Genomic DNA, 43,203 nt, shown 5'->3' with positions numbered 1-43,203 from the left:
GAAACCCCGAACCCATGAGGGTTCGGGGCTATGCCGATGTCCTGAGACACCACACGGCGCCCCCGGCAGGATTCGAACCTGCGACACCCGCTTTAGGAGGACGGTCCACCGCGGGTACTGGGCCTGCTACCTCGGACTTTGTTGGTGTCGAAGGTCGCAGAACTCGCCCCCACGGCGCCGTTCGACCCCAGTTCGCACCCCAATCTGCACCCAGATGGAGATCGTTCTGCCGCACCGCACCGCACCGCACCGAAGCCCGGGCGTGGCGCTGTCTGTCGCTGCTTCGCTGTCCTGCCGAACTGCGCTACGCCGTCGGCGGTGACGAGCCGCCACGTGTAGCGGCACTCGAGGTCGCCGAGCTTCCCGGACTCGCTCCAGCCCGTCACCGACCCGCGGAGGGATGGTGTCGATGCCCTCGATCGCTCCGCTGCCGGGGTAGGTCTTCGGCCAGTTGCGGGGGCCGGTGACGAAAACGTAGAGGGTCTCAGCGTCCTGGGCGAACGTGATCTCGGGAGCTGGTCCTGACGATCCCTACGGTTCCTCTTCGAGCGTCGGCGGAGTGCGAGGTCAGGCGCTGCGCGGCGCAGGTACGGCGGCAGCCGCGTCGCAGACCGTGCGGTGCTCGACGAAGCCGACACCTCGACACTGCGCCGGCGTGCGGACCTCCACGACGGTGCACAGGTACGGGTTGACCAGGAATCGGCCGCCTTCCCGCGGCGCGGAATCGAGGAGAACCACCGACCCGTCGGTGAGCTGACACCGATAGCGCGCTGCTCCGCACCCAGGGCAGAACGTGCGCGCGTCCGCGGGAGGACGAGGCGCGTCGTGCGCCCGGCCGCTCCGGTTGCGGACACGGCGCGAGCGGCGAGTCACCCGGAGCTCCTCACGTCTCGCGGGGACCGTCCGGGGGCGGGCGGTCGGGCAGCCGCGCGCTGCCCCTGCGGCGGGACCCGTGGTGGCCTTGATGTCACCTCGACCGGAGTGCGGGGGGCTCCGCCGTTCGCGGCGATCTCGTGCAGGAGCATTGCGCGCGAGGAGTACCTGGACCGCACCAGGCGTCGCAGAGCCGTTCGGGTTCTCAGATCGGCGCCGTAGGTCTCGGCGGCCATGACCAGCTCCCACCGCGACGCCGGGAAGGCGAGGGCGTCGAGGACGGGGGCGAGGCGGTGATCGAGCGACGCGATCCTCGCGTTGGGTGATTGTCCGGATGGTTCAGTCATCTCTGACGCCCCGTTCTCGCCGGCGCTACGGGCGCCGACGTCTGCCGAGCGCAGATCGTGATCACGAGGAGCGCTCATCCGTGTACCGGATGAAATATAATCTGACTTAGATTTCATTGGCAAGAGTCGCTCAGCGCAGTGGAGCCGTGGCGGCTAGAGGACGACGCGCCGCACGCCGGACAGGCTGCTGCGGACCTGGGAGACCTTGACGACGTCGCCGGACTGCGGGGCCTCGAGGAACTTGCCGTCGCCGACGTAGAAGCCGACGTGGGTGACGGGCTCGTTGAAGAACAGCAGGTCGCCGGGACGGGCGTCCGGGAAGGACACCGGGATGCCGATCAGGGCCTGCTGGCGCGACACCCGCGGCAGCCCGACCCCGACCTGGCGGTAGGCCCACTGCACCAGCCCGGAGCAGTCGTAGGTACTCGGCCCGGTGGCGCCCCAGAGGTAGGGCTTGCCCTGCTGGGTCAGCGCCACCTTCAGCGCCTCGATGGCGATGCCGGTGCCGGCGATGTCGGTGGGGAAGTTCGTGGTGCCGCCGCGGCGCAGCGCGGCCAGGGTCTCGGGTGAGGCGTCGGCGAGGGCTTGCTCGGCCGCGGCGACCTCGCGGTCGGCGTCGTCCTTGCGGCGCTGGGCGTCGTCGGCGGTGCGCTGCGCATCGGCGGCGGAACGCTCGGCGTCGAGCGCGCGGGCGTCGGCGTCGCGCTCGGCGCCCTCGGCGACCGCGGTGGCGTCGAGGAAGCGCTGGACCAGGACACGGTTCTCCTCGGAGATGGTGTCCAGCAGCGAGGTGCGGTCCAGGTACGCCTGCGGGGACTCGGCGCCCAGCAGCGCACCCAGCGGGTCGAGCTGTCCGCCCTGGTAGGCGGCGCGGGAGACCTGGTCGACCTCACCGAAGGCGACGTCGCGCTCGGCGCGGGCGGCGTCGGCGACCTCGCGGGCGGCGTCGGCCTCCCCGCGGGTGCGGTCGGCCTCGCCCCGGCGGACCTCGAGCTGCTCCTGCGCGTCCAGCGACGCCTCCGTGGCGTCGGCCGCGCGGGCGTTGGCCTGGGCGAGGGACGTGACGGCGTCGGAGGCTCCGGGCGGGACGATGGGGTCGGCCGCGGCGTGCCGCGCCCCGACACTGGCGCCGGACCCGAGCAGTGCGGCGACCGCGAGGACCATCACGACGAGCCGTTCCGGACAGCGAGGTCCGGAACGGCCCGCCTTGTCGCCCGCCCTCCCCCGAGTAGCGGGACGTCGCAGTCGCCGACTCACGGCCTGGGAGCTCAGTCCCGCGCGTCGTCAGCGGCCGCGGACCTGGCAGTTCGCCCCTGCGGGCGCAGCGTGAACCGGCGCACGACGAGCGCGGTGACTCCGGCGAGCCCCAGCACCGCGAGCATCGAGGGAACGCCGACGCCGCCGTTGGCCAGCCCGGCTACCGGGAGCGCCTGTACCTGGCTCGCGGTGGTGACGGCGCTGACGGGCGCGGCGGCGAAGCCGCCAGGGAGGTCGGCGCGGAGCCCGCCGAAGGCGGAGCCGAGCAGCGTCGCCGCGTCGAAGCGGCCGCCGCCCGGCGCGGGACCGGCGGCGTCGCGGAGGAAGGACGACGGGAGGGTGCCGAACGCGGGGGCGAACGCCGGCGCCGCGGCCGCGGCCTGCTGAGGGGTGAAGGCCGGGGCCGCGGAGGCGTCCGGGACCGCCGGCGTGGCCGCCGCCGCCTCGGGCTCGGGGTCCGTGGCGGCCTCCGCGGTGCCCGCCGCTCCCTCTACGGCCTCGGTCACGGGCCGCAGGGGTGGCGCAGCCTGCGCTGCCGCCGAGGTCACGGGCTCCACGACGTCGACCTTCACCCGGCAGAGAACCCCGGACACGGAGCGGCGGATCGGGTCCATTCCCTCCTCCACCGGCACGAGGAAGGGGAGCCCGAGGGTCGGCGTGACGCGGACCGTTTGGCCGGGGGCCGCCTCGACGGTCTGTCCGCAGCGTGCGGGCACCGGCGGCGGTTCGGTCGGCTCGGGCGCAGCGGCGGCGGAACCGGCGCCGATCGCCGTCGCGCCGATCAACAGACCTCCCACCACGACCGTGCGCAGGGTGCGGGGAGCACGAAGGGGCATCGGTGGACCTTCCTCATCACGGTCAGGGGGACGGTGACCGCGGGGCAGGGGGCCGGCGGATGGGGGAGCGCGGTCGGCCTTGCGGGGGAGCCGTCGTGCTCGTTCCAACGATGTTGCGACAGACAGGTGACGCTCTTTTTTATGTTCGATTTGACGACAAGGTGAGGCTGTGGATCGCGAGAGGGGCGGCGAGATCGACGTCGGACCGCGAGGGTGCCCGGCGTGCGCCGCCTGGAGCCTGCGCCAGGAGCGGGCGACCCCCGAGACCGACGTGGTCGTCGAGACCGACGACGGACGGGAGGCGCTGCTCCGGGCTCTCGGGGTGATGGACGAGGAGCGGGGACGTCTCGACCGGCTCGAGGCGGAGCTGATCAGCGCGGCGCGTCGCTTCGGCACCTCGTGGCGGGAGATCGCCGCGGCGCTCGGGCTCTCCACGCCGCAGGCGGCGTTCCAGCGCGCCAGCCGACACCGGCAACGCGGCGACCACGAGTCGAGCGGGGCGCCCGACCCGGACGTGGCGTGATCGCTCAGTTCCTGGGTCCGCCCGCGACGTAGACGACCTGGCCGGAGACGAAGCCGGCCTGCTCCGAGCAGAAGAACGACACCATGGCCGCGACGTCCTCCGGCATGCCAGCGCGCCGAACGGGGATGTCCTTGACGCGTGCCTCCAGGTACTCCTCCCACGGCACGCCGAGCCGCTCGGCGGTGCCGCGGGTCATATCGGAGGCGATGAAGCCGGGGGCGACGCTGTTGGCGGTCACGCCGTAGCGGCCGAGCTCGAGCGCGACCGTCTTGGTGAATCCCTGGACGCCGGCCTTGGCCGCGGAGTAGTTGACCTGTCCACGGGTGCCGAGCGCCCCCGTGGACGACAGATTGACGATGCGTCCCCAACCGGCGTCGACCATGTGCGTCTGCGTGGCGCGGGTCATCAGGAACGTGCCGCGCAGGTGCACGTCCATCACCTGGTCCCAGTCCGCCTCGGACATCTTGAAGAGCAGGTTGTCGCGGGTGATGCCGGCGTTGTTGACCAGAACGGTCGGAGGCCCGAGCTCGGTGACGACCCGGTCCACGGCAGCCTGGACGGCCTCTGCGTCGGCGACGTCGGCACCGACCCCGATCGCACGTCCGCCGGCCCCCGCGACGGTCTTGGCCGCCGCCGCGGCGGCACTCTCGTCGAGGTCGATGAGGGCGACGGCGAGGCCGTCGGCCGCCAGGCGGGCCGCGGTCGCCGTGCCCAATCCGCGCGCTGCGCCGGTGACGACAGCGATGCGTGCGGGACGTTCCGATGCGGGGCTGTCGGACACGGGTCTCTCCTTCGTCGCCGGATCGCGCTCTCGACCGCCGATTTAATCAAAAGTAGATTATCAGTGCAGGGCGGCGGAAGGCCGTTCACAACTCCTCCGGAGGTGCGACGACCATGACCACGACGCCGAGCACGACGGCCACCGGGGTGTCCGACGGGGAGGAGTTGCCGCTCGCCGGCCTGCGTGTCGTCGAGGTATCGACCTTCGTCGCAGCTCCGCTCGGCGGCATGACCCTCGCCCAGCTCGGCGCCGAGGTGGTGCGCGTCGACCCCCTCGGAGGAGCCCCCGACCACGCCCGCTGGCCACTGGCGCCGTCGGGCACCTCGCTCTACTGGGCCGGGCTGAACAAGGGGAAGAAGTCGCTGCAGGTCGACCTGCGCTCCGACGAGGGCCGCCGCCTGGTGACCGACCTCGTCGCGAGCTCCGGTGAGGACGGCCGGATAGTGCTGACCAACGCGGTGGGGCGGCGCTTCCTGACCTACGAGGCGCTCGCCGAGCAGGTGCCGGGGCTCGTGCACGTCCAGGTCGACGGGCACCACGACGGCACGCCGGCGGTGGACTACACGGTCAACGCCGGGGTCGGGTTCCCCTCGGTGACCGGGCCCCAGGGCCACGCCGACCCCGTCAACCACGTCCTCCCCGCCTGGGACATCGCCTGCGGGCTGTACGCCGCGACCTCGATCCTCGCGGCCGACCGGCACCGGCGGCGTACCGGGCGCGGCCGCCGGATGCGTATCGCCCTGCACGACGTGGCGCTGGCGATGGCGGGCAACCTCGGGTTCCTCGCCGAGGCCCAGGTGGGCGGCGTCGAGCGGCGGCGCATGGGCAACTACCTCTACGGCGGCTTCGCCCGGGACTTCACCACCCGCGACGGGGGCCGCGTGATGATCGTGGCGCTCACCGCCCGCCACTGGCAGGACCTCCTGCGGGTCTCGGAGCTCGGCGGCCCGGTCAAGGCCCTCGAGGACGGCGTCGGCGCCGACTTCAGCACCGAGGACGACCGCTTCGCCTACCGCGAGGTGCTCGCCGGTCTGTTCGCGAAGTGGATCGCCGACCTCGACCTCGTCGACGTGGAGAGCCGGCTCGAGGGCACGTCGCTGCTGTGGTCGCGATACCGCACATTCACCGACCTCGTCGCCGACGGCGGCGTCGCCATCCGTGACAACCCGCTGATCGACGTGGTCGACCAGCCCGGGGTCGGCGAGCACTTCGTGCCGGCCTCCCCGATCGCCCTCGGCGCGTCGCGGACACCGGTCGTCCGGGCCCCGGTGCTCGGCGAGCACAGCGCGAGCGTGGTGGGCGAGTGGCTCGGCGACGCCGGATACGACCCCTCTGAGCTGCAGCGACGCGGGGTGATTGCGTGATAGTCGGGCAAGCGGGACCGGCCCCGCGTGATGGCGCCGTGACCGTCCGGACGGTGACGGCCCCTTGAACGGGTCTTGACGCCGTCGACCCACAGCTCTTAATTTACATTCAGGTCAATTCGGCGCACGCCGGTGGCCGCTCACTGAACGTAGTCAGGTCCGACGACAGTCGCCCCGCGGGGAGGTCGCAGTGTTGCCGACGATCGAGGCCGCTCCACCACCGGTGGACATCAATCCGTATCCCGGAATGCCGCCGATGATCCTCCCGAGTCCGCCGGACTTCTCCGCCGGACCGATCGCGGGCTGGTTCTTCACCCTGTACGCCGGCGCCGCGGTGATCATCATCGCTCTGGTGTGGGCGACCTACACAGGGTTCCGCAAGCACAACTGGCTGCCGTTGATCCTCATCGGCGGTGGCTTCCTGTGCTCGCTCCTGGAGCCGATGCTCGACCTCCTCGGGCACCTGAGGTGGGCCAACGACCTGCCGTTCTTCGTCTTCACGAATTTCGGCATCGACATTCCGCTGCTGATCCCGTTCTGCTACGCGGCCTTCCTCGGTCTCGAGCCGTACTTCGTCTACCTCGTGCTCAAGCGCGGGGTGACGGTGAAGCAGCTGTTCATGGTCTACGCGGTGTGCGGTCTCACCGACGCGGTGATGGAGACCCCGGGCCTGCTCCTGAACGTCTACGAGTACTACGGGGTGCAGCCCTACTCGTTCCTGAAGTTCCCCTACTGGTGGGGCTTCCTCAACGGTCTGTGCTTCCTGACCATCGGCTTCGTCATCTGGTACCTCGAACCGCGGCTCAAGGGCTTCCAGCGCGCGTGGTTCCTGGTCATTCCGCCGACCGTCATGGCCGGCACCTACTTCTCCGTCGGCTGGCCGCACTTCCTCGCCCTGAACTCCACGCTGCCGGTGTGGCTGAAGTGGGTCGCCACCACGATCATGATGGCCGGCTGCCTCGTCTGGGTGTACGGCATGAGCAAGTTCGTCTGCGTCGACGAGCCCACGGTCAACTGGACGTTCCGCCGGCTCATCACCTACCGGCTGTTCTTCTTCCTGCCGAGCCAGCGGGAGAAGATGCTGGACGACCTCGACCGGGAGGGCCCGCCGACTCCGAAGGGGACAGGTTCCGAGTCCTCCGGGTCCTCCGAGGAGCGGCCGGTCCCGGCAGCCAGCCAGGCGACGAGCACCTCACCGCCCGCTCGGCCGGCGTGGGGGAGCTGAGTCCGCCAGGGAGCACACGATGACGAAGGGCCGGGACGCCGAGGCGCCCCGGCCCTTCGTGCGTCCGGTGTCGTCCGGCACGGCGTGACCGTCGGGACGCGTCCCCGTCCGCACACGGGACCCGTTCAGGGTGCCGTCGCGGATACGGTTCGACGATGTCCGACCCGACTCCCCACCTCGAGCTCAACGACGGCTCCTGCATCCCGCAATTGGGGTTCGGCGTCTTCCTGATCGACCAAGGGGATACCCGCGAGACGGTGGCGACGGCGCTGTCCACGGGGTACCGCCACGTCGACACGGCGGCGGCCTACGGCAACGAAGCCCAGGTCGGGGAGGCCGTCCGCGGGTCCGGCGAGCAGGTCTACGTGACGACGAAGTACTTCAACCCCGGCGACGATCACGGGCGGTCGGATGCGACGGCGGCGTTCGGCGCGAGTTTCGACCGACTAGGCCTGGACCACATCGACCTCTATCTCATCCACTGGCCGGTGCGGGCCGGAGGAGGCTTCGTCGAGTCCTGGCGTGCGCTGACGCAGCTGCGTACCGACGCGCCTCTGCGGTCGATCGGTGTCTCGAACTTCTCCTCGGCGCAGCTGGAGCGGATCGTCGACGCGACCGGTGTCACCCCAGCGGTCAACCAGGTCGAGCTGCATCCCTACTTCCAGCAGACCGCGCTGCGCCGCTATCACGCGCAGCGCGGGATCGCCACCGAGGCCTGGGGTCCGCTCGGGCAGGGCAACCGGCATGCCGAGAAGGTCCTCGCCGATCCGGTCCTGGCGCGGATCGGGCGGGCGCACGGCAGGACAGCCGGGCAGGTCGTCATCCGCTGGCACCTGCAGATCGGCACGATCGTGATTCCCAAGTCCGGCGACCCGAGCCGAATCCGGGAGAACTTCGCGGTCTTCGACTTCGAGCTCACCGCCGACGACATGGCCGCCATCGCAGCCCTGGACCGAGGTGGTCGCAACGGTCCCGACCCCGACACCTACGACTTCCCCAAGCTCTACCGGGGCAGGGCACACGATCCCGACCAGGCCTGATGGCTGAGGGCCGACAAGTGCGGAGAGGTCGAGCGCGGCGCGCGGTGAGCCACGCCCAACACGGAGCCGTCTTGTGATGCGACCACTTACCGATGGCGATGGGCCGTTCGCCGTGTTCGAGCTCCTCCGCTGGGCAGCGAAGATCTGCTCTCTGAGGTGAAGCACGGGTGTTGATCGCGCTCTGAGTAGGAGGAGAACGCTCCACACACCGAGAAACTGTGACCTGAGGCACAAGCCGTAACGTGGCGTACCGCACGTCGTTGAACCGCAGTAAGAAAAAGTCGCGGACCGGATGGCTTGTCCGCGGCGCCCAAACGACCGATGTCGACACGTCGGCGCTCCTTTGAGTAGTGGCCACTTACCACCTCGAATGACCGAGTCGATGACGCCGATCGCGTCGTGCCGATCGAAGAGGAGAGGTGCTGCTCGTGAGCGCGGACGAGCGCGAGGCCCCGACGAAACACGCGCCCGGCCCCTTCGAGGGCGTCGGCCCGCGGGTGGTGGGCGTGGTGCCGGACGGGCCGCGCAGCGTCGTCGCCGAGGTCGGCGGCATGATCGCGCTCTTCGGGAAGATCGTCTGGAGCGTCGTACGGAAGCCGTACGGGTTCTGGGCCGAGTCCCTCGACTACTTCTTCACGACCCTGCGGCGCTCGGCGTTGCCGATGGCGGCGGCCATCTTCGGCTTCCTGCTGTTCTTCTCGCTGGTCGTCGTGATCTTCTTCAGCCAGGCGGGCGCGGTCTCGCTTGGTACGGCGTTCCTGTTCCAGTACGGCTTCCGCGCCTTCACGGTCTTCGTCGTGGCCGTGGTCGTCTCCGGCGTCGCCGGCGCCGCCCTCACCACCGATCTCGGCGCGCGGAAGATCCGCGAAGAGCTCGACGCGATGACGGTGATGGGGATCGACCCCGTGCGCGAGCTCGTCGTGCCGCGCGCGATCTCCCTGATCGCGCTGACGACACTGATCTCACTTCCCGGACTCGCCGTCACGGCCGTCGGTCTGCAGCTCGGCGCCGGGTACTACGGGCATCTCTCGGCCGCCGACTTCTACCACTCGCTCTTCAGCTCGTTGTCGCCGCCGGAGCTGTTCTCCGTACTGATCAACTGCTTCATGCTCGGCATCCTCATCACCACGGTGTGCTGCTACAAGGGCCTCAACGCCGGTGGCGGCTCGATCGGGCTCGGTCGCGCGGTGAACCAGGCGGTCGTCGTCTGCTACGTGGCCCTCTTCGTCTTCCAGCTGGCCTACAACGCGATCTTCCTCGGGCTGTTCCCCGAGCTCGGGAGGGTTCGATGAGCCAGGACGCGTCGCAGCGCACAGGCTCGGACGACGAGTCGCAGGAGGAGTCCGCGCCGACCACCCGCGAGTCGGTCGAGAGCATCCGTCGCTCGATGGAGCAGGCGGTGGAGAACGCCGCCGAGCTCGTCCGCTTCGGCGGGCGCTCGATCGCGCAGATCCCGAAGACCTTCCGCCTCTATCCCTCGGAGGTCTTCCAGCAGGCGGGAGTGCTCATCCGGGGCAGCGGACCGGTGATCATCGCGCTGATCGCGGTGCTCGCGGTGCAGAGCGCGGTCGGCGGCCACTACATCTTCGACACCCCTGGCCTGAACAGCTACGCCGGCGCGATCTACTCGGTGGCGCTGATGCGCGGCCTCGTGCAGGTGGTGTTCGGGTGGATCGTCGCCGCCAAGATCGGCTGCGGCATCGTGGCGGAGCTCGGCTCGATGAAGATCAGCGAGGAGATCGACGCCCTCGAGGTCATGGGCATCAACCCCATGCAGTACCTCGCCTCGACCCGTGTCGCCGCGGGCGTGATCGTCGTGCCGTTCCTGTTCGCGACCGGCCTGTTCGTCGAGTTCACCGCCGGCTTCGTCGGCAGCGTCTACGCGATGCAGACGGTGTCCGAGGGCGGCTTCTTCACCTACCTCTATCTCTTCCAGAACTTCGCCGACTTCGGCATCGCCCTGCTGTGGGCCTTCTGCACCGGCGTGATGTGCATCATCGTCGCCACGTACTACGGGTCCACCGCCAGCGGCGGCCCGGTCGGCGTCGGTCAGGCCACCGCGAAGTCCATGGTGGTCAATCTCGTCCTCATCAGCACGCTCGCTGTCGTCTTCGCGCAGGTCTTCTACGGCGGGAACGCGAACGCTCCCATCGGCAACTGACTCCCCGCTCCCCGGAATTCGCCCGCTCCCCGAATCGTCTTCCCCGCTCCCCTGGAGGCGACGTGCCCGACGCTCCCCCGACGACACCCATCACGACCGTCGCCCCCGACCACCGGTACGACTCCTCAGGACAGGCCCCGATCGAGCTCGACCAGGTGAAGAAGGCTTTCGGTTCCTTCAAGGTCCTCGACGGAATCTCCGCCGCGTTCACCGAGAACGCCATCACGACGATCCTCGGGCCCTCGGGTACCGGGAAGAGCGTGCTGCTCAAGCACATCGTCGGGCTCATGGAACCGGATGAGGGGCGAGTCCGCATCTTTGGTCAGGACCTCTGGGACATGAAGGAGGACGAGCGTTTCGAGATTCGCAAGCGCTTCGGACTGCTCTTCCAGGACGGTGCGCTCTTCGGCTCGATGAACCTGTACGACAACGTCGCTTTCCCGTTGCGCAGGCACACCAGCAAGAGCGAGGCCGACATCCGTGAGACGGTCATGCACTACCTGCAGCAGGTCGGACTCGAGAACGCGCTCGACCGTGTGCCCAGTCAGATCTCGGGCGGGATGAAGAAGCGTGCGGGATTCGCCCGAGCGCTCGTCATGCAGCCCGAGATCATCATGTGCGACGAGCCGGACTCCGGTCTCGACCCCGTGCGCACCAAGCTGCTGTGCAATCTCATCAAGGAACTGCACGCCGAGCACGGCGGGACCTACGTGGTCATCACTCACAACATCGAGGCGGCGCGGACGCTCAGCGACTACGTCGGCGTGCTCTGGCACGGCGAACTGGTCCATTTCGGTCCGGCGGACGAGGCCTTCAACTCCGACGAGCCCTTCGTCCGGCAGTTCCTGGCGGGCTCCGACGAGGGCCCTCTGGGGATGGAATGAGGATCTCACGAGGGTTGATCATCGGGGCGTTGGCCGTCGCCGTCGTGCTGATCGCCGCGGTGGCGATCGCCGTAGCGGCCCAAGGCGACCCGTACCGCGCCCAGTTCCTCATGGTGTCGGCCGAGGGAACCTTCCCCGGCAATAAGGTGATGGTCCAGGGCCGAGAGGCCGGCACCGTCGACGCCGTCGAGGTGCGTGAGGGCAAGGCGATCGTCACGGTCTCCCTGGACAACGAGTTCGCGCCGCTGCACGCCGGAACGGACGCGCGGATCAGCTGGCAGGCCGTGCTGAACGAGCGGTTCCTCGAGATCCTGCCCGGCCCGGGCACCGCGCCGGCGCTCCCGGAGGACTCGCGGATCGAGTCGCACCACGAGCGCGTCGAGCTGGACCAGGTCCTCGCGATGCTCGACCCGGCGACCCTGCGAGACACGAACACGCTGGTGCAGCGGGTGGCCGAGACGCTGCGAGGACGCGAGCAGGGCGTGCAGGACACGCTGAGCTCCGGCGGGCCCGCGTTCAACTCGCTCGGCGAGGTGCTGCAGGCCGTCGGCAGCGACGGGCCGGCGATCCGGGACCTCGTCACGCAGCTGCACGAGGTCACCAGCACGCTGGCGACCCGCAGCGACCGCCTCGGCAGCACGGTCGACAACCTGGGCACTCTCACCGAGGCCACGGCCGCGCAGCAGCAGGCGCTCAGCGACGGGATCGCCCAGCTCCCGTCCACCCTCTCGGCGGCGCGCACCACGCTGGACAAGGTGCCGGCGGCTGTCGATCAGGCCGTGCCGCTGCTGAACGACCTCCGGCCCGCGGCGGCCCGCCTGCCCTCGGTGGCCGGCAATCTCAGCCCGGTCCTGCAGGACCTGCGCCCCGCGGTCCAGCAGCTGCGCCCGACCCTCGAGTCGGCGCAGTCCCTGCTCGACCGCACTCCCCGGCTGATGGACTCCGCCCACGGCGTGCTGCCGGGCGCGACGGACGTCCTGACCCGGGCCGAGCCCGCGGTCGCCTTCCTTCGTCCCTACACCCCCGAGCTGACCGGGTGGCTCACCAACTGGACCGGCATCTGGTCCGGACAGGACGCGGTCGGCAGCTACGCCCGCGCCCTACTGACCGCGTCGGCCTCCGGTGTCGGCGACAACCCCGGGCTGATCCCGCCCGGGCAGCGCCGTGACGAGCGCCCTGCGCCCGGCTCGCTGGTGGGTCAGCCCTGGACCGACGCGAACGGAGACTCTCCGCAATGACACGGATGATGTGGCTCCGGCGGGGCGCCGTCGCCGTCGTTGGCCTGCTCGTCCTCGGCGCCGGGGGGCTCGCGTTCCGGGAGGCGACGGCCGGGTCGGAGTCCGGCGTCCACGGTGACTTCCCCGACGCGAGCACGCTCGCCGTCGGGAACGTGGTCCGCGCCGACGGCGTCGAGGTCGGCAAGGTCACCGCAGTGGATCTCGTCGACGGCCACGCCCGGGTCGGCCTGCAGGTCGACCGCGAGCTGTTGCCGCTGCGCGAGGACGCCCGGATGACCATCCGCGCAGTCAACCTCCTCGGCGAGAAGTATGTGGACCTCGACGCCGGGAGCCCAGGCGCCCCTGTCGACGAGGACGGTGCGGTGCCGATGGAGCGCACTGCGGTCGCCGTCGACGTCCAGGACGTGATCAACGGCCTCGGGGATCCCGCGGCGACGAACCTGGCCGCCCTCGTGACGACCGCGGGGGAGGGTCTGGACCAGAACGGTCCCCAGCTGGCGGCGACGATCCGCGCGATCGACCCGGCGTTCACGCGCACCGAGCGGCTCGCCGGGATCCTCCGCGACCAGAACACGACGTTGGGTCAGCTCGTGGACCGGGTGCATCCCGTCGCCGAGTCCCTCGCCGACGACGACGGCCGGACCCTCGACCGGCTCGTCGACAACACCCAGCAGACGCTGGCGACGGTGGCGGCGAACCAGCAGGCGCTCGACCAGACCCTGGCCGAGCTGCCTGCGACGGTCACCTCGGCCCGGCGGACGCTGGGCGAGCTCGCCGGGACCGCGGACGCCGCCACGCCGACGCTGGCGTCGATCCGCCCCGTCACCGACGACCTCCCGCAGATCGCCGCCGAGCTCGAGCAATTCGCGGACGCCGCGGACCCCGCGCTCGCGTCGCTGCCGCCGGTACTCGAGCGGGCGGACGCGCTGCTCGGGGAGGCCGCACCGTTGGTCGCCCAGCTACGCCAGGGCGGGCCCGATCTGCGTGGTGTCGCGGCCGGCGCGCGCCCGGTGGCGGACGAGCTGCTCGACCGCAACCTCAAGGGCGTCCTCGACTTCGTGAAGCTCTGGGCGATGAGCACGAACGGCTCCGACGGACTGAGCCATTACTTCCGCGGCGTCGTCTACGCGACCCCGCAGAACGCCGGTCGGCTGGTCACCGGGCTCGCCAACCCGAACCTCCCCGAGGGCCCGGTCCAGTTCCCGCTGCGTCCGCAGGCCGAGCCCGCCCAGCCGGGCACGGGGCAGGCGCCTCCGCAGGAGCCCGGCAACGCCACGGGCCTCTCCGAGGAGCAGGAACGCGGCATGGTCGGCCAACTACTCGGGGGTCAGTGACATGGCACGCGTCCACAGGACCACCGCCAAGCACTTCGCCATCGGCGTCGCCGGCCTGCTCGTCGCCGTGGGGCTCGCCGTGCTCGGCGGGATCGTCAGCTCCGGCGGCGAGCTCCCGGCCCGGGACTACACCTACGTCGACGCGGCGTTCGACGACGCCGGCACGCTCCGGGTGCGCCAGGACGTCCGCGTCAACAGCCTCATCGTCGGTCAGGTCAGCGATATCCGGCACGAGGGGGACCACGCGGTGGTCACCCTGCGCCTCAACGGTGAGCGGCCCGTGTACGGGAACGCCACCGGCCGCATCCTGCAGGAGTCGGCCCTGGCGCGGTCGTTCGTCGAGCTCGCGCCGGGCGACCCTGGGGCGGGGCCGTTGCCCGGCGGGGTCATCCCCCGCGAGCGCACCCGCGACGCGATCGACCTCGATCAGCTGTTCAACGTCTTCGACGAGGCGACCCGCGAGGCGCTCTCGTCGTCGCTGACCGAGCTCGGCGGTGGCGTCCTCGGACACTCCGGCGACCTCCGGGACGCCCTCCGTGAGGCGCCGGCCGGCCTCGACGATCTCGGCACCGTGGCGGACACCCTCACCGATCCGCGCACCGACCTCTCGGGACTGCTCAACTCGGCCAACCGGTTCATGGGACACCTCGACGACCGCAGCGCCGAGCTGCGCACCCTGTTGCGCCAGACCGACGCGACCCTGGCCGCGGTCAGTGTCGACGGTGGTCAGCCGCTCGACGCCACGCTGAAGGACCTGCCGCCGACGCTGATCCAGGCGCGTGAGGCGCTGGACTCGCTCAACGGGCCGCTCGCCGACGTCCGTTCCGCGGTGACGACGATCCGGCCCGGCGGCGAGGCACTGGGCGCGGCGAGCGGCGACCTGCGCGGCGTCCTCCGCGAGGGCATCCCGCCGCTGCGCAAGGTGCCGGGCGTCGCCGAGCAGGCCGAGCCTGCCGTCGAGGACCTGACCGGCACCGTGGCGGAGGCACGTCCTCTCGGGCCGCCGCTGCTGTCCACCCTCGACTCGGCCGACGAGCTGCTCGCGGGCCTCTCGCCCTACTCCCCGGACATCGGACGGTTCTTCAACCAGCTCGCGGCACCCGACGGTCTCCTGTCCGGGTCGCTGGCTCCGGGCCAGCACTACTTCGGAATCTTCCCGACGATTCCGGCGGGCCCGGGCCTGGCCAGCGTGCCCGATCCGACCTTCCGGACCAACCCGTACCCGGACCCGGGCGGCGCGGCGTACAGGACCAACCCCGACGGCTCCCCGAAGGGGGATGGGTGATGACGAAGCCCGAGCGCACGACGCTGCGCGCGCGGCTGGGTGACCGGCTCGGCGGGTGGGTGGGAGCTCTCCGCCCCGCCCGCGGAGGCCCCGTGATGTCGCCGCTGAAGTTCGGCGCGGTCGTGCTCGCCGTGACCGGCCTCGTGGCGGTCGGCCTGTTCTTCAAGCCGACCATCCAGACGGCGTTGGCCGGTGGCGACACCATCACCGCCGAGTTCGAGGAGAACTACCTCGGCAAGCTGTTCGCCGGGGAGACGACGGTGAAGCTCTCCGGTCTCGAGTCCGGGACGGTGACCGACGTCGAGACCACGGACCGCGGCACCGCGATCGTGTCGTTGAAGGTCGCCGACGGGGTGCGCGACAAGATCGGCCCGCAGCCGTCCGCCACCATCACACCGCGGACACTGCTCGGCGGGCTCTACAGCATCGAGCTCGTGCCGGGAGGCGGGCGCGGGACGTTCCCCGAGGACGGGCGCATCCCGCTCGAGCGCACGAGCCTCCCGGTGGGTCTCGACCGCATCCTCGAAGCCCTTCCCAGGCCCGCCCGCGAGGCGGTCCCGGGGATCGTGAGGTCCACGAACGAGACCCTCGAGCGAGGCGGTGACCAGGCCCTCGGCGACCTCGTCACCCAGGCCCCTGCCGCGCTGCGGCCGACGAACGACGTCCTCCGGGCGGCCCGCGGCACACGGCCGGAGACCGACCTGCCGCAGCTCGTGTCGAACCTCGAGGCCGTGGGCTCCGTGGTCACCGCCGAGGACGGGCAGCTGGGCTCGATCGTCGACGATCTCGACCGGACCACGAACATCCTCGCCGCGCAGAGCGGCCCGCTCGCGCAGTCGATCGGGGACATGCCCGCGACGCTCACCGCGACCCGGGACGGCCTCACCCGGCTCGGCGGCACACTCGACAAGCTCACCGTCACGGCCGCGTCGTTCCGGCCGTCGGCGCAGGCGCTGGACCCGCTCCTCGCGCAGCTCGACCCGGTGCTGGCCCGGGCCCGGCCCGTGGTGTCGGACCTGCGTCCGCTGCTGGACGACGCCCGCCCGGCCGTCGAGGAGCTCGTCCCGACCGCCGACCGCGCCACCGGCGTGATCGAGGACGTCCGTGGCCCCGTCATCGAGCGGGTCCAGGGACCGGTGCTCGACACGGTGCTGAACACCTACCGGGGCACCGGCTTCTATGAAGGCAGCGGCGGCGGATTCCAGTCCGACCACAAGTTCTACGAGGAGCTGGGCTACCTGGTCACCAACCTCGACCGCGGCTCGATGGTCCAGGACCGGCAGGCCTCGCTGCTCGGCTTCCAGGTCGGCGCCGGGCCGCTCGAGACCATCGGTGGCCTGCGGTCGGTGGGCCTGAACGACCTCATGGCCCAGCTCGGGCGGGCCTCGGGTCTCGCGCCGGCGCTCGGTCAGGGCGGTCCCACGGGGCCGACCGCGGTCCTGCCCGACGGCGTGCTCGGACAAGGAGGCGGGCGATGACCCACCCGACGAAGTCCCCGACGGGGATTCGCGCGCGCTGGGACCGGATGCGCAACATCCCGGGACTCGGGCGCAACCTGGTGACGGTCGCGGTGCTGGTGGTGCTGGGGATCGCCTCGGGGGCCTACATCCTGTCCCACTACTCGGTCACGTTCCCGTGGCAGAGCCGCGACACGATCGCGATCGAGTTCACGAAGGGGCCCGGCCTGATCGCCGACGGCGGCCAGGAGGTCCGCATCGCGGGCGTCCCGGTCGGCGTCGTGAGCTCCGTCGAGGCGCAGGCCGATAGTGTCCGCGCCATCGTCGACCTCGACCCCGGCCACCCGATCCACACCGACGCGCGGGCGGAGCTGCGGAGCAAGACCCCGCTGAACGACCCGTACGTGACGATCCAGCCGGGCAGCCCCGGGGCGCCGACCCTGCCTACCGACGGGTCCACGCCGATCCCGCGGTCCCAGACGGTCCGGCTCACCCAGCCCTTCGAGGTGCTCAACAACCTCGACGAGCGGACCCGGGTGGCCCTGACCTCGCTCGTCGAGCAGGCGAACGTGGGCCTCAACGACGCCCCGAACACGCTGCCCGCCTCGCTGCGATCGGCGAACGGGGCGCTGGACACCCTGCGACCCGTGGCCGAGCAGCTGGCCACGCGCCGCGAGACGATCCGGAGCCTGGTCACCGATCTCTCGCAGATCTCGGCAGCCGCAGGCCACGACGACCGCCGTCTGGCGAGCCTGGTGTCCTCCCTCCAGCAGACGCTCTCCACGGTGGTGAACCGGGACGACGAGCTCAGTACCACGTTGAACCAGCTGCCGGGACTCGGCGGCGATCTCCGGCACGCTATGAGCAGCGTGAGCGCACTGACCACGCAGCTCGACCCGACGCTCGACAACCTGAACGCGGCCTCGCAGGAGCTCCCGCCCGCGCTGGACCGGCTCTCGGAGACCATCGAGACGGCCGGCCCGGTCATCGATGCTGCACGGCCCGTGGTGGCGAAGGCACGCCCGGTGGTCGGGGACCTCCGACCGCTCGTGTCCGACGCGAACGCGGCGCTCGGGGACCTCGGGCCGACGGTCGGCCTCCTGCCGAACGCCACCGCACAGGTGGCTCCCTGGCTGCCGAACCTGCAGGCCTTCATCTACCAGACCTCGTCGGCCTTCAGCCTCCAGGACGGGAACGGCGGCTACGGCCGCGCCCAGGTGTTCATCGACGCCAGCAATCCGCTCGGCGGCCTGCAGGACGAGGTCGGTGGAACGAGCCCCGGCCCCGGCGACGGGGCCCGCTCCGAGGAGACGGGGGACCAGAACTGATGCCCAGCACCCAACGGCTCGTCCGTGACGGCAGCCTCGCGGCCTTCCTCGCTGTCTGCCTGGTCCTGGCCGGCGTCTTCTTCGTCCAGATGGGCGGGCGGATCCCGGTCATCGCCGAGATCGGCGAGTACCGCATCAGCTTCATGTCGCAGGACATCGACAACCTCTACAACGACGCGGACGTCACCATCGCCGGCGTCGTCGTCGGCAAGGTGACCGGACGGACGCCCGAGGAGGGCCGCGTCCGCGTCGAGCTCACCCTGTACCCGGAGTACGCGCCGCTCCACCAGGGCGCCACCGTCCGGGTGGGCGTCAAGAGCCTGGTGGGCGCGAGCGCCGTGACCGTCGTCGACGGGCAGGGGCCGGAGATCGACGAGGGCACGACGTTGCCGGACTCGGTCGTCGGCACGCCCGTCCAGGTGCACGACGTCATCGACCAGCTCTCGCCGCAGACCCGCGGTGATCTCGGCAGCACGATCCAGTCGCTCGGTGTCGGCACCCGGGGCCAGGCCCCGAACATCGACCAGCTCATGCAGGGCGTGGGGAAGCTGGCCAACGGCGGGGTCGACGCCCTCGACGCCGTCGCCGCCCAGAGCGACGACCTGCGGGCGCTCAGTGGGGAGGCGATCCAGCTGCTCGACGCGCTGGACACCCGCCAGGGGCGCATCGCGCAGGTCGTCCGGGACGCGGACACCCTGACCCGGGCGACGGCCGGGCAGCGGACGGCCCTCGAGGACTCGGTCCGGCAGCTTCCGGGCACGCTCGCCTCCGCCCGCACCGCGACCGGTCGGCTCCAGGAGCTGTCGGGAGCGCTCGCCCCCGTCGCGGCGGATCTCAACCGCGCCGCGCCGGACCTCAACAGCGCGCTGGTGCAGCTGCCGGAGACCACCGCGGACCTGCGCGGACTGTTGCCGCCCCTCGACGGCGTGCTCGACAGGGCCCCCGCTACCCTCGATCGGGTGCCCACGCTCGGCGCCGACGTCCGTGGCCTTGTCGAGCCGGCCCGGACGGTGCTCGCCGACGCGAACCCGATCCTCGATTTCGCGGCGCCGTACGGCCGGGACGTCGGGGCGATGCTCGAGAGCTTCGGTTCGACGTTCGAGAACCGTTCGGAGAACGGCCTGCACACGGTGCGCCTCGCGCCGATCCTCAACCAGCAGGCCGTCCGCAACAACCCGCTGCCGACGGCGACGCTCGACCCGACGAACTGGAACAACCCCTACCCGCGGCCGGGTGACGCCGGCGACGTCGGGCCGTTCGGCGGGGCGTATCCCCGGTTGGAGCAGGCGCCCCGATGAGGGGGCTCGCGGGCCGGTGCCGGCGCCTCGTGCGAGGCGTCCGGCTCCGCCTGCGCCGGCTCTCCCGGCGGGAGGCCACAGCCGGGCTCGCGGCACTTCTCGTCGGGGTCTTCGTCCTGGGGGGCCTCGCGCAGGTCCGGCTGGACACGAGCATCGACTCGTTCCTGCCGGCAGGCGATCCCGTGCTGCAGGGGCTGCAGGACAAGGCCGACGCGTTCGGCGGCGACCCCGTCGTGGTCCTGCTCGAGTCGCCGCAGCCGCGCGGGCTCCTGCACGGGCCGGAGCTCAGCGGGGTGCTGCGGCTCGAGGGCTCGCTGGCGAACCTCCCGGACGTCGCGGAGGTCTACGGGCCGGGCACGGTGCTCAACCAGATCGCGGCGAGCGCGAAGAACCTGCTCGCCCAGATCAGCGGACGGCGCGACGCGCTGCGGACCGCGGCCGTGCAGCAGGCGCGCAACGCCGGTGCCCCGGACACCGCGGCCGCGGCCGCCGGCGACGCGGCCCTGGCGGACTACGACCGCCGGTACGGCTCGCTGGTGGTCAGCGCGCTGCCGGCCGGGTTGCCGACCCTGTCCAACCCGCGCTTCGTCGACTCGGTGATCTTCGGTGGCTCCGACCGCGTCCGCCCGCAGTGGGGCGCGATCGTGCCGGCCCCGAACACCGTCGCGATCCTCGTCCGTCCACGGGCGGCCCTCGACCAGGGCGGCACGACGCAGCTCGTGGACGGGGTCCGCGCGGCGGTCGGGAACAGCGGCCTGCCGACGTCGCGGGTCACCGTCACCGGCGTCCCCGCCGTGACTGCGGCCCTGACCGACCAGGCGCGCCAGGAGTTCCCGATCCTGGGCGCCCTGGCCCTCCTCGGGGTCGGTCTGCTCTCCGTCCTGGTGCCCTGGAGCCGCCGGCGGCGTGACCGCCTGCGGCCCCTGCTGGCCACCCTGCTCGGCACGGCGCTCACCCTCGCGGCCTTCGGGTGGACCGGACGGCCGCTGTCGCTCGGGGTCGTCGCCTTCCTGCCGATCCTGCTGGGGATCGGCAGCGACTTCCCCCTCTATCTCGCCCAGCCCGCGCGGCGACGGCGCGTGCTCGTGGCCGCCCTCGCCGGGGCCGCCGGGTTCGGCGCGCTCGCAGCGTCGTCCCTGCCGTTCGTCCGTGAGCTCGGTATCGCCCTGGCGGTCGGGATCGTCCTCACGGTCGGGGTCTCGCTCGCCCTCCGGCGGTGGCTCGACGTCCTGGAGCCGACCGAGGTGGGGTCGCACTGGGTGCTGCCGCGCCCCCGCCGCGGGCGCTGGTGGGTCCGGGTGTCCGCTCTCGTCGTCGCCGGCGCTCTGGCAGCCGGGGGATGGGCCGCTCTGCCCGCGCTGCGCATCGACGCCGACCCGGAGAGCCTCGCGGCCGGACTCCCCGCGCTGGAACAGGCCCAGGAGGCCGAGCGGGTGCTCCGCGCCTCGGGCGAGATCAACGTCGTGCTGCGCGGGCCGGACGTCCTGACGCCCGCGGCGCTCGCCTGGACCCGTGAGGCCGAGGACGTGGTCGACCGTGGGTACGGCGACCGGATCCATCCGATCACGACGGCGAGCACGCTGTTCGGCTTCCTCGGCCGCACGCCGACGCAGGAGCAGATCCAGGCGGCCAGCGAGCTCCTGCCCCGCTACCTCGCATCGGCGGTGATCCAGTCCGACCGGAGGACCTCGCTGGGGGTCTACGGCATCGAGCTGCAGGATCTCCGGCAGCAGAGCGCCCTGGTCGCGAGCCTGCGCGCCGACCTGCCGCCGCCCCCGCCCGGCTACACCTCCGACGTCGTGGGCCTGCCCGTCGCGGCGGCCCGGGCCTACGACGTCGTGTCCTCCGACCGCGTGCTGCTCACCGTCCTCGCCCTCGTCGCCGCCGGGCTCGTCCTGCTCATCGGGCTGCGGGAACGGCGGGACGCCCTGCGCGCGATCCTCGCCGTCGTGCTCTCCACCGGGTGGGTCCTCGAGGTCGCCTGGCTCGTGATCGGTGCGCTGACGCCCCTGACGATGGCCGTCGGAGCACTGACGACGGCCACCGGCTGCGAGTTCACCGTGATGCTCGCCGAGGCCCGGCGGGGGCGGCGGCCCTGGCTGCTGCGCAGTGTCGCGCTGGCCGTCTCGGCAGCGGTCCTCGGCTATCTGGCGCTGACGGCCTCGGACCTCGCGGTCCTGCGCCAGTTCGGCCTGCTGCTCGCTGTCGGAGTCATCACCTCGGCGCTCGCGGCGGTCCTGGTCGTCGAGGTGCTCCTGCCGCCCACCGAGACGCCGGCCTCCGACCGACCTGTAGACACGCGTTCCCCCGCACCGCCGGCTCCGGCGACCCGCGGCGGGACGTCCACGACCGGGGCGTCGCCCTCCGAGGACGCCGGTCACGGAAGCGACGATGTCGCGATCCACAAGGGTGTGAGCCGATGAAGGGCACGAACTCCGCGACCGTGGTCGAGCGCGAGGACCCCGTCCCGGTCGGGACGACGACGAAGGGCCGGCCCGATGCCGCCCGGGCGACGGCCGGAGCCCGCGGCCCCGGCCCGTACCGGAAGCTCGTCGCGGCCCTCGGGCGGCGCTCGCGGGTGTCCCCGCGGGGCCGCGCCCGTCCGGTCGCCGCCGTCCTCGCGCTGGTGGTGGTGCTCGGCGGGCTCGCCCAGCTCGTCGTCCACGAACTGACCACGCTGCCGGCGGGCGTCGTGCTGCAGGTCGGCGACCGGTCGGTGAGCGAGGCCGACTTCCGTCAGCGCATCGACCTGCTGGCCGGTCTCTACGGGGCACAGCCTCCGCAGGACCCTGCGGGCCGCGAGCGGTTCGAGCGTGATGCCGCGCAGGCCGTCGCCGCCAGCATGGTCCTCGACGACGTCGCCCGGGAGCGCAACGTGGTCGTCCCCGAGCCGGTGGCGCAGCAGGCCCTCGACGCGATCATCGCGCAGAAGTTCGCACAGGGGGGCCGTCAGGCGTTCGCCCAGGCGCTCGGATCGCTCGGCGTGTCCGAGGCCGACGTGCTGGGCGAGATCCGGCGCCAGCTCACCACGGCCCGCTTGTTCGACCAGGTGACCGCGCCCGCGCCCCCCGTGACCGACCCCGACCTCGCGCAGGCGTACGGGGAGCGCCGGGACCGCTTCGTGGTGCCCGAGCAGCGCCATCTGCGCAACCTGGTCGTCGACTCTCGCGAGAAGGCGCAACAGGCGCTCACCCAGGTGCAGGGTGGTGCGGACTTCGCTGCCGTCGCCACCCAGGCCTCGATGGACCGGAGCACGGCCCAGGCGGGCGGTGATCTCGGGACCCTGTCGCGCGAGCAGGTCGAGGGGCCGATCGCCGACGCCGCCTTCACCGCCGCACCGAACGGCGGACTCTACGGGCCTGTGCAGGGGCAGTACGGCTGGAACGTCGGCCAGGTGCTCGAGGTCGCGCCGCCCCGTCAGCTCACGCTCGACCAGGTCCGGGATCCGCTGCGCGGCCAGCTGGACGACGAGCGGCGTCTCGCGCTCTGGCGGCCCTGGCTCACCGATCAGCTCCGCGGGGCGGACATCACCTACGCCGACCCCTATCGCCCGGCCGACCCGGATGCCGCTCCCGCCGGGGTCGGCCCGTGATGCCCCCGAGCCCGCACCCCCGATCCGACCGAACGAACGGACCACGACCATGACCTATCAGCTCGTCGCCGTCGGCACCGACGGCTCGTCGTCGGCGGAGCGCGCGGTCTCCCGGGCCGCCGAGGTCGCCGCCTCGAGCGGCGCGAGGCTCCTCATCGTCTGCGCCTACCGTCCCGAGGGCCGGGACACGGTGCACGAGGCCGAGGAGGGCCTCGGGGAGGACGCCTTCAACGTGGTCGGTTCCTCGCCGGCTCAGGAGACGCTGTCGCGGGCGCGCGATGCGATCCGGGAGCACGGCGTGACCGGGATCGACACCGTGGCCGCCGAGGGCGACCCGATCGACGTTCTCGTCCGCGCGGTGGAGGACCAGGATGCCGACGTCGTCGTCGTCGGCAACCGCGGCCTGAACAGCCTCGCCGGCCGAATCCTCGGCTCCGTGCCCTCCGGGGTGTCCCGGCGCTCGCCCACGGACGTCCTGATCGTCCACACCACCTCGTGACGAGGGAGTCCCCGTGCTGACCGCACTGCTCATCCTCGCCGGCGCGGCGCTCGTCGTCGGCTCGGTCCTGACCGGCTCGGTCCCGATGACCGTGGCCGGCGTCGCCCTCGCGGCCTGCGCGCTCGTCCTGCTCGCCTGGCCCGCGCTGATGCGGCGTCGCGCGGCCGCGGTCGCCGCCGAGCAGGAGGGATCCGCGCCGGACGAGATCGCCATGGAGGACGCCGCGACGGCGGAGACCGCGAAGAAGGAGACATGGACGAAGAAGGCAGCGAAGGAGACCGCGCCGGAGGAGACCGCGCCGGAGGACGAGACCGAGCCGGTCGCGGAGGAGCCCACGGAGGAGCGCGTGGCTCCGGGTACCGTGCTCGTCGTGCCGGGGCGACTCCGGTTCCACCTCGAGGGCTGCACGCTGCTCGAGGGTCACGAGGCCGAGACGCTGACGCCCGACGAGGCGCGCGAGGAGGGCTTCAGCGCCTGCTCCCGCTGCGTCGGGCGGACCGCAGCGGTGCGCTGACGGGCTCGCCCCGCATACTCACTGTCCGGCCAGCAGAGAGCGGCGGAGGTCGCGCTCGAACACCCCATAGCCCACGGCTCCGTCGTCGTCGACGACCCGGACCGTGGACTGGGTGACGAGCAGGGGGTCGCCGGGCGCGTCCACGGCGGCGCCGATGAGGTTCTCGTTGGGGTCGAGCATGCTCAGGACGTAGCCGTGCAGGACCTCGAGGTGCAGATCCTCCGGCCCCTCGGAACCCACCCGGGTCACCGTCCCCGTGCGCGGGGCGAGGCTCGCGAGGTCGTCCAGCCCCGGAGCGTCGAGCCCGGTACCGATGTCCACCCCGCGGCCGTCGAGGGACCCGGTCAGGGCGCTGCCGGCGACGCCCGAGCGGTCGACCGTCCGCAGGGCGTTGACAACCCGCGGGGCGTCCGGGAACACGGCGAGCAGGAACGTGAACCCCCCGAGGCCGGAGATGTCGCGCGGTCCGCTGGAGTGGTCGCGGTGGGCGACGCCGTCCAGCGCCCACGTGTGGCCCCCGGTCCGCATCCATCCGGTACTGCGGAAGCCCTCGTTGTGGTGGACGGCGGCCCACCCGAGGTCGGTGACCCCGGCGGCGGCGTGCAGGTCCCACACGGGCGCGAGCGCGGTGAGCTCCACCTCGAGGGCCAGCGACACGGCCGGACCGGCGCCGGCGAGTCCCCGCGCGGTCTCGGCGGTGGTGGTGGGCTCGCCCGCGCCGTCGACCCGTAGCGTCCACCGTTGCCGCGGCTCCACACAGCGCAGGCTCACCGTGCCGGTCGCCGGCCCGCGGTCGTCGTGGGCGCGGCCGAACGACCGGTCGACGACGAGCCGGCCGTCGGGCAGGAGCGCCACCGTCTGCGCCCACCACAGCGTGAGGTCGTCGGGGCAGCGACCGAGGTGGACGAACACCCCGACCCCGGCGTCGGGGTTCCACACGTGGACGTAGGCGGTCTCGTTCCAGCCCGGGACGCCGGCAGGGACCGGGTGCAGCAGGTCGAGCGCGGGGTCGACGGCGAACGGGTCGTCGCCGGGGATCCTCCGGGCGACGGCGGACGTGGCCATCAGGCTCAGAACACCCGGTGCAGGGTCGCCTGCTCGACGAAGCCCGCGCCGGGCACCCCGTCGAGCTCGAAGGCGAGGAAGTCGTCGTAGGTCCCGAGGGCCTGGCCCTCCTGCTCGCGGCCCATCGGCACCCAGAAGCCGCCGGAGCGCCCCGTCGCGCGGACCGTCGACGTCCCGCCGTCGCGGTGGTCGAGCCGGGCGCTCACGAAGAGGGCAGCGGCGTCGCGGGTGACGTGGAGGTCCGCCAGCGGCACCGACCCGTTCTCGTCCACGACGAAGCCGTCGCCGGCGAGCGAGCCGTCGGCGCCGAGGAACTTGAGCACGGTGAGGAAGCGGTCCTCGAAGACGCCCACCACGCCGATGTACTCGACCCACTGCGCGGACTCGTCGCGGAACCCCCAGGTGCGGTCGCGCATGCCTCGGGCGTCGACGGCGTGTCGGGCCCCGTCCACCGTGACCGACCCGCTCACGGCGGTGCCCTGCTGGTAGTGCTGCAGCGGCTGGTCCTCGACGAGCGCGGGGATGGAGCCGTTGGCGGCGAAGTCCGCGGGGGTGAACAGCGGCCGGTTGACGAGGTCCAGGGTGATCTCGGGGTGGTCGACGCGCACCGTGCCGTCGAGCCCGAAGTGGATGGACTCGCTGGTGAAGTCGCCGACGGGGAGCTCCTCGACGACCTCGACGCTGCGGCCCGCGACCGACATGCTGCAGCGCGCCCGGCGGGCCCCCTCGCCGTTGGGCGACGTGGAGACGTGGAGGGTGCCGAACACCCCGCCGTCGGGGTTCCAGAACGAGAGGTAGGCGTTGTCCTTCCAGACCGGGTCGCCCGGTCCGGCGGCGTCGGCGTGGACGGGCTCGGCGAGGGGACCCCAGTCGGTGGGGGCGGTCGTGGTCACGGGAGCTGCTCCTCGGTGGGTCGGCGTCGGCGGTGGGCGGTCGACGGTGGGCGGTGGCCGGGATCTGGGGAGCGGACCCCGGCCACCGGGTCAGGTGGGCAGCAGGGCGCGCCGTTCGCGCCAGGCGCCCAGGAGCGCGGCGTTCTGCCCGGGCGTGCTGCCGTAGGTGGCGATCTCGTCGGCTCCGGCGTCGCGGAAGCGCGCGAGGGTCTCGACGCAGTCGGCGGTGGAGCCGAGCGCTCCGGCCTCCTGCATCCACGCGTCGGGGACGAGGCGCGCCGGCTCGGCGAGCTCGGTCCGGTGGAAGTTCACGTCGGCGATCTCTCCGTGACCGCGGAACATCGGGTGCGACCGCAGGCGCTCGGCGGGCTCGCGGTCCCAGTCGTTGGCCCGCAGCAGCGCGTCGCCGAACTCGGGGGCCTGCAGATAGGTGACGGCGCGAGCGTGGGCGACCGCGCGGGTCTCCTCGTCGTCGAGGTCGGGCGCGGTGATCACGCACTGGCAGATGCGCAGAGTCGCCGGGTCGCGGTCGGCGCGCTTGCACGCCTCGCGCAGGCGCGCCACGGCCGCCCGGGTCGCGTCGGGGGTCATGACCGGCGGCAGCAGGACGCCGTCGAAGGAGGCCGCCACGGTCCTCGCCGCGACCGGGAGGGCGAACGTGCCGAACCAGATCTCGGGGGGCGGACCGTCGTAGGCGTCGCCGAGCCTGATGTTCTCGTGGTGGCCCGCCGGCCCGTCGTGGTCGACGGTCTCGCCGCGCCAGAGCCGTCGCAGGATGTCGACGTAGTCGCGCAGCCCGGCGTAGCTCGCGGTGCGCAGGCCCTCGCTGCGCAGGTAGCTGTGGTCGCCGCGCCCGAGCCCGAGGACGAAGCGCGGCCCGAAGGTGGCCTGCATCGTCGCGCCGAGCGCCGCGGTGTGGAGCACGTGGCGGCGGGCGGGCGAGATGAGCCCGGTGCCGAGTCCGATGCGGGTGGTGCGGGCCCCGACGGCGCCGAGCAGGACGCCGGCCTCCTTGAGGTTCCAGCGCTCGGAGAGGAAGACGCGGCGGAAGCCCAGGCGCTCGGCCTCCACGCCGTCCTCGACACCCTGGGCCGGGGTGCGGGTGGCGGTGAGGTGCGCGGTCTCCGCCGGGGCGTGCGAGCGCACCCGGCCGGAGACGAGGTAGGCGCTGAGGTCGTCGACGACGGGGTTCTCGGGATTCACGAGGTCTCCTCCGTTCGGCCGGCACGTTGCAGGACCCGGACCTCGCCGCGGCGTCCGTCCACCTCGACGACGTCGCCGGTGCGCAGGCAGGCGGTGCCGTTCCGGGTCCCGGTGACGCACGGGATCCCGAGCTCGCGGGCCACGATCGCGCCGTGGCTCACCGCGCCGCCGATGTCGACGACGAGCGCGGACGCGAGCATGAACGTCGACGCCCAGCTGGGGTCGGTCATGCGGCACACCAGGATCTCGCCGGACGCGAGGGGCTCGGCGGTGGACGGGTCCAGCACGAGGCGCACGGTGCCCTCGACCACGCCGGGGCTCACGGGCGTGCCGGTGACCGTGTCGGCGACGGGGTCGGCGTCCGGGTCGGCGACGGGCACCGGCGTGGGCATGCCCTCCCAGAAGTCGGGGAGGTCGGTGGTGAGGTGGACCCGGCGCTGCTCGCGGCGACGCTCGATCCGCTCGCCGACGCCGGACGGGAGCTCCTCGACCAGGAGCTCGGGCAGCGTGAGCAGGAAGACGTCGCCCGGCGCCGGGATCGCGCCCGCCTCGGCGAGGCGGGTGCCGTGCACGTCGGCCACGCAGCGCACGACGTCGGCGCACTGCAGGAACGAGGCCTTGCCGACCCCACGCAGCGGGATGAGGCGCGCGGCCCGGTCGAGCACGGCGCGGGCGAGCAGCCGCCGCGAGCGCGGCAGCGCCGCCAGCAGCTCCTGCTCGGCGACGCGGCGCTCCTCGCCCCGGGACCGCTCGATCCGGCGCGGATCCCGGTCGTCGGACATCGTCCGGTAGGACTCGACGAGGGCGCGCAGCGGCCGGTCGTCGGTGCGCCACGGGCGGGACGACAGCTCGCCCTCGGCCGGCCCGTGGTAGCCGTGCCTGCGCAGGAGCTCGTCGACGGGGAGCTCGTCGCGCGAGGCCGCCCAGACGTCGGCCACGACGTCGGTCTCGGCCATCGCCCCGTACCCGGTGACAAGCGCGGTCTCGGTGCCCTCGCGCCCCGCGGCCTGGGCGAGCGCGCGGACCTGCTCGTAGAACGTCTGCGCGAGCAGGGCGGCGAGGATGTGCGGGCGCATCACCTCGGCGAAGTGGCCGGCCGCCTCGGCGAGGAGCAGGCGGCTCGACGCCGCGTCGTCGGGGGGTGCGGAGAAGGCGACGTCGGCCCACCAGGGGTGCACGGTCGCGGTGGTGGCGGCGAGGCGCTTGGCGACACGCCCGATCGCGAGCGGCGCCTTGGCGGCGACCACGGGGTACCGCCCGTAGGTGGGCTCGTTGCGCATGCCCTCGCGGACCTGCCCGAACATCTGGTGCTCGAGGGAGTTCGCCGTGGTCCCGGGCGTGCGGTCGGCGAGGGCGCGCATCGAGGTGAGGTTCGCCGCCGCCCGGCCGTGGAAGAGGTCCCAGAGCCGGTCCTCGGGACGCCCCCGGGCCGGCACCTCGGACTCGCGCAGCACCCCCATGTCGGCGAAGGCGCCCCGCATGCCGCTCTCGGTCGCGTCGCCGTAGAGGCTCCAGGTCAGCGGGGTGACCACGCCGGGCAGCGCCTCGCTGGCGTTGACCGTCGACCAGGCGATGCCGGGCGGACAGCTGCCGGCGTGCACCGGGTCGTCGTCGAGGTCGGTGCTCGCGAGGGTCGTCGTCATCCCAGGACCTCCACCGTGCCGGAGCCGCCGTCGACGCGGACCTTCTGGCCGTCGCGCAGCCGGCGGCTGCCGTCGCGCGTGCCGCACACGCAGGGCACGCCCAGCTCGCGCGCCACGATCGGGCCGTGGCTGAGCATCCCGCCGAAGTCGGTGACCACGGCGGTGGCCACCATGAACAGCGAGGTCCAGCCGGGGTCGGTGGTCTCGCACACGAGCACGTCGCCGTCGTCGACCTCGGCGGTCGCTGGGTCGCGCACGACGCGCACCGGGCCCTCGACCACGCCGGAACTGGCCGCGACGCCCCGCAGGACCGTGCCGGCGGGCTCGTCGTCGGTGGCGTTGGCCGGGGCCTCGGTCACCGGGGGGAGGCCTTCCCAGCCCTGGGGGAGACGCAGCCCGAGCCGCCGTTGGTGGAGCCCGCGGCGCGCGTCGACGAGCGCCCGGAGGTCCTCGGTGGGCTGCTCGTGCAGCTCGTCGACCGTCAGGTGGAACACGTCGGACTCGACGGCGAGCACCCCGCGCTCGACGAGGTGACGACCGAGCCTGCGCGCGGCGGCGCGGGCGACGTCGAACGTCAGCAGGTACCCGGCCTTGCCCTGCTCGCGCAGCGCGAGGAAGCGGGCGGTGAGGTCGGTGAGGCCCGTGACCGCCCGCCGGCGCAGCGACCCGGCGGTGGCGGTGAGCTCCGCCGCCGCCTCGGCGCGCACGCGCTCCTGCTCGGCGCTGCGGCGGCGCGGCGCGCGGGGGTCGTCGGGGCCGATCCCGCGGTAGCCCTCGAGCCGCGAGAGGACGGGGGCAGGGTCCTCCCGCCACGACGTGCCGTGGAGCTGTCCCTCATTCGGCCCGTGGTAGCCGTGGCGGTCGAGGAATTCCTCGAGGTCCAGCTGCTCGTGGGCGAGTGCCCAGAGATCGTGGGCCACCGCGTTCTCGTCGGAGCCGACGCCGGAGAGCAGCCGCGCCTCGAGGCCGGGCAGCTCGGCCCGGGCCACCATGCCCGCCAGGCGGTCGGCGAGCCCGGAGCTGACGAAGGCGACCACGAGGTGCTCGATCATGATCGTGCGGAAGCGGGTGCGGGCGTCGTCGATCAGGTCGAGGCAGCTGCGCTCGTCCATCCGGTCGACCTTCGCGAGCTGCTGGCGCCGCCATCCCCGCAGGCGGGCGAAGAGCGCGTCGTGCCGGGCGGGCAGCGAGAGGACGGTCCGGGGAGCCTTGATGGCGAGCACCGGATAGCGCCGCGCGGTGTTCCGGTCGCGGGTCGTGTCGCGGACGTAGCCGAACAGCTGCTTCTCGACCGCCGACGCCGAAGTGCCCGGCGTGAGGCCGGCGACCCTGTGGAACTGGTCGAGGTTGGCGGCGGCCCGGCCCTCGAAGGCGGTCCAGAACTGGTCCTCGACCCGCGCGGGCACCACGAGGTCTGCCTCGGTGAACACCCCGAGGCGGTGGAACATCGTGCGGAAGGCCAGCTCCATCGGCTCGTGGACGAACGTGAAACCGAGCGCCGTGAAGACCCCCGGGAACGCCTCGGCGACGTTGCCGGTCGTCCATGCCACCCGGGGATCGCACCGGGTGGTGGTGACCGGGTCGGCCTCGGTGCGCGAGGCGCCGGTCTCCGTCGTCACCGTGCTGACGTGCATCGAACCTCCGCAGTGAGCTCGACGGAGGAGGCTAGGGCTCAATTGACTCGAGCGTCAATAAGCCGTCCGGACGGCTCGGTCGTCGACGTCCCCGACTCTTGACCCCTCCTCCGAGGCCTGTTTAATTTACATTAAGGTCAATACCCTGGTGATGCGGGCCACTGAGCACGGTCCGCGGCGAGGAGGTCGTCGGGTGTCGTTCACGCTCAGCCTGACCCATTGCGGCCGCGACGTCGCTGACCGCGTGGGCGGCAAGGCCATGGGGCTCGGCGAGCTGCTGCGCCTCGACCTGCCGGTGCCGGGTGGGTTCGCGGTCACCACCGAGGCCTACCACCGGTTCGTCGACGCGAACGATCTCCAGGGCCCCCTGCGCGACCTGCTGGCCGCGGCGGAGGGGGAGCGTGACACCCGGGAGGTCTCCCGGCGGGCGACCTCGCTATTCGAGGACCTCCCGATGCCCGAGGACGTCGCGCAGGAGGTGCTCGCCTCCTACGACGCCCTCGGGGCGGACGAGCCGGTCACCGTGGCGGTGCGCTCGAGCGCCACGGCGGAGGACACGGCGGACGCCTCCTATGCCGGCCAGCAGGAGACGTACCTGTGGATCCGGGGCCGCGACGAGGTCGCGCGCCACGTCGTGCGCTGCTGGGCGAGTCTGTTCACCCCCCAGGCGATCGCGTACCGCGCGCACTTCGGCGTTCCCCTCGAGGACCTCGGCATGGGGGTCGTCGTGCAGCGCATGGTCCCCGCGCGCTGCGCAGGCGTGCTCATGACCCTCGAGCCCGTGACCGGCGACCAGGGCCAGATCTACCTCGAGGCCACCTACGGCGTCGGCGAGGGCGTGGTCCGCGGCGACGTCGGCACCGACCGGCACTGGATCGACAAGGAGACGCTCGACGCGCGGCGCACCGCGATCGGGCGCAAGGAGCACGCACACCGCTTCGACGACGGCTCGGCGTCGGGCCGGCTCGTCGAGGTCCCCGAGGACGAGCAGGAGCTCCCGGCCCTGCAGGAGCGCGAGGTCCGCGAGCTCGCGGACCTCGGTCGCCGGATCGAGGCCGGCTTCGGGGCACCGATGGACGTCGAGTGGGCGGTCGCGGACGACTCCGACCCGGTCGCCGCCGGCACCGTGCTCGTCCTGCAGGCCCGACCGGAGACGGTGTGGAGCCAGCGGGAGCGCGGCGGTCCGGCGACCTCCTCGGACACTGGCGACGAGCCGATCAGCCCCGAGGACGACTGGGATCCGTTGCACAGCCGCAGCGCGCCCTCGCTGCACTGGTCGGTCGACAACCTCGGCGAGGCCGCTCCCGGCGTCCTCACCCCGCTGTGCTGGTCGCTGTGGCGCACCGTCGGCGAGCGTGCGTGCCGCGAGGCCTTCTATCGGCTCGGTGCGTTGCGCGCCGACGAGCGTGCCGAGCCCGACGACCCCTCCGAGCGCATTCTGCGCATCTTCCACGGTCGGCTCGCCCTGCAGGTCGACTTCGTCGCCGGCACGGGCAACCGGATGCCCGGCACCTCCGGCGACGAGGTGGTCCGCGGAATCTTCGGTCAGGCGCCCGCGGACATCGACTACACGAAGACCCGGGCGCGCTACCCCGCGATCGCCGCACGGCTCGCGGTCCTGTCGGTCACGGGCCCGCACCAGGTGCACCGGCTCGCCGACGAGACCGACGCGTGGTGGCGGGCGTCGACCCGACGGGCGGGCAGCCTCGGGCTCCAGGGCGCCACCGACCTGCTCTCCGAGGCCTCCGACCGCTTCTTCGCGACGCTGTCGCTGCACACGCTCGGCCTCATGGGCGTCGTGCAACCGGTCTACGACGCCCTCACCCGCCTCGTGGACAGCACCGGGGTGGGCGACGTCGCCGTCCTCTCGGGCTCCGGCGGCGCCGAGATGGCGGTCGTCGGTGACATGTGGCGCGCGTCCCGCGGGGAGATCGACGTCGACGAGGTCGTCGCCCGCCACGGCTTCCACGGCCCGCTCGAGGGCGAGCTCTCCGGACGCGTCTGGCGCGAGGACGACGCGCCGCTGCGCCGCCTGGTCGACGAGTACGCCCGCCGCGACGACGACGCGAGTCCCGCGGCGCGCGAGCAGGTGCGACGGCGGCAGGCCGAGGCGATGACCCGCGAGCTCCAGGCGGCCGTGCCTGCCCACCGCAGGCTCGCCGTCCGGGCCCTCCTCGCGCTGGCCGCCCGCCGCATCCCGCTGCGCGGGGTGGGCAAGCGCGCCTACCTGCAGAGCATCGACGTGGCCCGCGCCGCGGCGCGCCGGATCGGGCAGCACCTGGTCCACGCCGGGGTGCTGGCCGAGGTCGACGACGTCTTCCTCCTGACCGCGGAGGAGCTCGCCGCCGGGGTGGGGGAGGACATCGCCGACCTCGTCGCCCGTCGCCGTCGTCGCCGCGCCCAGCACCAGGCGCTGCGCATCCCCAACCACTGGGCCGGCCAGCCCGACCTGCTCGACGACGCGGGTGAGGACGCCGCCGTCGGTGACGTCATCACGGGGGTCGGGGTCAGCAACGGCGTCGTCGAGGGTGTCGCCCGGGTCGTGACGAGCCCGGACTTCGCCGACGTGCTTCCCGACGAGATCCTCGTGGCGCCGACGACGGACCCGAGCTGGTCGTCGATCATGTTCGTGTCCGCGGGCCTCGTCGTCGACATCGGCGGCGCCCTGAGTCACGCCGCCGTCGTGGCCCGCGAGCTCGGACTGCCCTGCGTCGTGAGCACCCGCACCGGGACCCGGGCCCTGCGCACCGGCGACCGGGTCCGTGTCGACGGTGGGGCGGGCACCGTCACGATCCTCGAGCGGGCGTCCGCGCCCGAGGACCCCCCGACTCCTGAGAAGGCCGCACGACCGACCGATCGAAGGGTGCAGCGATGAGCTTCATCGACCAGCCGATGACCACGGACGACGAGCTCCCCCGGAGCGCGGACGTCGTCGTGGTCGGGTCCGGCCACAACGGCATGGTCGCCGCGGCCTACCTCGCGCGAGCCGGCCTCGACACCGTGGTGGTCGAGGCCTCGCCGACGTACGGCGGGATGACGGCGACCAACGAGATGCTTCCCGAGGCTCCCGGCTACACCATCAACGAAGCGTCGATCCAGGCGTCCCTGTTCCGGACGACCAACATCGACGAGGACCTCGGGCTCGGACGCAGGTACGGGCTGAAGCAGACCGTCATCGACCCGGCGCACTTCCAGCTCGCCGCGGACGGCTCGTCGCTCGGGCTCTGGCGCGACCCCCGGCGCACCGCCGACGAGCTGCGCCACTTCAACCGCCGGGACGCCGACCGCCTCCTCGAGCTCTACCGCGTGATCGACGCCGCGGTGGAGATCGGCCTGCCGGTGATGCAGACGAGCGTCACCCGCCCGTCGATCAAAGCGATCATGAAGTCGGTCGCGGGCGCGGCGAAGAACCGGAAGGAGCTCGTCAACGTCGGGCGCTGGATGGCCAACTCGCAGGCCGAGGCCATCGAGGAGTACTTCGAGCACGACATGATCAAGGCGCCGCTGCTCACGTCGCTGCCGTTCATGCCGTTCGACGCCGACCTCTCGGGCTGGTCGCTGATCTACCTCGGCGTCCTGTCCAAGTACGGCGTCTCGATGTTCCACGGCGGCACCGGGTCGTTTCCCAAGGCCCTCGCGGCCTGCATCGCCGATCACGGCGGGCGCGTCGTCACCGACACGCCGGTCGAGGAGCTCGTCGTCGAGCAGGGCCGCGTGACGGGCGTCTGTGTCCGCGGTGGACAGGAGATCACCGCCCGCCGCGGGGTCCTGACGGCCTGCAGCCCGCGCACGACCCTGGACCGGCTCCTGCCGAAGGGCGTCCTGCCGCGCCGGCTGCAGAACGCCGTCAACCACATCCCGACCAAGAAGCGCGGGATCACCGACTACAAGCTCAACGTCGCGCTCTCCGGGCAGATCCGGATGACGAAGCACGAGAAGTGGCGCGACAGACAGGGAATCGGGGGCATCGACCTGCGGCTGGCCTGCAACTGCTTCCACCCCTACGAGGAGGTGCTCGCCGCGGCGCGCGCCTGCGTCCGGGGGGAGATTCCGGAGCACATCCCGGGTCTCGCGACCGTCCCGACGGCCTTCGACCGCTTCGCCCCGGAGGGCAAGGACCTCTTCTGGTACTGGAGCGGTCTCACGCCCAGTATCCCGCGCGACGGCTGGGACAAGGCGCGCAAGGAGATCACCGACAAGGTCATCCGCGACGCCCAGCACTACTACGAGGGCATCGAGAACCTCGAGGTCGCCCGGCGCGAGCTCGCCCAGCCCGACCTCGAGGACCGGTTCTGGGCGATCGACGGCAGCGTCTACCACGTCGACCCGACGATCACCCGGTTCGGCCCGCGCAAGCCCGCCCCGGGCTTCGCGGGGTACCGGACGCCCGTGCCGGGCCTGTTCCTCACGGGATCGGGGACGCACCCGGTCGCGGGCATCAGCGGGATGCCGGGGCAGAACGCCGCGCACACGATGATCAAGCTGTTCAAGGCCGAGGACCGGGGCGGTCGTGGGCACGCGCTCACCGCGCGCCGGGAACAGGAGAACGGCATCGCCGACCGGCTCGAGGCACCGACGTCGAACGGCACCGGACGGAGCGGGGCGCGCGCCGGCCAGCGCACCTGATCCCGCTCGCGGCGCCGCCGGGTCCTCCTCCCCCCGCGGAGGGCCCGGCGGTGCCGGCCCCGGTCCACCCGCCAGGGACGAAGGAGGGACATGGGACGGCTCGACGGCAAGGTCGCACTCGTGACGGGAGCGGCCCGCGGGATGGGGCGCAGCCATGCGGCGGCGATGGCGCGCGAGGGCGCCGACCTCGTCCTCGGCGACACCGCGCGCCCGGTGGAGACGGTGCCCTACCCGACGGCCACCGCGGACGACCTGGCCGAGACGGCACGGCTGGTCGAGGCGACCGGGCGGCGCGTGGTCGCCGACCAGGCCGACGTCCGCGACACCGCGGAACTGGAGGCCCTCGTCGAGCGCGGCACGGCGGCGTTCGGCCGCCTGGACGTCGTGGTCGCCAACGCCGGGATCATGAGCCCGGCACCCACGCTCGAGATGGACGAGCGGACGTGGGCCGAGATGATCGACATCAACCTGACCGGCGCCTGGCGGACACTGCGGGCCGCGGTCCCGCACGTCCTGGCGGGGCGGCCGCGGCGGCAGCGTCGTGGTCATCAGCTCTCTCGCCGCGATGCACGCGCAGCCCGGGATCGCCCACTACAGCGCGGCGAAGGCGGGCCTGGTGGCGATGGTGCGCGTGATGGCTGCGGAGTGGGCGCCGCACGGGGTGCGGGTCAACACGGTGCACCCGACCACGACGGCGACGCCGATGGCGCTCAACGACGCGACCTATCGCACCTTCCGGCCGGACCTCGACGAGCCCGCCCGCGAGGACTTCGAGGAGGCCGCGCGGACGCTGAACCGCCTGCCCGTCGCGCTGATCGAGCCGGCCGACGTCACCGAGGCCGTGCTCCATCTCGTCGCCGACAGCGGCCGCCACGTCACCGGCACGACCATGGTGATCGACGCCGGGGCACGGCTCTAGCGAGCGCCGAAACACCCACGAGAGCCGAGGGCCGCCCTTAGGGTGGTCCGATGATTGACGGCGCCCGAGGGTCCACGGAGGCCGCTCTCGGAGACGGTCGCCCGGCGCGGCGGACACCGGACGAGATTCGGGGGCTCCTCCTGGCGGCCGCCGAGGAGCTGTTTTCGGCGCACGGCTACTCCCGGACCAGCACCAAGAGCATCGCCGAGCGTGCAGGGGTGGCGGAGGTCCTCCTCTTCCGCCACTTCGGCGGCAAGGCCAACCTCTTCCGGGAGGCGATCTACCAGCCATTGACCTCGGCGCTCGAGGGGTTCCTCGAGGAGTGGTCGGACCGGGCCGTCGCTCCGGGCGGGGCGGCTGTCCCTGCCCGCGCGCTCGTGGACACGCTGCACTCGGTGCTGAGCGAGCGTCGCGGGGCGATGGTGGCGTTCACCGGTGCGCAGACCTTCACCGGCGAGGTGCAGCCGCTGATGCGGGGGCACGAGCACCCGCTGCGCCGGCTCTTCGACGAGCTCGAGCGCATCCTGTTGCGCTACGCCGTGAGCGAGGACTTCACCGGGTTCAACCCCCCGGTCGCCGCGCGGACCATCGTGGCGACGGTGGTCAGCACGACGATCTTCCGGGACTGGCTGGTGCCCGCCGGTCAGGCCGGGCCGTCGGACGACGCGGTCGTCGACGAACTGGTCATCCTGATGATGCACGGGGTGCTCCATCGCCCCGCGTGACCCGGGGCGGAGACCGACCGAGGAGATCCAGCGGCTGCTCCTCGAGGCCGCGGCGGCGACCTTCGCCGCGCGAGGCTTCGCGCAGACCACGACCCGGATGATCGCCGACGAGGCCGGGGTCTCCGAGACCCTCCTGTACCGGCACTTCGGCTCCAAGGCCGCACTCTTCGACCGGACGGTGACCGGACGGTTCCGGCTGACCGTGGAGGAGTTCGCGCAGCGCTGGGCCTGCCCGCCCTCCGGCGCCGTGGAGGACCGCGCACACGAGGTCCTGCTCGATCTCGTCCGGTTCCTGCGCGCCCACCGCGATGTGGTGCTCGTGCTCATGACCGTGGACGCCTTCGAGCCGGGCGGCGAAGGCGTGACCGAGTCGCTGCGCGCCACGACCGATCGACTGCTCGCGGTGGTGCGGGAGTGCGTACTGACCGACCGGGAAGGACACCCCCTGCCGGGCACCGACGAGGAGCTCACGGCTCCCGGGGTGCTCGCACTTCTGCTGGGCGTGGCGGTCCTCGACGACCTGGTGTTCGCCGATGCCACACACCGGCCCCCGCCGGTGTCGGTCGAGGAGGAGGCGCTGGCGATGGTGCTGTACGGCGTGGCTCACCGGCGGCTTCGTGGACGAGGTCCGAGCACATCCTCTAATCTGGATTAAGAATTCCTGTCCCGTCACCGACGAAGGGTGTCGCGATGACCTCGCTGGCAGCACTCCCGGCCGCCACCCGCCCCGCGACCCGGCACGAGGTCGAGCGCGCGGTCGGTCGGTTGCGGGCCACGTTCGCCTCCGGTCGCACGAGGGATGTGGCCTGGCGCCGCGTGCAGCTCGCCGGCATCGAGCGACTCGTGACCGAGCGGGAGCCCGAGATCGCCCGCGCGATGGCCGCCGACCTGGGCCGCTCGGCCCACGACACCTGGCTCGGGGAGATCACCAGTACGCGCGGCGAGGCGGCGTACGCGCGCAAGCACCTGCGTCGCTGGACGCGCCGCCGCCGGGTCGGCCTGCCGCCCGCGGTGCTACCCGGCTCGGCCCACTACCGCTACGAGCCGCTCGGGACCGTGCTCGTCATCGGGCCGTGGAACTACCCCGTCTACCTCACCCTCGGACCGCTCATCGGGGCTCTGGCGGCGGGCGACACCGCGGTGGTCAAGCCCTCCGAGCACGCGCCGGCCGTCTCCGCCCTGCTGGCAGACCTGATCCCGCGCTACGTCGACACGGAGGCCGTCGCCGTCCTGGAGGGCGAGGCCGACACCACCCAGGAGCTCCTGGCCCAGGGCCTCGACCTCGCATTCTTCACCGGGGGCCCGGAAATCGGGAGGAAGGTCATGGAAGGGGCCGCCCGCCACCTCACGCCGGTGGTTCTCGAGCTCGGCGGCAAGTGCCCGGCGATCGTCACCGCCGACGCCGACCTCGACGTCGCCGCGCGCCGGATCGCCTGGACCAAGCTGATGAACTCGGGCCAGACCTGCATCGCGCCCGACCACGTCCTGGTCGAGGCCTCGGTGCGCGAGGCACTCGTCGAGCGCATCACCGCGGCCCTTGCGCAGTTCCGGACCGGCGAGCCGGCAGGGTTGCGCATCGTCAACGAGCGTCAGTTCGACCGTCTGGCGCGCCTGCTCGACGACCACGACGGAACGGTCGTCGTCGGCGGGGCGACGGATCGGGAAGCGTTGACCATCGAGCCGACGGTGATCCTCGACCCTCGGCCGGACTCCCCGCTGATGACCGAGGAGATCTTCGGTCCGCTGCTCCCCGTGTCGGCCGTGCCTTCGCTCGATGACGCGATCGAGCGGGTCAACGGGGGCGGCAAGCCGCTCGCGGCCTACCTGTTCACCTCGTCCCGGGCGGCCAAGGAACGGGTGATCACCGAGGTGCCCTCGGGCGGCGCGGTGATCAACCACGCGATGATGCACTGCCTGGTGCCCCAGCTGCCGTTCGGCGGTGTCGGCACGAGCGGGATGGGCGCCTATCACGGCGAATGGGGCTTCCAGGCGTTCAGCCACCGCAAGGCGGTGCTGAGCAAGCCGGCGAAACCCGATCCGGGGCTCATGTACCCGCCCTACACCGAGCGCACGAAGCGCCTCCTGCGGCGGGTGATGTAGTGGCGGGTCATGTCGTCGTGGGGGAGGACGTCGAGCCGTCCTACCGCGGCGGCAGCGGCCCGCCGCTGGTCCTGCTGCACGGTGCGAGCATGTCGTGGCGGGCCTGGCGCCCGGTGCTCGACGAACTGGAGCGTCATCACGAGGTCTTCGCTCCGACCATGACGGGCCACCGTGGCGGGGTCCCCTGGGTCGACGGGACACCGGTGCGTGTCGAGGCGATCGTCGACGCCGTCGGCGCGCAGCTGGACGAGGCCGGGATCGCCACCGCGCACGTCGCCGGCAACTCGCTCGGCGGTTGGGTCGCGCTCGAGCTCGCGCGCCGCGGGCGCGCGGAGACCTGCACGGCCTTCTCCCCGGCGGGTGCCTGGCGGCGTCCGTTCGACCTGCGGCGCCTGATCTGGACGTTCCGGCTGGGCCTGGTGCTCGGGCGCCCCAGGGGCCTCCGACGCCTCGCGGCCCACCCGGGTGCCCGACGCGTGTTGCTGAACCGGGTGATGGAGCACGGCGAGCGGGTCCCCGAGCAGGACGTGGAGGGCTTCTTCGAGGATCTCGCGGGCTGCGTCGTCATCGACGAACTGCTCTCGGGCGCCCGCGCCGGCGACGGGCTGCCCGCCTTCCCGGAGCTTCCGTGCCCTGTGCGGGTGGCGTGGTCCGAGCGGGACCACATCCTGCCGTGGCGCGACTACGGCGTCCCGATGCAGGTGGCGCTGCCTGGGGCGGACTTCGTCCGGCTTCCGAGGTGCGGACACGTGCCGATGTGGGACGACCCGGAGCTGGTCGTGCGCTCCCTGCTCCAGGTCACGCAGGCGCGGGTGACTTCGCCCGAAACGGTCGAGGTCTGAGAGTCGAGGTCGGGGATCAGGCCGCGAGGCCGTGCTCGATGAGCGTCTGCGCGGTGGTGATGACGGTCTCCAGCGAGCCCCGCTCCGGGTCCCACCACTCGACGGTCCAGTTCAGCGCTCCGAGCACCACCATGAGGGCGGCCCGGACGTCGATGTCCTGGGCGAGGTCGCCCGACGTGCGCGCGTCATCGAGGAGCGCGCGCCAGATCGCGAGGTAGGCCCGCTGCGCGTCGAACTGACGCTCACGCATCTCCTTCGGCAACTGCGGGACGGTGCGGATCGCCGCGGCGGCGTGGTCGGAGTGCGTCAACAGGGTGTTGAGGTGCGCGGCGACGGCCACCCGGATCCGGTTCATGGGGGGCGTGCCGTCGGGGACCTGCGCAAGCGCCTCCGACATGAGCTCCATGGTGCGCGCGAGGCCGACCGACACCGCCTCCTCGATGAGCTCGTCGCGGGAGGAGAAGTAGTAGTAGATGGCGGGGGCCTGGACCTCCGCGATCTCGGCGATGTCGGAGAGGCGTGCGCCCGCGTATCCCCGCGCGTTGAGAGCGCGTGCCGTGGCGTCCACGATCCGCTCGCGGGTGCGCTCGGACTTGGTGCCCGCGCCGTGGCGGGCCTCGGAGGTGCCCGCCGCGCGGCCGGGCGTGGGCGCGGCCATGGATTGATCGTACGGTCGGCGAGGTGCCGGCGCCGTCCGTGGCGCGTGGTCCATCAGAGTTCGGGCGGGGGCACGAGGCCGGCGAGCACGGCGCCGGTGATGCCGCCGTCGGTCGTCAGCGTCGCGCCGTTGACCCACCGCGACTCCCGGGAGGCGAGGAACGTGATCGCCGGGGCGACGTCCTCCGAGGTGGCGTGGCGTCCGAGGAACGCCCGCACACCGTCGAGTGTCTGCTTACCCATCGACTCCTCGAAGTCGTGGAGGATCGGGGTCTCCACCGGTCCGGGCATCACGGCGTTGATGCGCAGGTCGGCCATCTCGCGCACGGCCCCGCCCATCGCCATCGTGTAGACGATGACGGCCTCCTTGGAGAAGTTGTAGGCGTTGCCCTCGGGGAGGTGCTCGTGGAACCACGCGAGGCCCTCGTCGAAGGTCTCCGTGGTGAGCAGGTCCCGGATCGACTCGAGACGGTGCGCCCAGCCGAAGCCCGCGATCGAGGCGACGTTGACGATCGACCCGCCCGGCGTCATCCGCTCGAACAGCGACTCGGTGAGGTGGCGCAACCCGAGGAAGTTCACCCGGAACACCAGCTCGCCGGGCGCGTTGCCGGGCACGCCCGCGACGTTGGCCAGCACGTCCCAGCGGTCACCGGCGTCGGCCACCGCGGCGTCGATGCTGGCCGGGTCGGCCAGGTCGACCTCGATGTGGCGCTCGACGTCGACCGAGGGCTTGTTGCGGTCGAGGCTGGTGACCGAGGCGCCGCCGGCGACGAGCTGGCGGGCCACCGCATCACCGATGCCGGAGGCCGCGCCGGTGACGAGGCAGCGAAGTCCGTCGACGTCCATCGTTTCCTCCGGGCTCGTAGTTGAACCGAAACTAGATTAGAAATTTTGGAGCGGCAAGGTCCGCCCCGACTTGATCGGGACACGGGCCGTCGGTCAGGGCATCGAGGACCCTCCGCCGACCGCCACGACCTGGCCGGTTACCTGGCGGGCGGTGCGCTCGGAAGACAGCCAGACCACGGCGTCGGCGACGTCCTGGGCGGTGGTCAGCCGTCGCAGCGGCGTCTGCTTGCGGACGTACTCGATCTGGTCCGGGTCGAAGATTGCGTCCCGTCCGCCGGACCAGAGGCTGTGCGCCCCGACACCCTCGTCGTCGGGCAGGACGAGGCCGGGGCACACCACGTTGGACCGGATGCCGCGCCGGCCCTGCTCGCGCGCGGTGGTCCGGGCGAGCGCGATGAGACCGGCCTTGGTGGTGCCGTAGATGCCCTGGCGGATTGCGCCGAATGCGGCGTCGCTGGAGATGAACACGATCGAGCCCCGCCCCGCCTCGCCCATGGCTCCCAGGACGGCCTGGGTGCAGTCGATCGCGGTGAACAGGTTGACCTCGATGGTGCGCTGCCAGAGCGTCCGATCGGTCTGCTCGGTGAGGAAGCCCGGCACGCTCCAGCCGGCGTTGTTGACGAGGGCGTCGATCCCGCCCCAGGCGTCGAGTGCCTCTCGGGCCACGCGGCCGCCGGCGCCGTCGACCGAGAGGTCGAGGTCGAGCACCCGCACTTCGCCCGCGCCCAGCTCCTTCGCCTCGGCGCGGACCCGCTCGGCCTGCTCGCGATCGAGGTCGGCCAGGACGATGCGGGCACCCTCCCGGGCGAACCCGTGCACGATGCCCCTTCCGATGTTCGACGCCCCACCGGTCACGATGACGCGGGCGTCGTGGAGTTCGAGGTCCATGCGGCCCCTTCCGTCGGCACCGTCGTTCTTCTAATCTGTATTAAAGCATGACGCGCTGCGACCGACTGGTCACCGCGCGGCGCGCTTGACAGCTCGTGGAGGCCGTGGTGTCCTCGGGCTACCGATTAATCTGTGTTAAATTCTAACCCTCGGGGGTGGCGATGTCGCTGACCACGGAGCACGCCCGGCCGTCCTACGACCCGGTGTCGCTCTCGCCGCTGTCCTTCTGGGCGAAGTCCCCGGCCGAGCGCGAGGAGGACTACGCCGTCCTCCGGCGCGAGCGGCCGGTGAGCTGGCACCCGCCGGCCGAGGGTTCGATGATGCCGCCCCAGGAGGGCGGCGGGTTCTGGGCCGTCACCCGACACGCCGACATCGCCGCGGTTAGCAAGGACCCGGAGACCTTCTGCTCCGGCGAGGGCATCCAGATGGAGGACGTCCCCCTCGACATCCTCGAGGCGGTCAGCTCCTTCCTCGCCACCGACGCCCCGCGCCACACCAAGCTCCGCAAGCTCGTGTCCTCGGCCTTCACTCCCAAGCGGGTCAAGAAGATCGAGGACCAGATCAAGGACCAGGCCCGTCGCCTCGTCGACCACCTCGTCGAGACCGGGGACTGCGACTTCGTCGAGCACGTCTCCCGGCGCCTCCCACAGTGGACGATCTTCGAGATGGTCGGTGTGGAGGACCAGGAGACCCGCGAGATCGCGACCCACGCCGCCGACGGCATGGTGAGCTGGGCCGACGAGGACGTCCGCGCCGGCCGGGAGCCGGCCGAGCTGCTCACCGAGTCGCTCATGCAGCTGATCAACGTCGCCCTCGACCTGGCCGAGGCCCGGCGCGCCGAGCCGCGCGACGATCTCATGACCAACCTCGTGCAGGCCGAGGTCGACGGGGAGTCGCTCACCGACGAGGAGATCGCGGCGTTCTTCTGCCTGCTCTCGATCGCCGGCAACGACACCACCCGCAACACGATCTCGTCGACGATGCGCCAGCTGACGCTGAACCCCGACCAGCGCGCCTACCTCGTCGAGGACTACGACGCCCGGATCGGCACCGCGATCGACGAGTTCGTGCGCTGGGCGACGCCGGTCATGACGTTCCGGCGCACCGCCACCCGCGACACGGAGCTGCAGGGTCAGCGCATCCGCGAGGGCGACTGGGTGGTGCTGTTCTACGCCTCGGGCAACGCCGACACCGAGGTCTTCGACGAGCCCGGCCGCTTCGACCTCTCCCGTACCCCGAACCCGCACATCGGGTTCGGTGGCGGAGGCCCGCACTACTGCATGGGCAACCAGCTGGCCAAGGCCCAGCTCCGCGCGATCTTCCACG

General features: G+C 72.4%; 37 protein-coding genes and 1 pseudogene (1 of these 38 cut by a window edge). 26 read left to right on the top strand and 12 right to left on the bottom strand.

Annotated elements, in window-relative coordinates; translation table 11 throughout:
* Window positions 1-567: 567 nt before the first annotated feature.
* The 3 genes from PH189_RS16195 to PH189_RS16185 all read right to left on the bottom strand — a co-directional run bounded on the left by PH189_RS16195 (window position 568) and on the right by PH189_RS16185 (window position 3,313).
* Entirely contained in the window at window positions 568-738 is a 171-nt protein-coding gene (locus tag PH189_RS16195; protein ID WP_274189832.1) for a hypothetical protein, read from the bottom strand.
* 635 nt (window positions 739-1,373) lie between these two features.
* A complete protein-coding gene (locus PH189_RS16190; protein ID WP_274189847.1) occupies window positions 1,374-2,384 on the bottom strand; it encodes a C40 family peptidase in 1,011 nt (336 codons plus the stop codon).
* 104 nt (window positions 2,385-2,488) lie between these two features.
* Window positions 2,489-3,313, bottom strand: a complete 825-nt coding sequence (locus PH189_RS16185; RefSeq protein WP_274189831.1) for a hypothetical protein — start codon at window positions 3,311-3,313, stop codon at window positions 2,489-2,491.
* Window positions 3,314-3,482: 169 nt separating this feature from the next.
* On the opposite strand from PH189_RS16185, the gene PH189_RS16180 reads away from it, so the two are divergent.
* Entirely contained in the window at window positions 3,483-3,836 is a 354-nt protein-coding gene (locus PH189_RS16180) for a hypothetical protein (RefSeq protein ID WP_274189830.1), read from the top strand.
* A gap of 4 nt (window positions 3,837-3,840) precedes the next feature.
* Here the strand turns inward: PH189_RS16180 and fabG are convergent, their stop codons facing one another.
* Window positions 3,841-4,617, bottom strand: a complete 777-nt coding sequence (fabG, locus tag PH189_RS16175; RefSeq protein ID WP_274189829.1) for a 3-oxoacyl-ACP reductase FabG — start codon at window positions 4,615-4,617, stop codon at window positions 3,841-3,843.
* A 113-nt stretch (window positions 4,618-4,730) separates the two neighbouring features.
* Between fabG and PH189_RS16170 the strand changes: the two genes are divergently transcribed.
* The 16 genes from PH189_RS16170 to PH189_RS16095 all read left to right on the top strand — a co-directional run bounded on the left by PH189_RS16170 (window position 4,731) and on the right by PH189_RS16095 (window position 23,836).
* Window positions 4,731-5,981 carry a CoA transferase gene (locus PH189_RS16170; protein ID WP_274189828.1) on the top strand — a complete coding sequence of 417 codons (1,251 nt, stop codon included), beginning with the start codon at window positions 4,731-4,733 and terminating at the stop codon, window positions 5,979-5,981.
* Between the two features lie 256 nt (window positions 5,982-6,237).
* Window positions 6,238-7,206 (top strand): hypothetical protein, encoded by a 969-nt coding sequence (locus tag PH189_RS16165; protein WP_274189827.1) that lies wholly within the window; start codon window positions 6,238-6,240, stop codon window positions 7,204-7,206.
* A gap of 155 nt (window positions 7,207-7,361) precedes the next feature.
* Window positions 7,362-8,246, top strand: coding sequence for an aldo/keto reductase (locus PH189_RS16160; protein WP_274189826.1), 885 nt, complete (start codon window positions 7,362-7,364; stop codon window positions 8,244-8,246).
* Between the two features lie 428 nt (window positions 8,247-8,674).
* Window positions 8,675-9,538 carry an ABC transporter permease gene (locus PH189_RS16155; protein ID WP_274189825.1) on the top strand — a complete coding sequence of 288 codons (864 nt, stop codon included), beginning with the start codon at window positions 8,675-8,677 and terminating at the stop codon, window positions 9,536-9,538.
* Window positions 9,535-10,407 (top strand): MlaE family ABC transporter permease, encoded by an 873-nt coding sequence (locus tag PH189_RS16150; protein WP_274189824.1) that lies wholly within the window; start codon window positions 9,535-9,537, stop codon window positions 10,405-10,407. The genes PH189_RS16155 and PH189_RS16150 overlap by 4 nt, the downstream gene beginning before the upstream one ends.
* Window positions 10,408-10,469: 62 nt before the next feature.
* Window positions 10,470-11,291, top strand: a complete 822-nt coding sequence (locus PH189_RS16145; RefSeq protein WP_378014901.1) for an ABC transporter ATP-binding protein — start codon at window positions 10,470-10,472, stop codon at window positions 11,289-11,291.
* A gap of 29 nt (window positions 11,292-11,320) precedes the next feature.
* Window positions 11,321-12,529, top strand: a complete 1,209-nt coding sequence (locus PH189_RS16140) for an MlaD family protein (protein WP_274189823.1) — start codon at window positions 11,321-11,323, stop codon at window positions 12,527-12,529.
* Window positions 12,526-13,863 carry an MlaD family protein gene (locus PH189_RS16135; protein WP_274189822.1) on the top strand — a complete coding sequence of 446 codons (1,338 nt, stop codon included), beginning with the start codon at window positions 12,526-12,528 and terminating at the stop codon, window positions 13,861-13,863. The genes PH189_RS16140 and PH189_RS16135 overlap by 4 nt, the downstream gene beginning before the upstream one ends.
* Window position 13,864: 1 nt before the next feature.
* Window positions 13,865-15,148 (top strand): MlaD family protein, encoded by a 1,284-nt coding sequence (locus PH189_RS16130; protein WP_274189821.1) that lies wholly within the window; start codon window positions 13,865-13,867, stop codon window positions 15,146-15,148.
* On the top strand, window positions 15,148-16,626 hold the full coding sequence (locus tag PH189_RS16125) for an MlaD family protein (RefSeq protein ID WP_274189820.1): 1,479 nt from the start codon (window positions 15,148-15,150) through the stop codon (window positions 16,624-16,626). The genes PH189_RS16130 and PH189_RS16125 overlap by 1 nt, the downstream gene beginning before the upstream one ends.
* Window positions 16,623-17,933 carry an MlaD family protein gene (locus PH189_RS16120; protein WP_274189819.1) on the top strand — a complete coding sequence of 437 codons (1,311 nt, stop codon included), beginning with the start codon at window positions 16,623-16,625 and terminating at the stop codon, window positions 17,931-17,933. Before PH189_RS16125 ends, PH189_RS16120 begins: the two co-directional genes overlap by 4 nt.
* Window positions 17,933-19,231: an MlaD family protein gene (locus PH189_RS16115; RefSeq protein WP_274189818.1), complete on the top strand. Its 1,299-nt coding sequence runs from the start codon at window positions 17,933-17,935 to the stop codon at window positions 19,229-19,231. Before PH189_RS16120 ends, PH189_RS16115 begins: the two co-directional genes overlap by 1 nt.
* Window positions 19,228-21,654 (top strand): RND transporter family protein, encoded by a 2,427-nt coding sequence (locus PH189_RS16110; protein ID WP_274189817.1) that lies wholly within the window; start codon window positions 19,228-19,230, stop codon window positions 21,652-21,654. Before PH189_RS16115 ends, PH189_RS16110 begins: the two co-directional genes overlap by 4 nt.
* A complete protein-coding gene (locus PH189_RS16105; protein WP_274189816.1) occupies window positions 21,651-22,823 on the top strand; it encodes a peptidylprolyl isomerase in 1,173 nt (390 codons plus the stop codon). The genes PH189_RS16110 and PH189_RS16105 overlap by 4 nt, the downstream gene beginning before the upstream one ends.
* Window positions 22,824-22,872: 49 nt before the next feature.
* Window positions 22,873-23,322: a universal stress protein gene (locus PH189_RS16100; protein WP_274189815.1), complete on the top strand. Its 450-nt coding sequence runs from the start codon at window positions 22,873-22,875 to the stop codon at window positions 23,320-23,322.
* Window positions 23,323-23,335: 13 nt separating this feature from the next.
* Window positions 23,336-23,836: a hypothetical protein gene (locus PH189_RS16095; protein WP_274189814.1), complete on the top strand. Its 501-nt coding sequence runs from the start codon at window positions 23,336-23,338 to the stop codon at window positions 23,834-23,836.
* 18 nt (window positions 23,837-23,854) lie between these two features.
* On the opposite strand, the gene PH189_RS16090 is transcribed toward PH189_RS16095, so the two are convergent.
* The 5 genes from PH189_RS16090 to PH189_RS16070 form a co-directional block, all read right to left on the bottom strand.
* A complete protein-coding gene (locus PH189_RS16090; protein WP_274189813.1) occupies window positions 23,855-24,901 on the bottom strand; it encodes a hypothetical protein in 1,047 nt (348 codons plus the stop codon).
* A 5-nt stretch (window positions 24,902-24,906) separates the two neighbouring features.
* Window positions 24,907-25,794: a DUF7065 domain-containing protein gene (locus PH189_RS16085; protein ID WP_274189812.1), complete on the bottom strand. Its 888-nt coding sequence runs from the start codon at window positions 25,792-25,794 to the stop codon at window positions 24,907-24,909.
* A gap of 90 nt (window positions 25,795-25,884) precedes the next feature.
* Complete coding sequence (locus tag PH189_RS16080; protein WP_274189811.1) at window positions 25,885-26,997, bottom strand: TIGR03857 family LLM class F420-dependent oxidoreductase; 1,113 nt, start codon at window positions 26,995-26,997, stop codon at window positions 25,885-25,887.
* The gene (locus PH189_RS16075; protein ID WP_274189810.1) at window positions 26,994-28,640 is read right to left on the bottom strand and encodes a PEP-utilizing enzyme; all 1,647 of its coding nucleotides are present in this window, start codon (window positions 28,638-28,640) and stop codon (window positions 26,994-26,996) included. The genes PH189_RS16080 and PH189_RS16075 overlap by 4 nt, the downstream gene beginning before the upstream one ends.
* Window positions 28,637-30,274 carry a PEP-utilizing enzyme gene (locus PH189_RS16070; RefSeq protein ID WP_274189809.1) on the bottom strand — a complete coding sequence of 546 codons (1,638 nt, stop codon included), beginning with the start codon at window positions 30,272-30,274 and terminating at the stop codon, window positions 28,637-28,639. Before PH189_RS16070 ends, PH189_RS16075 begins: the two co-directional genes overlap by 4 nt.
* 193 nt (window positions 30,275-30,467) lie before the next feature.
* Between PH189_RS16070 and PH189_RS16065 the strand changes: the two genes are divergently transcribed.
* The 8 genes and pseudogenes from PH189_RS16065 (at window position 30,468) to PH189_RS16030 (ending at window position 39,486) form a co-directional block, all read left to right on the top strand.
* Window positions 30,468-33,149: a PEP/pyruvate-binding domain-containing protein gene (locus PH189_RS16065; protein WP_274189808.1), complete on the top strand. Its 2,682-nt coding sequence runs from the start codon at window positions 30,468-30,470 to the stop codon at window positions 33,147-33,149.
* On the top strand, window positions 33,146-34,900 hold the full coding sequence (locus tag PH189_RS16060; protein ID WP_274189807.1) for a phytoene desaturase family protein: 1,755 nt from the start codon (window positions 33,146-33,148) through the stop codon (window positions 34,898-34,900). Before PH189_RS16065 ends, PH189_RS16060 begins: the two co-directional genes overlap by 4 nt.
* 90 nt (window positions 34,901-34,990) lie before the next feature.
* Window positions 34,991-35,359 (top strand): annotated as a pseudogene (locus PH189_RS16055) (SDR family NAD(P)-dependent oxidoreductase); the annotation flags it as partial.
* A gap of 82 nt (window positions 35,360-35,441) precedes the next feature.
* Entirely contained in the window at window positions 35,442-35,819 is a 378-nt protein-coding gene (locus PH189_RS16050; RefSeq protein ID WP_274189806.1) for an SDR family oxidoreductase, read from the top strand.
* Window positions 35,820-35,869: 50 nt separating this feature from the next.
* Window positions 35,870-36,544: a TetR/AcrR family transcriptional regulator gene (locus PH189_RS16045; RefSeq protein ID WP_274189805.1), complete on the top strand. Its 675-nt coding sequence runs from the start codon at window positions 35,870-35,872 to the stop codon at window positions 36,542-36,544.
* Window positions 36,531-37,199: a TetR/AcrR family transcriptional regulator gene (locus tag PH189_RS16040; RefSeq protein ID WP_337994160.1), complete on the top strand. Its 669-nt coding sequence runs from the start codon at window positions 36,531-36,533 to the stop codon at window positions 37,197-37,199. The genes PH189_RS16045 and PH189_RS16040 overlap by 14 nt, the downstream gene beginning before the upstream one ends.
* Before the next feature lie 35 nt (window positions 37,200-37,234).
* Window positions 37,235-38,644, top strand: a complete 1,410-nt coding sequence (locus PH189_RS16035; protein WP_274189804.1) for an aldehyde dehydrogenase family protein — start codon at window positions 37,235-37,237, stop codon at window positions 38,642-38,644.
* Window positions 38,644-39,486 carry an alpha/beta fold hydrolase gene (locus PH189_RS16030; protein ID WP_274189803.1) on the top strand — a complete coding sequence of 281 codons (843 nt, stop codon included), beginning with the start codon at window positions 38,644-38,646 and terminating at the stop codon, window positions 39,484-39,486. The genes PH189_RS16035 and PH189_RS16030 overlap by 1 nt, the downstream gene beginning before the upstream one ends.
* A 16-nt stretch (window positions 39,487-39,502) precedes the next feature.
* Here PH189_RS16030 and PH189_RS16025 read toward each other — a convergent pair whose 3' ends face one another.
* From PH189_RS16025 to PH189_RS16015, 3 genes are all read right to left on the bottom strand, one after another.
* Complete coding sequence (locus PH189_RS16025) at window positions 39,503-40,144, bottom strand: TetR/AcrR family transcriptional regulator (RefSeq protein ID WP_274189802.1); 642 nt, start codon at window positions 40,142-40,144, stop codon at window positions 39,503-39,505.
* Between the two features lie 53 nt (window positions 40,145-40,197).
* Window positions 40,198-40,989 (bottom strand): coniferyl-alcohol dehydrogenase, encoded by a 792-nt coding sequence (locus PH189_RS16020; protein WP_274189801.1) that lies wholly within the window; start codon window positions 40,987-40,989, stop codon window positions 40,198-40,200.
* A gap of 93 nt (window positions 40,990-41,082) precedes the next feature.
* A complete protein-coding gene (locus tag PH189_RS16015; protein WP_274189800.1) occupies window positions 41,083-41,877 on the bottom strand; it encodes an SDR family NAD(P)-dependent oxidoreductase in 795 nt (264 codons plus the stop codon).
* 161 nt (window positions 41,878-42,038) lie between these two features.
* Here PH189_RS16015 and PH189_RS16010 point away from each other — a divergent pair, with 161 nt between their 5' ends.
* On the top strand, window positions 42,039-43,203 hold the 5' portion of the coding sequence (locus tag PH189_RS16010) for a cytochrome P450 (protein ID WP_274189799.1). 107 nt of this gene lie beyond the right edge of the window; 1,165 of the gene's 1,272 nt are visible here — the first part of the coding sequence; the start codon lies at window positions 42,039-42,041; its stop codon lies off the right edge, out of view.

Source organism: Actinomycetospora chibensis, from assembly GCF_028737215.1.
Classification (GTDB): domain Bacteria; phylum Actinomycetota; class Actinomycetes; order Mycobacteriales; family Pseudonocardiaceae; genus Actinomycetospora; species Actinomycetospora chibensis.
Note: the sequence above shows the minus strand (reverse complement) of the source record. Positions and strands in the feature narration are given on the sequence as shown.

Coding starts and splice junctions, on each gene's coding strand:
- PH189_RS16020 (WP_274189801.1), bottom strand. CDS start 40,989: ATGGACGTCGACGGACTTCGCTGCCTCGTCACCGGCGCGGCCTCCGGC.
- PH189_RS16070 (WP_274189809.1), bottom strand. CDS start 30,274: ATGCACGTCAGCACGGTGACGACGGAGACCGGCGCCTCGCGCACCGAG.
- PH189_RS16105 (WP_274189816.1), top strand. CDS start 21,651: ATGAAGGGCACGAACTCCGCGACCGTGGTCGAGCGCGAGGACCCCGTC.
- PH189_RS16185 (WP_274189831.1), bottom strand. CDS start 3,313: ATGCCCCTTCGTGCTCCCCGCACCCTGCGCACGGTCGTGGTGGGAGGT.
- PH189_RS16015 (WP_274189800.1), bottom strand. CDS start 41,877: ATGGACCTCGAACTCCACGACGCCCGCGTCATCGTGACCGGTGGGGCG.
- PH189_RS16190 (WP_274189847.1), bottom strand. CDS start 2,384: ATGGTCCTCGCGGTCGCCGCACTGCTCGGGTCCGGCGCCAGTGTCGGG.
- PH189_RS16150 (WP_274189824.1), top strand. CDS start 9,535: ATGAGCCAGGACGCGTCGCAGCGCACAGGCTCGGACGACGAGTCGCAG.
- PH189_RS16090 (WP_274189813.1), bottom strand. CDS start 24,901: ATGGCCACGTCCGCCGTCGCCCGGAGGATCCCCGGCGACGACCCGTTC.
- PH189_RS16075 (WP_274189810.1), bottom strand. CDS start 28,640: ATGACGACGACCCTCGCGAGCACCGACCTCGACGACGACCCGGTGCAC.
- PH189_RS16025 (WP_274189802.1), bottom strand. CDS start 40,144: ATGGCCGCGCCCACGCCCGGCCGCGCGGCGGGCACCTCCGAGGCCCGC.
- PH189_RS16100 (WP_274189815.1), top strand. CDS start 22,873: ATGACCTATCAGCTCGTCGCCGTCGGCACCGACGGCTCGTCGTCGGCG.
- PH189_RS16045 (WP_274189805.1), top strand. CDS start 35,870: ATGATTGACGGCGCCCGAGGGTCCACGGAGGCCGCTCTCGGAGACGGT.
- PH189_RS16130 (WP_274189821.1), top strand. CDS start 13,865: ATGGCACGCGTCCACAGGACCACCGCCAAGCACTTCGCCATCGGCGTC.
- PH189_RS16135 (WP_274189822.1), top strand. CDS start 12,526: ATGACACGGATGATGTGGCTCCGGCGGGGCGCCGTCGCCGTCGTTGGC.
- PH189_RS16160 (WP_274189826.1), top strand. CDS start 7,362: ATGTCCGACCCGACTCCCCACCTCGAGCTCAACGACGGCTCCTGCATC.
- PH189_RS16120 (WP_274189819.1), top strand. CDS start 16,623: ATGACCCACCCGACGAAGTCCCCGACGGGGATTCGCGCGCGCTGGGAC.
- PH189_RS16115 (WP_274189818.1), top strand. CDS start 17,933: ATGCCCAGCACCCAACGGCTCGTCCGTGACGGCAGCCTCGCGGCCTTC.
- PH189_RS16110 (WP_274189817.1), top strand. CDS start 19,228: ATGAGGGGGCTCGCGGGCCGGTGCCGGCGCCTCGTGCGAGGCGTCCGG.
- PH189_RS16170 (WP_274189828.1), top strand. CDS start 4,731: ATGACCACGACGCCGAGCACGACGGCCACCGGGGTGTCCGACGGGGAG.
- PH189_RS16035 (WP_274189804.1), top strand. CDS start 37,235: ATGACCTCGCTGGCAGCACTCCCGGCCGCCACCCGCCCCGCGACCCGG.
- PH189_RS16060 (WP_274189807.1), top strand. CDS start 33,146: ATGAGCTTCATCGACCAGCCGATGACCACGGACGACGAGCTCCCCCGG.
- PH189_RS16165 (WP_274189827.1), top strand. CDS start 6,238: ATGATCCTCCCGAGTCCGCCGGACTTCTCCGCCGGACCGATCGCGGGC.
- PH189_RS16125 (WP_274189820.1), top strand. CDS start 15,148: ATGACGAAGCCCGAGCGCACGACGCTGCGCGCGCGGCTGGGTGACCGG.